We start from the raw sequence: 56,928 nt of genomic DNA on the forward strand, positions 1-56,928 counted from the left end.
CAGGATGTGGGTGGCTTCCCCGGCTTGGCCGGGAAGGTTTCGGCTGGTGGTCTTGAGCCGGACGTAGTCGGTGAAGGCGTCTCCGTAGCGTTCGTCCTGGGTGCGGGGGTCGCGGACGCCGTCGATGGCTTTGTGGGGTTTGGCCATCGGGTCGAGGTCGGATTTCAGTCGTGCGTAGGTTTCCAGGTCCAGGGTGGCTTTGAGGCCGAGCGTGCCGTCGCGGTGCTTGACGAACCGCAGCTCCGGTCGGACATCCTTCGGGTCCTCGTTGCGAGGTTCTTTCCCATCCGGATCGAGCTTGTCCAGCAGCCGTCGCCCGGCGCGGGCGATAGCGCGAGGCCCGGTGTGGCGGGCGAGGTCGACGAGGATCTTCTCCCCGCCCCGCACCTCCTCCTCCGGCACGAACGACGGGATCCGGGCGAGAGTGCGGATGATCGCGTCGATCTGCGAACCACCGATCGCCCCCTCCGCCGAAGCCCCAGCAGTCAGAGGCGCCAAAGGCGGAACAGGATCACCACCGACAGACGGACCGGGATACAACGCCAGCACCCGATCAGCCCGAGCCTTGGCCTCCTTCTCCGTCACATGGAAGTCCTCATAAATCATCGCCGCCAACGTCGAATGCCCGCTACATCCCCGAACCCCGCGCGTATTGATCTCCGCGAGAATCGCGTTCTGCTCCGCATCCAGCTGACGCTTGAGGACTTCCAATTCCTGCTTACGGGCATGCAACACAGCCGTGTCGACACGCCACCACTCGATGCGCGTCGTCTGGGGTCTGTCGCTGCTGGCCACGTAAACAACGGTACTCGTGCTCGAACACCTGTGCTATAGCATATTCAGACTATATGAATCGCAATTAGAGGACTAATTGCGATTCGGACAGAAAACCGCGGTGACACCCTGAAGGATGTCACCGCGGTCGGAACCTCAAGCGGCCGCACGCTGGACGACGATGTCGTCAAGCCGCGTACGCGCGTACACCTTGACCTCGCCGCCCGCGGCGAGCGAGTTGCGCACAGAACCCTTCGTGCTCTTCGCGTCCACCGACGCGGCGTCACCGTCGACGCCGACCTCGATACCGCCGGACGCGTTCACGAGCTCGGCCGCGCCGTGCGACAGCCGTCCGACGCGGATCGGGCAGTTGGCCGCCTTCGCGATGACGTCGCCGTCGGCGCGATCGATGTCGAAGCTTCCGCTCGAACCGGAGAGATCGACGCCGGACCGGGCGTGCCTGATCCAGACCTTCCCGTTCGCGCCCACGTACTTGACGGTGCCCTCGACCTCGCCGATCCGCAGTCCCGCCGTGCCGCCTTCGACGTTCACGGTCCCGGAGACGTGCCCGACGGCGACCTCGCCCGCAGCCAGGTTGCCCCGCACCGAAGCGACGCGGTCGACCTGGATCCGGCCCGAAGACACCTCCAGTTCGCAGTCGCCGAACTGGCCTTCGGCGACCATGTCCGACCATGCCGTGTTCAGGACAAGCTTGGAACCGGTGGGAACCTCGATCGTGATGGCCACTGAACCGCTCTTGCCACCGGCCTTCTTCGTCTCGATGGAGAGCTCGCCGCCGGCGAAGTCGACCTTGGTGTTCTCGGCGACCTTCACGTCGGACTTGCTCGTGCCGTCGATCGGCTCGACCAGCACGACCGTGTCCGGACGGTCGCTCGCGGTGAGGCGCACCCGGGCGCCGGCGGTGGTCAGCGTGGCGGTGATCGGCGACAGTGTGGTGAAAACAGACATGGTGTGAACTCCCTCGGTGGTGGTGCTTTCTCGTTGTTGAAGCAACTGTCGCCGACCGCCCTGACACCGGACCGCCACCGCGCTGACACGCCGGGGACGCGGTGTCAGCCCCTGATCCACCTCGGATCGCCGGTGGCCGGAACAGGTCAGGACGAGCCCGCCACCTACATCTGCCCGAAGTACCGGCCTGCCGAGGTCTCGGTGCTGAGTCATGCCGACCCGCTCCCGGCGGCGTGGCAGTCCGACGGTCACGGGGCCACGATCTCCGCGGCGACCTACGCCAGGGGAGATCAGGACGCGGCCTCCGGGTTCGGGAGGTAGGGCCGGATGGTCGTGCCGCAGCCGAACAACGCCCACGGGTTGTGGGCGGCCGTCAGAGCCGAGATCGAGGTGGCCAGAGGGAGCAGGGAACCCGCGATGGCCTGGCCCGACACCGACGAGGACAGGGTCCACGCGCTGGCGATCGCCTGGCGTGACGCCTCACTGGCCTTCACCCCGGTCACCGTCAGCCGAACGATCTTCGCGACCACGGCCGGAGAGATGTTCGCCCAGCGGGTGGGCGGCATCGACGAGTGGACCCTGCAGGCCGGGGCCAACGCCGCCGACTGGAAGGACGGTCACTCCGCCGATCCCGGCGACCAGGCCGCCGTGCAGCTGGGCATCGACCTCGCGCACGAGTACGGTCCGGGCGCGCTGACCCCGGAGAAGGTCACCCAGGCGATCCTCGACCGCTACGACAGGTTCCAGCAGGCCGGGGTCATCCGGCCGATGTGAGTGCCGTCGTGCTCACGGCAGTTCGACGTCCTCGGGTGCCTTGTCCGCCCGCAGTCCCCGCCAGGTCGTGTGCCGCAGCCGCCCGTCCGGCGTCCAGTTCCGGTGCACGACCTCGCCGACGAGCTCGGGCGCCACCCAGTGCACCCGCCGCGCCCGATCCCGCGGGACCTCCGTAGCGAAGGGAGGTGTCTTCCGTTCCAGCGGCGTGAGCCTGCCGTGCAGGTCTTCGAGGACCTTGTCGCTGAACCCGGTCCCGACGTCGCCGACGTACCGCAGGTCACCGGCCTCGTCGTGCGCGCCCAGCAGCAGTGCGCCGAGCGTCCCCGCACGCCGTCCTTCGCCGGGGCGCCAGCCGCCGATCACGACCTCCTGCGTGTGCCACAGTGCCCGTTTGATCCACTGCCGCGTCCGTTTCCCGGGGTGGTAGCGGCTGTCGAGCTTCTTCGCGATCAGCCCTTCGAGGCTGTGCTGCCGGACGACCTCCAGCAGCTGATCGGGCGAGATGTCCTCGTCGGTGTACCCCGGAGGGATGACGACGCGGCCGCCGGCGTCCAGTGAGGTCAGCAGGTCGCGGCGGGCGGCGTAAGGCTCGTCGAGCAGGCTTTCACCGTCGAGAAGCAGCACGTCGAAGGCGAAGAAGTGCACCGGGCTGCGCTCCAGCAGGGACGCGTCCGGCGTGCGCAGGTGCCGTGTCTGCAACAGCGGGAAGCTGGGCCGTCCCTTGTCGTCGAGGACGACGATCTCGCCGTCGAGGACGACTTCGCGGCCGGCGAGCGCCTCGCCGGTCACGTCCGGGTACGTCGCCGTGATGTCGAGGCCGCGACGGCTGGTCAGGCGGGTCTCGCCGTCGCGTGCGACCCGCAGGCAGCAGCGGTAGCCGTCCCATTTGTATTCGTACCCCCACCCGCCGGTGGGCAGGTCGCCGTCGGTCGCCAGCATCGGGGCGATCGCGTCCGGCACGGTACTCATGCCTCACGGTACCCCGGAAACCCCGCCGGTGATCTATCGTCGAAGGGTGCCTGAGGAGCGGATAACGGTCGAGGTCGAGGGACGGCGGCTGGGGCTGTCCAATCTGGACAAGGTGCTGTACCCGGCGCACGGTTTCACCAAACGCGAGGTCCTCGACTACTACCGCCGGGTCGCCCCGGCCATGCTCCCGCATCTGCGCGATCGCGCCGCCACGTTCCGCCGGTTCCCGGACGGCGTCGACGGCGAACCGTTCTACGAGAAGAACGTTTCCCGGCACGCGCCCGAGTGGGTGCGCACGGCCCGGCTCACCAACCGCGGCCGCCGGGGCGGTGAGGAGACGCTCGACTACCCGGTGGTCGAGGATCTCCCGACGCTGATGTGGGCGGCCAATCTCGCCGCGCTCGAATTGCACGTTCCACAGTGGACGGTCGGCCCGCGTGGTGCCCGGAAACCACCCGATCTGCTGGTGTTCGACCTCGATCCCGGCCCGCCCGCGGACGTCGTCGACTGCTGCCGGGTCGCCGAGACGCTCAGCGACCTGCTCACCGGGGACGGGCTGACGGTGTACGCGAAGACGAGCGGCAACAAGGGAATGCAGCTGTACTGCCCGGTGCGCACCCGATCCGACGAGCGCACCTCCGAGTACGCCAAGGCGGTCGCGGAGGAACTCGCGCGCCGGTCACCGGAAACCGTCGTCGCCCGGATGACGAAGGCGATCCGCCCGGGCCGCGTGTTCATCGACTGGAGCCAGAACAACACCGCCAAGACCACCATCGCGCCCTATTCGCTGCGCGGCCGCGCCGTCCCGACCGTGTCCACCCCGGTGACCTGGGAAGAGGTCGAGGCCTGCCGCAAGGCCGCCGATCTGCTGTTCACCGCCGAGCAGGTGATCGAACGCGTCGAGGAGATGGGTGACCTGTTCGGCGACATCGCCGAGCATCGCGTGGCTGTTCCCGCCCGGTGAGCCCGCCCCGGCGTTGTCCGGAACCGGACAGGATCCGGCCCCGAAAAGACCACTGTGGACGCACGCCGTTCCGCATACGATCGGCGGATCGGGTGCGCGGGGGTGCGTGCCCACCGGGCTGGTACCTCCGGGGCCGGTGAGGATGTGGCTGTTGACCGGGTATCACACGCTGGCCGAGACCGAGAACGCCGTGCGCGCCAAACTGGGCGGGATCCCGCTGTTGTGGGAGCGGATGGAGGCGGTGGCCAACCTCCACCGCGCCGCCACGGCGGTCCGGCTGCATTTCGAGAACTCGGTCCTGCGCACCGCGGGTCTCACCTGGACCGCGTTCGTCGTGCTCTGGGTGGTGTGGATCTTCGGCGAGAAGGAGACCAGGCACGTCGCCGCCGAGTCCGGGATCACCAAGGGCACGCTGACCGGGGTGATGAAGACCCTGGAAGCCCACGGCCTGGTCACGCGGCGCAAACATCCCGAAGACGGACGCCTGGTCCTGCTCGCGCTGACGTCGGAAGGGGAGCGGCTGATGCGGGAGCTGTTCCCGGAGTTCAACCAGGAAGAAGCGTTCGTCACCGACAGGCTCAGCCCGGCGGAATGCACCGAGTTGGCGGTTTCGCTGCGGGAGATCGTCAAGCAACTGGAGGAGAAGGGGGAAGAACGTCGCCAGGCGGCGGTGGCCCGGGACGGCTGAGCCCTACCGAAGACGGTTGCGCGGGACCTCCGGCGACTCCTACGTTTTTTGGAGCCGAACGATCGAAGGGCGCCCTTGATGGACTTCAGGTACTGGCTCGGGCAGGCGTTGACGTCGAACGAGGCGTGGGCTGAGACGTTCACCCCCGTCCGGCCGCATCCGTCGCTGGAGATCTCCGACGGGCGGTTCGAGACCGCGTTCGAGGAGTTCACCGAGCGCCTGAAGGACAACTATCCGTTCTTCCACCCGTCCTACGCGGGCCAGATGCTCAAACCGCCGCATCCGGCCGCGGTGGTCGGCTATCTGACCGCGATGCTGGTCAACCCCAACAATCACGCGCTCGACGGCGGTCCCGCGACGGCCGAAATGGAACGCGAGGTGGTCCAGCAGCTCGCCACGATGTTCGGCTACCGGGAACATCTGGGGCATCTGACCACCAGCGGCACGGTGGCGAACCTGGAGGCGTTGTTCGTCGCGCGGGAAACACATCCGGGCAAGGGAATCGCGTACAGCGCCGAGGCGCACTACACACACGGCCGGATGTGCGGCGTACTCGGCGTCGAAGGCCATACGGTGCCCGCCGACGCCCGCGGCGCGATGGACCTCGACGCGCTCGAAGAACTGCTGCGCACCGGGAAGATCGGCACCGTGGTGGTCACCGCGGGCACGACCGCGCTCGGCACGGTGGAACCGGTCCACGAGGTATCGGCGCTGTGCGAGCGCTACGGCGTCCGGGTGCACGTCGACGCGGCCTATGGCGGTTTCTTCCGGCTGCTGTCCGGTTTGGACGGTCCGGAAGGGCTGCCCGAAGCACCGTGGCTCGCCATCGCCGGGGCCGATTCGATCGTCATCGACCCGCACAAGCACGGCCTTCAGCCCTACGGATGCGGCGCGGTGCTGTTCAAGGATCCCGCGGTGGGCCGGTTCTATCTGCACGATTCGCCTTACACCTACTTCACTTCGGAAGACCTGCATCTCGGCGAGATCAGTCTCGAATGCTCCCGGGCGGGCGCGGCCGCCGCCGCGTTGTGGCTCACCTTCCGGGTGCTGCCACCCACCCCCGACGGGCTTGGCCGGGTCCTCGCGGCCGGCCGCCGCGCGGCGTTGCGGTGGGCGAAACTGCTGGAGGACTCCGAACGGTTCGACCTGTACCAGCCGCCGGAGCTCGACATCGTCACCTACTTCCCGCGTACGGAACCGCTTTCGCTGTCGAAGATCGACGAGGCGAGCGCGCGGATCATGCGCGTCGGGATGGCCGCGGCGAAGGATCCGGTGTTCCTCAGCACGCTGCGGGTGAGCGAGTCCCAGTTCGGGCTGCGTCACACCGGGGCCGACGCGGACGCGGACGGCGCGAGGATCCTGCGTAGCGTGCTGATGAAGCCCGAAAGCGAGGACCACGTCGACCGGCTCCACGAGCGGCTGGAAGAGTTGTCCCGCGGTTGAGTTCCGAGTGCCGCCTCGTACGAAGGGATCCGTCATGCCCGCACCAGGTCCGGTCGAACCCGTGACCGCGATCGAGACCCGGTCGCTCGGTACCGGCTTCCGGCGGCGGCACGTCACCATGCTGGCCATCAGCGGCGCGATCGGCGCCGGGCTGTTCGTCGGCACCGGCGCGGGGATCAAGACCGCGGGTCCCGGCATCCTGCTGTCCTACGTGGTCGCCGGCCTGCTCATGGTGCTCGTCATGCGGATGCTGGGCGAGATGGCCGCCGCCGAGCCGAGCAGCGGTTCGTTCTCCGTGTACGCGGAGAAGGCGCTCGGGCGCTGGGCGGGCTTCACCGTCGGCTGGCTGTACTGGTCGCTGCTGGTGGTCGTCGTGGCGGCCGAGGCCACCGCGGCCGCGGGGATCGCGAACGGGCTGCTGCCCGGGATTCCACAGTGGACCTGGGTGCTGCTGTTCATGGCGGTGCTGACCGTGGTGAACCTGTTCGCCGTGCGCTCGTTCGGGGAATTCGAGTTCTGGTTCGGCGCGATCAAGGTGACCGCCGTGGTCGGCTTCCTCGTGCTCGGCACGCTGGCGGTGTTCGGGATCCTGCCGGGGACGACGCCGGTCGGGCTGGACAACCTCACCGGGCACGGCGGTTTCCTGCCCAACGGTCTCCAAGGCGTCCTGACCGGCCTGCTCGCGGTCGCGTTCTCCTTCGGTGGCATGGAACTGGTCACCATCGCCGCGGCGGAGTCCGACGATCCGGCGGGCTCGATCCGCCGCACCACGCGCACGGTCATCGTGCGGCTGCTGCTGTTCTACATCGGTTCCGTGGCGCTGATGGTGCTGTTGCTGCCGTGGGACTCGGCTTCGGCCAACACCAGCCCGTTCGTGACCATCCTGGAGCAGATCGGGGTGCCGTCGGCGGCGCTCCTGATGAGTTTCGTCGTGCTGACCTCGCTCCTGTCGGCACTGAACGCGAACCTCTACGGCGCGTCGCGGATGGTGTTCTCCCTGGCCGAGCGCGGTGAAGCGCCGCGCGCGATGCTGAAGCTGTCCGGCGCGGGCGTCCCCCGGACGGCGGTGCTGTCTTCGGTGGCCTTCGGTTTCGTGGCCGTCCTGCTGAACTTCCTCGCCCCCGAACACGTGCTGCCGTTCCTGCTGAACGCCATCGGGGCGAACATCCTGCTGGTCTGGATCTTCGTCGCCATCTCCCAGCTGCGGCTGCGGAAGGCGACGGAACGCGACGGCACCGCCGCCGACCTGCCGGTGCGGATGTGGGGTTTCCCGTGGCTCAGCTGGGTCGCCCTGATCGCGATGGCGGGCGTCCTCATTCTCATGTGGACGGACGCCGACGCGCGGACGCAGCTGTTCACCAGCGGCGCGGTGGCCGTGCTGATCGTGGTGATCAGCCTGCTCCGGCGACGTCCGCGACGCTGAACAGTTCGCGCTCGACGCGGCTCAGCGCCAGCCGTACCGCGCCGAGCGCCACGGCGTCTTCGCCGAGCGTCGACGTCTCGACGCGCACCGGGAACAGGCACAGCCTGGTGAGTTCGGCGCGCAGCGGCGCGGTCAGCCAGTCCGCGGCGCCGCCGATCACCACCAGCCGCGGGTCGACGGCGAGCACGGTCCCGGCGACCAGTTCGACGAACCCGACGGCCCGCCGCAGGGCGCCGATCTCGCCCGCCGCGCCGTGGTGACCGGCGTGCAGTTTCCCGCCGAGCAGCAGGCCCAGCGAGACGGTGCGTCCGGTCTGCACGTAGACGAAGTCGTCGACGCCGTGCGCGACGCCGCGCCAGTGCTCGGCCAGCGTCGCGAGCTTGGTGTCGTTCCCGGCGAGCACCGGGCAGCCGCCACCGAACTCCGCGGGCAGGTCGACGCCGGTCCAGCCGGGAAGGCGGTCGTCGCGGACGACCTTGCCGCCGGACACCACCCCGGTGGTGCCGATGCCGAGCACCCGCACGTTCGCGTGCCCCCGGACGGCGGCGCCGAGCACCCGGCGCGCGGCGCCGAGCCGGTCGGACGCGCCCATCTCCGGGTCGAGGTCGGCCTTCACCCGCCCGATGACCTCGCCCCGCAGGTCGGCGACCAGGCACAACGTCTGGCGCGGGCCGACTTCGAGCCCGGCGACCTGCCCGGATTCGGGACGGAAGCGGTACCGCTTGGCGGGCCTGCCCACCGGCCGCGGCGCGCCGGGGGAGAGCGGGACCTCCTCGACCAGGCCCTGACCGCCGAGGTCGACGGCGATCTCCTCGACCGTCGGCCGGGAGACCTCGCTCGCCTTGACCAGTTCCGCGAGAGTGAGTTCGTCGGCCGCGTACAGCGCGCGCAGGACGGCGATGGCGTTGAGCCGCCGCAGCAGCGACGGATCCCCTCCCGACAGTCTGGCCATGCCTAAGCGTTGACGCGTTTGTCGTACTGGTCGCGCGCGACGGCGATCTCGCTCCGGTGGTCTTCGGTCCAGGTGACCAGCGACTGGATGGTCTTGTGCAGCGTCATGCCCAGCGGTGTCAGCGCGTAGTCCACACGAGGCGGCACGACCGGGTAGACGGTCCGGGACACGAGCCCGTCGCGTTCGAGGTGACGCAGCGTCGTGGTGAGCATCCGCTGGCTGATGCCGTCGATCTTGTACTTCAGCTCGGTGAACCTGAGGGTGTTCAGGTCGAGCAGCGCGATGACCAGCAGTGACCACTTGTCCGCCACCCGGTCCAGGATCTGCCGGACCTCGCAGTCCTCGCGGGTGTCCCACTGGAAGGCCTCGTACTCCTCCTCGGTGAGTTCACAACGACTGGGTGAGTTCAAAGTGCCTTCTTCCATGGTCACCGATAGTGTCCGAAGATCTCCTTGGTTACAAGAGGGAACCGACCGGCATTCGGGTAACCGTCGGTCCCTTGCCCACCGAGGGAGAACTGATCTTGACTACAACACGTGCCGCCGACCGGATGAGCGGGCGTGCCCGGGGCGTGCTCCTGGTGCTGTGCGGCGCCATCTTCCTGGAAGGCATCGACATCGCGATGCTGAACGTGGCGCTGCCGTCCATCCGGGCCGAACTCGGCCTGTCGACGGCGACCCTGAGCGGCGTGGTGAGCGCCTACGTGCTCGGTTACGGCGGGTTCATGCTGCTGGGCGGGCGCGCCGCGGACCTGTACGGCCGCCGCCGCATGTTCCTCACCTGGCTGGTGGTGTTCCTCGTCTTCTCCGGGCTGGGCGGGTTCGCCACCGAAGGCTGGATGCTGCTGCTCGCCCGGTTCATCACCGGGGTCGCCGCGGCCTTCATGACCCCCGCGGGCCTGTCGATCATCACCACGAGCTTCGAAGAAGGCCCGAAACGCACCAAGGCGCTGCTGTTCTACGCCGGCACCGCGGCCGGCGGTTTCGCACTCGGCCTCGTCATCGGCGGCCTGCTGACCGGGATCGACTGGCGCTGGGTGTTCTTCACGCCGGTGATCCTTTCCGCTGTCATCCTGGCCGCCGCGCTCTGGCTCATCAAGGAACCGGAGAAGCAGGCTCGCGTCCCCCGGCGGCTGGACCTCGGTGGGGCCGTCACCGTGACCGTGGCGATGCTGCTGCTCGCCTACGGGGTGGTCCGGCTGGAACATCCCGGGCGGGACTGGGGCTGGACGGTCGCTTCGTTCGCCGGGGGAGCGGCGGCGCTGACGGCCTTCGTGGCCATCGAACGCCGCTCGCCCGCGCCACTGGTGCGGCTGGGCATCCTGCGGTCGGGACCGCTGCTGCGGGCGAACATCAGCACCCTGCTCTACGCGGGTTCGTTCTTCGGGTTCCAGTTCCTCGTGACGCTGTACCTGCAGGAACTCCGCGGCTGGTCGACGCTGGAGACGAGCCTGGCGCTGCTGGCGACCGGGATCGACGCGATCCTCGCGCCGACGCTGACCCCTCGGCTGGTGGCGAAGTTCGGCAACACCCGGGTGATCTTCGGTGGCATCGTGCTCGCTGTCGTGGCGTACGCGCTCTTCCTGCCGCTGAGCATGGACTGGACGTACGCGGCGATGTTCCCGTCGATGATCCTGCTGGGCCTCGGATTCGCCCTCGCCTACGGCCCGCTGACGATCGTCGCGACCGACGGGATCGCCGAGGACGAGCAGGGATTGGCGGGTGGTCTGCTGTACACGTCCTTCCAGTTCGGCGCGGCGCTCGGGCTGTCCGCGGTGACCGCCGTCAGCGTCGCCGCGCTCGGGGACGGTTCGCCGCAGGCCGCGCTCGGCGGCTTTCGCACGGCGCTGGTCGTGCCGCTGGTGATGGCCGTGCTCGCCGCGATCGTCATCGCGTCCGGCCGTCAGCGCGTTTCGGCGAAGGACGCCAGATTGGCCAAGGAGGAGGCGATCCCGGCCTCGTGATCCGCCTGGCCGATGCCGGACGGGACGTCCGTCGCGGTGACGGTCACTTCGGTGCCGTCACCCGCGGCGGCGAGGTCCCAGGTCATCGTCATGGTGCCCGCGAACGCCGGGTCTTCGGACTCGAAGACGGCCAGCTGCACCACGCGTTCCGCGGGCACCAGGTCGGCGAACCCGACTTCGACGACGTCCGTCGCGTCCGACGATTTGCCGGGCGCGGCGGACGCGTCGAGGTAGGTGAGGGTCATCCGGAAGCCGCCGCCGGGCCGCGGATCCCAGTGCTCGATCCGGCCGCGCATCCCTTCCGGTGGCAGCCAGGTTTCGAGGGATTCCCGGTCGAGGAGGGCTTCGTAGACGATCGCGGGCGATGCGGCGATCACCCGGCTGCCGCTGTCGATCCTGTCCATCGGCCCGAGTCTAGGGGCGGATAGGCCGATCATCGCGGATCACGGACGTCGGTGGCTGCTGCCGCCGGTGGCCATCGCCAAGGAACGGCGACGGCGGCGCAAGGTGCACCGCGAGGTCATGAATTCGCTCACGACCGAGCAGCGGCTCACCGTCCTCATCATGGGTTCCGAGGAGTGATGGTGTCCCGGGTGATCGACTCGACGTTCTCCTGCGCCTTCTTGGCGTCGGTGACCCAGAGCTTGTAGAAGTCGAACGGGCAGTCCGCGACACCCTTGTCGCCTTCGTCCGCGTCCTGCACGCCGGTGTAACCACGGTGCAGCAGCTTGAAGATGTGGTTCTGCGACTGGTCGTAGGTCCGCGCGTCGCGGATCGCCGACACCGAGAGCTGCGCGTACTGGATCCCGTATTCCTCTTCGCCGGTCTCGCCGAGCGTGCGCCCGTCGAAGCCGATGATCGCGGAGTGGCCGAAGTAGGAGTACACGCCGTCGAAACCGGCGGCGTTCGCCACGGCCACGTAGCAGTTGTTGGCCCACGCCATGGCTTTCGCCATCAGCACCTGCTGTTCCTTCGCCGGGTACATGTAGCCCTGGCAGCGCACGATCAGCTCGGCGCCCTTCATCGCGCAGTCGCGCCAGATCTCCGGGTAGTTCCCGTCGTCGCAGATGATCAGCGAGATCTTCATGCCCTTGGGGCCGTCGCTGACGTAGGTCTCCTCGCCGGGGTACCAGCCTTCGATCGGGCACCACGGCAGGATCTTGCGGTACTTCTGGACGATCTCGCCGCGGTCGTTGATGAGCACCAAAGTGTTGTACGGCGGCTTGTTCGGGTGGTCCTCGTGCCGCTCGCCGGTGATGGAGAAGACGCCCCAGGTCTGCGCTTCCCGGCAGGCGGCGGCGAAGATCTCGGTCTCCTCGCCGGGAATGGTCGCTGCGGTCTCGTACATCTCCTTGGGGTCGTACATGATGCCCTGCGTCGAGTACTCCGGGAAGATCACCAGGTCCATGCCCGGCAGCCCGGTCTTCATGCCCACCACCATTTCGGCGATCTTGCGGGCGTTGGCGAGGACTTCGGCCTTGGTGTGCAAGCGAGGCATCTTGTAGTTGACCACCGCGACGCCGACCGTGTCCGGGCTGGCGGAAATGTCACCGTGTCGCATGAAGACTCCTTTTCTCGGAACGGTTTTTCAGGACATCGAGAGATCCGGCCGCGGCGATGAGCGCCACCGCGATCGCGGCCGCCAGCAAGGCCGTCCCGGCGTCACTGCGGTAGGCGCCGGTCAGGCCGAGGAAAGCGGGCACCGTGCAGGTCGGCTGGCTGAGCAGCAGGACGGTCCAGCCGGTGAACCGCGTCAGGCGTTCCTTGCCGAGGCCGAGCACCAGGAAGAACAAGGCCCACAACAGCGCCCAGGACAGCCAGATGACACCGAACACCGGGTCGTCGTCGTGCCAGAACGCGATCCCCGCGTACACCACGGCGGCGCCCGCCACGAAGAGCGAGAACCAGCCGATGCCTTCGGGTTCCAGGCCGGCGAGGTTCGCGATGCCGACATACAGATAGGTGAAACCGAAAAGGTACAGGCCGGACGCGGCGAGGATCGCGTCCGGATTCCCGCCGGCCTGGACGATCAGCACGGTCGGGGTGACGCACTGCAGCGCGCCGACGAACAGGTTCAGCACCGCCGCCGAGCGGGGCGGGATCCGGCCGAGCAACATCAGGCCGTTGATCATCAAGGCGGCGCCGACGTAGAGCAGGCCCACGTTGCCCATGCTCACCTCCGCGTAACGTGCATCACGTGGAATAATTTCAAATGAAAGTATGTGGTGTGCCGGGGCGAGTCAAGAGGTCTGGTTCTACAGCCTGGTCAGGACTTCGAAGTCGTAGCCGTCGGCGACGGCGAGATGCACGTGCTGGTCGGCTTGCCGCCCGCGGAATTCGACCGTGCCGCGCGGGCCGTGGTAGGCGACGCCGTCGATCGCCGCGTTGAGCGCGGGCAGATCCGGTGTCCCCGCCCGGCGCACGAGTTCCGCCAGCGTGTGCAGTCCCTCGTAACAGGATTCGGCGGCGTTGTTCAAGGCCGGGGCGCCGGGACCGTTGCGGTCGACGTAGCGGCCGAGCAGGTCCATCGCGTCCGCGGTGACCATGGACCGGAAGTAGGCGGCGGAGACGTAGAGGTTGCCGGTGGCGTTCGCGCCGCTGGCGAGGAGCATGTTCTCCTCCATCAGTGGGCTGAAGCGGATCAGGCGGTCGCCGAGCCCTTGCGCGGCGAAGGCCCGGTTGAAGCGGACGGCGTCTTGCCCGACCAGCAACATGAGCACACCGTCGCTTGTGGACTGTTCGACCGAACGGACCACTGTGGACATGTCGCCCTCGCCGAGCCCGACGAACGCCTCGCCGGTGATGCGCAGGCCGAGATCCTTGGCGTAGTGCCGGATCGCGCGTGCCGACCGGTGCGGCCAGACGTAGTCGTCGCCGACGACGAACCAGCGCCGGGCGCCGAGATGGTCGCGCAGCCAGCGCAGGGCCGGCTCGATCTGGCAGCGCGGTGTCTCGCCCGTGCAGAAGATGCCTGAACGGCGCTCGCCGCCTTCGTAGAGCGAGGTGTAGACGTACGGGACCCTGTCGGCCACGACCGGTGCGAGCGCGTTCCGGATCGACGAGATGTGCCAGCCGCTCACCGCGTCGACCTGTCCGCCCTCGACCAGGCGCCGCAGGTCCGCGGCCACTTGCGCCGGGCTGCCGCCGCCGTCGACCACTTCGGCCTCGACCTGCCTGCCGAGGATGCCGCCGGACTCGTTGAGTTCGTGGACGGCCAGCTCCGTGATCGCCTCGCAGGACGGGCCGAACAGCCCGGCGGGCCCCTGCAGCGGGACCACCATGGCCACGCGCCAGGTGTCGTCGCGGGGCCGTGTGGCGAGGCGTAGGGGCATGGCGCTCCGTGCGGTGGCCCGGTAAGGTCAAAGTGCTTCCACCTGGAAGTATTGCGAGGGTGTCCGGTTTTGGCAAGGGGACGGGATATGGGGACACGCGGCGTCGCGACCGCCGGAATGTCGATCACCGGCTCGCTCACCCGTGCCGCCAGGGCCGTCGCCGCCCGGGTCGAGCAGGTGCTCGCCAAGGAAGGTCTCACCCTGGACCAGTGGCTGGTGCTGGACGCGCTGAGCGGCAAGGGCGGTCTCGCCATGGCCGATCTCGCCGACCGGACACTGGCCACCGCCCCGACGCTGACCAGGGTGGTCGACAAACTGGTGACCACCGCGCAGGCCTACCGCGAGGTCGACGCCGCCGACAGGCGCCGGGTGCTCGTCCACCTCAGCGCCCGCGGCCGGGCGACGTACCGGCGCGTGGCCGCGAAGGTGTCGGAAGTGGAAGCCCGGCTCGACGTGCCGGACGAACTGCTCGCGGCGTTGCGGGGTCTCGGCGACTGAAGGTCAGCCGTGCGGCGGGTACGGCACCGGCCGGGCCGGGGGCTTCTTCGTCAGCGCGACGATGCCGAGGACCGCGGCGACGACGAGCGCGACGAACACGAACAACGCGGCCACCACGAACACCACGCGGAAACCGGTGGCGTCCGAGAGCAGTCCGCCGAGGACCGGCGCGATCACCAAGGCGAGGACACCGAGGCCCGCCGTGATCCCGGCGGCGGCACCGCGGCCGGACCGGAGCCGCCGGATCAGGGCGACGGTCACCCCGAGGACGGCGCCCGCGCCGAGTCCGGTGAGTACCCGGCCGACCAGGAACAGGCCGCTGCTGGGGACGAAGGCGACCAGCAGCACGCCGAGGAGCATCAAGACGATCGCGGGCACGGCCACCGGCGTCGGGAAGCGCCCGCCGGGCAGCAGACCCGCCGGGAAGGCGATCGCGGCCGCGACGAGGTACGAGACGAGGCCGTACAGCAGCAGGGACTGGCCGGACATGCCCAGATCGATCTGCACGGCCGACCCGCCGTCGAAGCGGTAGATCACGGTGACCAGGAAAAGGCCGATGAGCGCGGCGAAGCCGGGCCCGATGACCAGCCACCAGGGAGGGGCGGCGGTCGGCTGCGGGTCGCTCTGTGTCGGCGTCGGCACGTACATGCGCACAACCTATAGCGCCAGGCGCCGCCGGTGGATCACTTCGCCGAAGAACGCCGGGCCCCGGCCACCGGGCCGGCGCGTCATAATCACGATCATGCCGCATATCCTGCTGATCGAAGACGATGTGTCCATTCGCGACGCGATGGAACTCGTCCTGCGGCGCCACGGCCACGACGTCGATACCGCCGGCAGCGGCGAAGACGGGCTCGGTCTGGTGCGGCGTCCCGGCGCGGGCGGGATCGAGGTGGTCGTGCTGGATCTGATGCTGCCGGGGATGGACGGTTTCGAGGTGTGCCGCCGGATCCGCGAGCTGAGCACGATGCCGATCATCATGCTCACCTCGCGCGGCGACGACTCCGACATCGTCGGCGGGCTGGAGGCCGGAGCCGACGACTACGTGGTGAAGCCGGTGACCGCGCGGGTTCTCGAGGCCAGGATCCGCGCGGCCGTCCGGCGGGTCGTCCCGGCCGTGCGGGAGCACGAGGACCACGACGGGCTCGTCCTCGATCGCGCGGGGCTGACCGTCACCAAGAACGGTGCCCCGCTGGCGATCCCGCCGACCGAACTCCGGCTCCTGCTGGAGCTTTCCGCCTCGCCGGGCCGGGTCTTCACCCGCGAGCGACTGCTGGAACTGGTCTGGGAGCACGACTACTTCGCGGATGTGCGGCTGGTCGACGCCGCCGTCGGGCGGCTGCGCGCCAAGATCGAGGACGTCGCCTCCCGGCCGCGCTATGTGCAGACCGTGCGCGGGTTCGGCTACCGCTTCGGACCGCTGTGAGGCTCGGCGGACTCCGCGGCCGTCTGCTGGTCGCCTTCGTGCTGGTGTCGCTGCTCAGCGCCGCCACCGCCACGGTGCTGGCCTACGACAAGGCACGCGAGGCGATCCTCGAACGCGCGAGCTCCTCGGCCGTGCAGAACTTCCGTGACCGGGTGAGCATGTCCGTCGGGGAGTTCGACGTCCCGCCCGATCAGCGGGCGCTGAACCGGCTGGCCGAGGCCGCCGCGTCCGGTTCTCGCGACGCGAAGGTCGTCGTCCGGTACCAGGACCTCGTTGCACCCGCCGAACAGGAGGCGATCCCGTCCGGGCTGCGGGACCGGGTGCGGGCCGAGAACCGGCTGAGCTTCCAGCGGGTCGACTGGAACGGCGCACCGTGGCTCGTGGTGGGCATCCCGGTCACGTTCGCCGGTTCCGGGCGGCCGTCCGGTGTCGAGGTTTTCCAGGTGATCTCGCTACAACCGGAGCAGGACGACATCGCCGCCCTGCTGACGTCCGTTCGCGACGGCGTCGTCCCGGTCGTGCTGCTCGCCGCCGTGCTGGCCCTGCTCGCCGCCGGGACGGTGCTGCGGCCCGTCCGGCGGCTCGCGCAGGCGACGCGGCGGCTGGCCGGTGGCCGTCTGGAAACCCGTGTCCCGGTCAAGGGCCGCGACGAACTCGCCGATCTCGCCAGGGACTTCAACGAAACGGCCGACGCACTGCAGTCGTCCGTCACCGAGCTCCAGGAGCAGGAGGCCCATGCACGGCGGTTCGTCGCCGACGTCTCCCACGAACTCCGGACGCCTCTCGCCGCGATGACCATGGTGTCGTCCGTACTCGACGAGGACGCCGGCGACCTGCCGCCGGACACGGCGCACGCCGCCCGCACGGTGAGCGCCGAGACCGCCGGGCTCGTCCGGCTCGTCGACGACCTCATCGAGATCTCCCGCTTCGACGCCCGGGCCGCGACGCTGACTCCGCAGGATGTCGACGTCGCCGAGGTCCTCCGCGCGACGTTGTCCACCCGAGGCTGGACGGACCTGGTTTCGGCCGAGCTCACGACCGTGCGGGCCCGGCTCGACCGGCGGCGGCTGGACGTCATCGTCGCCAACCTCGTCGGGAACGCCCTGCGGCACGGCGAGCCGCCGGTGACCGTGGTCTTGAAGCCGACCGAGTCCGAGGTGCTCGTCGAGGTCGCCGATCGCGGGCCGGGTCTCACGGCGGAGGCCGCGCGGCACGTCTTCGAACGGTTCTACAAGGCGGACACCGCCCGCACCCGATCCGAAGGCAGCGGTCTCGGATTGGCCATCGCGCAGGAGAACGCGCGGTTGCACGGCGGGCTCATCACGCACGCCGACCGCGAAGGCGGCGGCGCGGTCTTCATCCTTCGCTTGCCCCGCAACGGAAAGGAGGACGACCGATGAAACGGCTGATCGTCTCCCTCGCGGCCTTGACCCTCGCCGCCGGCTGTGGCGTGCGGCCGACCGAGGTGCTCGACGGTGGTGCGCCGGCGTCGGGAATCCCCGACGGCATGCGGATCTACTTCGCTTCGGACAACGGGTTGCGCGGTGTTTCCCGCCCTGACAAGGAGATCACGGATCTGGCCGCCGCCGTCAAACTCGTCATGGCCGGACCGAACGACGCGGAACTCGCCGCCGGGCTCACCGACCTGACCGCCATCACCGGCGAGTTCTCCGCGTCCGCCATCGGCGGGCTGGTGACCGTGCGGCTGCCGAAGATGCCGGTGTCCGCCGTCGCCGGGATGGCCGCCGGGCAGCTGGTCTGCAGTCTCTCGCGAGCCGAATCCCTGCTGCACGGGACCCGGCCCGACGCGGTGCGGGTGACCGTCGTGGCCCAAGGAGGGACGGCCGGCCCGTACCAGTGCTCCCAGTTCTTGAACCGCTAGGTCGCGTTCAGCGCGACGGTGGGATGCAGCCGTGAGGCCCGGACCGCCGGGTACAGCCCCGCGATCACCCCGATCACCAGCGTCGCGCCCAGCCCCGCGCCCGGTGCCCACGGCGGGATGACCGCGATCCAGCCCTGTGCCCTGGCGTATCCGACGGTGGCGACCGAGCCGAGCACCGCCCCGGCCACCCCGCCGAGCGCCGACAGCAGCAGCGATTCGGTGAGGAACTGCAGGAGGATGGCGTTCTTCGTGGCGCCGAGGGCCCGCCGGAGCCCGATCTCCCGGCGCCGTTCCAGTACCGAGACGACCATCGTGTTGGCGACGCCGACACCGCCGACCAGCAACGCGACCGCGCCCAGCCCCAGCATCAGGGTGGTCAGCCCCTTGTCCGTGGCGGCCTTGGCCACCAGCGCGTCGGAGGGACGGGACACCTTCACGGAATGCTCGTCACCCGGGTTGACCGTGCGGGCCAGGACACCCCGGACGGCTTCCACCGAGGCGTCGGAAGACCGTTCGAAGAGCGTGGTCGGATGCCCGTCGAAGCCGAAGAACCGCTCCGCCGCGGGAAAACCGACCAGCGCGACCCGGTCGAGGGTGGGCATGAGCTCGACGGGCGCCAGGATCCCGATGACCACGAACCATTCGTCGTTCATCAGGATCTTGGCACCGGGTCCGGTCACGCCCAGCCGCCCGGCCGCGATCGTCCCGAGCACGACGGTGGGCACGCGTTCGCTCGCCGTGTCCAGCCAGCGGCCGCGCTCGACCCTGGCGCCGAGCGTGTCGAGCAGGTCGGTGCGCGTGGCCTGCGTGGTGACGCCCGGGGCGAGTTCCTCGGGGACCGCGTCGCTGCGCCGCACCCGCGCGTCGACCTCCGCCGTCGCGGTGACCTTCTCGACCGGGCCGATCCGTTCGACCATCGAGACCGCGGCCTTGGGGAGCTTCACCGGTTTGTCGTCGGCGTCCTTTCCCGCCTCGATGGTCAGCAGGTTCGTGCCGAGCCGGTCCAGCTGCGCCATCAGATCGGCCCGGCTGGACGTGGACAGGCCGACCACCGCGACCATCGTCGCGATGCCGATGGCGATCCCGAGTGCGGACAGCACCACCCGTGTCCGGCGGGCCTTCAGCCCGCTCACTCCCACCCGGAGGATGTCGGGAAGGGTGAGCCGGGCGGGTTTCAGCGGTGTGCTCACGATGCGGTCACCGCCGCCCGGGTGTCGGAGACGATCCCGCCGTCCCGGAGCCGGACGCGACGGGGGAGCCTGGCGGCGATCCCGGTGTCGTGGGTGATGACGCAGATCGTCGTGCCTGCCGCGTTCAACTCGTGGATCAGGCTCAGCACCACCTCACCGGACGCGGTGTCCAGCGCTCCCGTCGGTTCGTCGGCCAGGAGCAGGCCGGGCTCGCCTGCCAAGGCCCGCGCGATCGCGACACGCTGCTTCTCCCCACCGGACAACTCCTCGGGTGTGTGCCCCAGCCGGTGCCCGAGCCCGACTCTTTCGAGAGCCGTCCGGGCCCGGTCACGACGCTGTTTCTTCGGCACGCCCGCGTACAGCAGCCCGTCGGCGACGTTGGCCACGGCGTCCCGGCCCGGCGCCAGGTGGAACTGCTGGAACACGAACCCGATGTGCCGGGCACGCAACGCCGAAAGCCTGGCGTCGGACAGGCCGCCCACGTCGTAGCCCGCCACCCGCACCGTGCCCGAGGTGGCCCTGTCGAGCGTGCCGATCAGGTTGAGCAGCGTGGACTTGCCCGACCCCGACGGCCCGACGATGGCGACCAGTTCGCCCTGGTCGATCCGCAGGTCGACACCACGCAGCGCGGATACGCCACCGGGATAGGACTTGGTGGCCGCGGCCAGTTCGATCACCGTCGTCATGGTTTGGCCGATCCCACCTTCACGCCCTCGGCCAGCCCGTCGCCGGTGATCTCGATCCGGCCGTCGGCGCTCAGGCCGGTCTCGACCCGCACGGTCGTGGTCGTGGACTCGCGGACGATCTGCAGGCCGTAGCCGCCTTCGCGCAGTGCGACGATGGCCTCGACCGGGACGGTCAGCACTCCCTTCCGGCTCTCTTGGATGAACTTCACGCTGGACGTTCCCGTGGTGTCCCCGGGCAGGGCGGCGCCGTCGTCCAAGGTGATCTCGACCTGGATCCCGGTCGTGGCGGCCTCGGCGCCGTTCCCGGATTCCGCCCGGACCGTTCCGGATACCTGCCCGCCCGCCGTGGTGCCTTCCGGCAGCGTGACCTCGACCCGGGTTCCCGGCTTCGCCAGCGCCTGGTCGTCCTTGTCCAGCTGAGCCCGCACGACCGGCTTGGTCGACGCGATCGTCAGCACGGCCTTGTCCGCGCCGACCTGGTCGGCCAAGGCCGCGTCGGCGGCCACCACACGCACCGCCCCGGACTGGAAGACCACGTCACCCTTGCCGAGGTCGCCGGTCGGCTCCAGCACGCCGAGCGCCTTCTGCCAAGACTTCACCGCGGCCTGGGTGGCTTCGTCGTATTTGTTGTCGACAGGCAGGCCCCTGCCTCGGCCGAGATCCCGGAGATTGCGTTTCAGCTGCTGGACGTCCGGGCCCAAGGTCCCGACGGTCAGGTCACGGAACATCGGCGTCGCCCCGTAGAGCAGGACGACCGGCCGGGCGTCCCGCTTGTACAGGACCTGACCTCGCTCGACGGTCTTCCCCGGCTCGGCGGCCTGGGTCACCGTTCCTTCCACCGGCGACTTCACCGCGCGACGGTCGGCGTAGTCGAAATGACCGTCGATGGTCTTGCTCCGCACCAGATCACCGCGGGTGATCTCGGCGATCGCCGGCGGCGTGTCCGCGGCGTTCGCCTTGGCCCCGGAGTCGTCGCCGCTCGCCACGACGAAGACACTCACCCCGGCGACGGCCGCCACCGCCACCACCGCGCCGATCACCAGCAGGCGCTTCACTGCATGCCTTGCGCTTGCTCGATGAGCTTGTCCCGGCACGCGGTCTCGGCCTGCTTGTACGCGGGCGAGTTCGTGCTGAGCTGAGGGTCGGCCGGACTCGGGTCTCCGCCGGGCTGGGCGATCCCGTTCTGCATGGTCGGATTGGTGAACTTGCTGACCCCGTTGGCCCGCATGCACTGGGCGTGGGCCAGCAGCGACTCGTACACCTTCTGCTGGTCCTTCTCCGGTTCCAGCTGCATCGCCTTCTGCATCGGCTCCTTGCACGCCTGCATCGCGTCGCCGAGCTTCGTCTGAGAGTCCTTGCGTTCCTCCTGCTCCTGGATGACCTCGATCTTGGTCCAGTCGGCGTAACCGGACAGCAAGGGGTCCGGCCAGTCCTTCAAACCCTCCTTGCGCATGCACTGGGTATAGGCGAGTTGGGCGTCGTAGAAGGCACTTTTCCCGTCAGCCTGGGGCGCGGCCGAAGAGGCGGACGGCGCGACCGCCGCAGGCGGGTTCGCCGAGGCGATCTCCGCTTCCTTCTGCTCGCCACCACACGCCGCCGAGAGCACCAACGGAAGGGCGATCAACGCGGCCAGCCGCCGTGAACGGGTTTCGCTGCTCATGCGGACGATCATGCGAGCGGCACATGGTCGTCCTTCTACGAAGACATGATGAGAACGTAACAACGCGCCGCCGCGCGGACCCGGACGTGAATCCTTCTTACGTGGCCCGGCGACCGGCTCTCAGCCACTGAACCGCCACGTGGTGTCCCGTTGCTGACAAACTTTTCGGTTTCGTCGTGGAACGTGAGATGTGGTCGCGTTTGCGGAATTCTCGGTGAAGACGCGAATTTCACCTGCTTTCGGTCTTTGACCTGCTATTTCTCTGCGAATGACACTTGGTGTCGCGATGTGTTTCGACTTGTTTGGATGCGGCTGCCTCTTTCTTGTCAACGACTTCGTCTTGACGCGTCTCCACTTAGGGTGATTGATCCGCTACGGTAATCGGTGCGGCTGATCGGTCCAGCCGATCACCATTGATCAGTCGCGCTGATCGGTTGAGGGGTAGTGCACGAGGGGACACGAGCAGCCGTGACAGAGGACAGGGTCGGCCAGTGGCTGATGGGGACGGACTTCGCGATCGCGGAGTCAGGTCGCGAGTACGAGAGAACCGTTGACCACGGGGCGGCCGCGTCGGGCCCCGGCACCTACGCCCGCGGGGGCTACACGCTGGACGCCGCTGCGGCGGGTGACATGCTCGGGCAAGCGAAAGAGGCTCTTGAAGAGCTCCGAACCTTGAAGATAGATGTCCAGAAGCTCAAGGCGGTTCAACCACCCGCGAAGGATCCCGCGAGCGTCGCCTATAACGCGCGGTTGGCCAGCGGATCGGGTGTTTTCGACCATGGCGTCGCGCATATCGATACTGAAATCGAGTATCTGGTCGAGCTGATCGGCAAGATCGAAGAGGCATTTGCGAAGACGCAAGGCCAGGAGCACATCGCGACCGAAAGCATCAAAGACAAGGCGTCACAACAGCCGGGTTCGAATCGTCACGGTTCGAGCGAAGGAGGATCAGCCGGATGATCAGCCGTCACGTTGCCGTCGGTGTCGTCGTGGCGCTCGCTGCGGCGATGTCAGCGTGTACCGGGAAAACGACTGACAGCCCGAATCCGCCGACTCCTGGGACATCCGCACGTCCTTCATCCTCGGCGGCCGCGGGGTTGCCGTTCGCCGGTGCGCCCAAGGTCGCCAACCCGCTGTCGGCGACTGTGCTGTCGGGTGATCCTTGCGTGGACGCGTTGACGCCTGAGCAGGTGCGCCCGATTCTCGGCGCGCCTCTGAAGCAAAGCCGGGATGACCTGGCAGCGGTGGGGCCTGCGTGCACCTGGGCCAACCTGGACAGGGGCTCTCAGCTCAACGTCGGATACGCCACTGTGGCGAAGACCGGTTTGAGCGGGGTGTACCAGAACACCAAACCGCAGTCGGGCGTGTGGAGGCCGATCGCCGACGTCCAAGGTTTTCCGGCGGTGGCACACGCGGGCAGTCCAGGTCAGACACCGAAGGATCTGTGTGTCGTGACGGTCGGACTCGCCGACGAGTTCGCCGTCGATGTCGCTGTAGTCCTCGGATCCGCGAAGCAGGGCGTCGTGGATCCGTGCGGCATCGCCGCGGACGCCGCGGGTACGGTGACCGCGACGCTGAAGGCCAAGGCGGGTGCGTGAGCATGTTTCCCTGTGATCAACTGGGGCGCGCCGCGAGAGCCCTGGCGAATGAGGCGGAGAAGATCGGCACCGCGGTCGTGCGCACCGCCAAGGAAGCCGTTGAGTGGGCGGGTGACGTCCTGAGCGGGAATGTCGGCGCCCAGGCGATGCCTGTTCCCGAAGTGGTCAGGCTCGTGCAGGCCGGGGACAGTTCGAGCTGGTTTCAGAACAGCGATACCGCGCACCTCGCGTCGAACAAGCACAGCCAGGTCGCGGCGAAGCTGTCGAACATGCTCAACAACTTGGAGCCCGCGTGGACGGGTAAAGCGGCCGAGGGGGCGCGTGTACGCACGAAAGCGTTCACAACGGTGGTGGATTCCGCGGGATCGGCCTTGAACGCCAACGGCGACAATGTCGCTGATTCCGCGCACGGGTTCAACCGCGCCAAGGGCTCGATGGAGCCGATGGGTGACCCTCCGGACAAGGGATTCTTCGATGTGGCCTCCCCTTGGGACACCGATACCGAGCGAGCGATCAACGAGTACAACGCCAAAGCACAGAGGAATCTCGGCATCTACAATTCCTATGCCGCGCATGTCGATAGTCAAGGGCAGGGCTTGCGGGCCGATTACGGGGAGATGGTCCCGGAGTTCGGTTCCTCGTCGACGGGCGATTCGGCGCCTGTGCGAGGCTTCGGCGTACGTAGTGACACCGGTGGCGATCACCCGGCAAGGTCGGGTGGGCATCCGGTTACGCCCATGGTGGGTGGCGCGCCGCCTCCAGGTCCGGTTGCCGGTCCTGGACATGCCGGCTCTGGCTCAGTGAGCGGTCCTGGTTCGGTGAACGTGCCTGCCACCAGTGGAAGCCATGTCAACGACGGGACGACGGCAGCGGGCTACACCCCGCTCGACCCGCGTACTGGACTGACACTGCCTAATACTCCGATTCCTGGCGTTCCTGCCCCGGGCAGCGGCCCGACGGCGGGTGGGGTGAATCTGGTCGGCGGTCCCGGTGGATCGGGTGCCGCCGGTGGACTGGGTGCTGCCGGGAAGCCGCGCGAGGTCGGCGGGGTGCCCGGCGGCGGCCGCCAAACCGGTGCGCGTGGCCTCGCCGAAGAGTCCGGGCGCGGTGGTGCCGGTGCGAGCCGTGGCGGTAGCGGTCGCCTGGCGGGCGGCCCTGCCGGGATCGCCCCGGGGCCGGCGCGCGGTGCGAAGGAAGAAGACAAGGAACGCCAAAGGAAATACGTTCAGGACGAGGACACGTTGTTCACCGATGAGGACAAGAAGTCCGTCGATCCGGTGACCGGGTTGCCTCCGGCTCCGCCGACGATCGGCGCCTAACCCCTTTACCGGTCCCCGCCTGACTGGGGTATGTCCCGTATTCGGTCGGTTCACTTCGGAGTGTGCTTAGCGTGGTTGTCCTTGACCGTCCCATCGTCGTCCCGAAAATGCTGTTCCTGTCCGCGTGGAACATGATCGATACCGGCGCGGAGCTGCCTCCGGCTTTCGGTACGAACTTGCATTACTGGAGCACCGCCGACGCCCGCGGAACACTGGAGAATCGCGCCCTCAGGTCCCTGGAGACCTTGGGGCTGGCGCGCAACGGCCGGCTGAACCCGATGTGGCGCGGCACTCTTACGGCACTGGCACAGGCTGATCGTGAGTACTACTCGTTCACGGTGTTCGAGGACGGCAAGAGCTGTTCGATCCTGATCGCCTCCCACGACGGGTACGCGCTGCGGGCGGTCGTCGACGATCAGGTCGTCGCCCTCGCGCCGATCGAGGATCGATGGCACGCCACCGCACTGGTGGAGACGCTGCCGGAGGTGCCAGGAGCGCCGGTGCGGGCGGTCAGTATGCCGAGGGAGTTCTACGACGACCCCGAACACGACCGGTCCGATCCGCTGGCCGAGCCGGTGGATACTCGAGACCGTGATCACCTGGCGGAGGTGCTCGCCCGGCCTCGGCAGGCGGTGCACCAGCTCTACAGCGCGCGCCGCGGTAACGACGGAAGAGTGCGCAGTTCGCCGATCACCGTGATCGACCTCGCCGACGAGGGCGGGCGGGTGGTGACGTATGCGAGCGGGGACGGTGACGTGGTGATGGTGCCCGGTACCGGGAGCGTTTTGGTCGTCACGATCAACAACACCATGAACGGCCTCGGCTGACCGCGTGTCCGCGCACTCTCCGGGCCGCGCCGCCGCATCGGTGAATTACTGGCACTCGACCGGGCGACCTCGGCGGACTTTGACCGTGGAACTGCCAGGTGGGTGATTCGTGCAGATTTCGTGTAGATGAGGAGGACCCCTGGCCACTTGCGTGACCAGGGGCTCCCCTGTGGCGGCGTGCCCCCGGCAGGACTTGAACCTGCGACCTAGAGATTAGAAGGCTCTTGCTCTATCCAGCTGAGCTACGAGGGCCGACGTCGGCGACGTTGGGTGTCGCCCAGCATCGGCAGCTTAGCCGTCGCCAACCTGTCGATCGTTCGACACCGCCAGATCGTTTCAGGTCGAGCCCACCGTTTTTTGGAACGCCCGTGAGCGCGTCACGACGCGGGGTGACGCGCTCACGGGCCGGGGCCGCTTCGGGGGAGCGGCCCCTGGGTTCGCGCAGGTCGCGAGTCGACTCTTCCGCGAGCGACCGGCGCGAACCGCCGGGGTGGTCAGTCCCAGATCTTGAGGGCGCGGATCACGAACGGGCCCTGGGGTACGTAGGTGCCGCCACCCGGATAGGTGATGAAATCTCCTTCGGTCGTGCACTCCTCACTCTGGTAAATCGTCACGTCCCGGCTCAGCCGGTTGACGAACGAATGTCCGTCGAATCCTTCGGGTAGCGGAATGCATTCCTCGGGATTCGAGGTGCGCAGGTCGAATTTGTGCACGGCGCCGCTGAAGGATTCTTCGCCCCAGACGCAGAACTCGCCCTTCTGGCAGGCGGGCGCGGGCGGTTCGGCGGCGGCGCTCGCGACTCCGGTACTGGTCAGCAGGCCGAACACGGCCAGCAGGAGCACCTGCGGGAGGCGGGCGCGCAGGTTCGTCAAACGTCGTTGCATGACTGGGTTCTCCCCCCGTGGATCGGCGGCTCGATGGCCGTCGGTGAATGTGTGATTCCACGATGGCGCGGGGGGAAGGGTTTGTCTGCCCGCATTTCTACTTCTGTGGATAAGTAGTTGTGCGCCGCTCGATCGGGGCGAGTTGTCCACACATCGCCGGGGCCGCCTTGCGCGTGCCTGAACCGGCTGCTAGGCGGGCGCGGTGGAATCCCGGACGACCAGTTCGGCGGGCACCTCGGTGGGAGCGGGTGCCTTCTCCCCGCGCAGCAGGCTCAGTACCAGTTCGCCGGCCGCCCGCCCCTTGGCGGCGAGGTCCTGCCGGACGGTCGTCAGCGGTGGTTCGGACCAGCGCGCGGGCGGGACGTCGTCGAAACCCACGACGGAAAGATCACCCGGGACCGACAGGCCGAGGTGTCTCGCCGCCGAGATCGCCGCGAGCGCCAGCAGATCCGACATGCACAGCAGCGCCGTCGGCCGCGGGTGCCGGTCCAGCAGGCCGAAAGCGCTCGGAAGCGCGCCTTCGACCGACAGGCCGGACGCCTCCCAGATCGGCACGTCCGCCGCCGGGACACCCGCCTCGGCCAGCGTCTCCAGGTAGCCGGCCATCCGCTCGCGGTTGTCGTGGAACCGGCTGTTCCCGGCCTCCGCCGCGCTCAGTTCGCCGCCGCGCGGCGCCGAGAGGCACTGCGCCGAGAAGATCCCGATCCGCCGGTGCCCGAGTTCCAGCAGGTGCCGGGCCGCCGCGGCCGCCCCCGCCCGGTCCGCCACCCCGATCCTGGCCGAACCCCGGATATGCGGCTGGTCGATCACCACCAGCGGCAGGCCGCGATCCCGGACCGCGGTCAGCGCCGGCGCGCCGTCGGCGAGCGAATACGCCACCGCGATGTCGGCCTGCGCGGTCAGGATCCGCTCGGCGCGCGGGCCGCCGCTCTCCCCGTCGCCGGGAAGTAGCAGCAAGGCGTGGCCTTCGGGGTCGACGACGGTCGAGAGCGCGTCGAGGGTGACCGACAGCGCGGGATCCGAGAACGCCGTCGAGAGGTTCGTGTCGAGCAGGACGGCGATCGCGCCGGTGCGGCTGGTGGCCAGGCTGCGCGCGGTCGGGTTCGGTCCCGCGTACCCGATCTTCTTGGCCGCGCGAAGGACCTCTTCCCGCAGCTGGGCGGACAGCTGATCGGGCCGGTTGTAGGCGTTGGAGACGGTCGCCCGCGACACCCCGACGGCGTCGGCGACATCGTCCAACGTCGGCCTTCGCCGTCGCGTGCTGGTCACCGGCGCAGTCTAGTCCCGGTCGGTGCCGGTGGACTTTCTGAAGCGCTTAAGTCATTCTGGGGGAACAGGAAGCGGAAGGAGACTGGGGTTTATGCGTGACCGTACGGCCGTTTTCGTCGTGTTCGCGCTCAATGGGGCCGCGCTCGGCTCCTGGGCGCCGCGGACTCCGGCGTTGTCGGAAAGAGTGAACGCCTCACCCGGCGTCTTCGGCCTGGCCCTGCTGGGGGCCAGCGTCGGCATGCTGATCGCGGCGTCGGTCTCCGGGCGGCTGATCGAGCGGCACGGGGCCCGCGCGGTGGTCGCCGGCAGCACGGTCGTCGCCTGCGCCGCGTTGCCGATGATCGGGTTCTCGACGTCGGTCGCCCTGCTGGCCGGGGCGTTGTTCGTCCTCGGCGCGAGCGTCGGCGCGCTGGACGTCGCGATGAACGTCGCGGGCGTCGAGGTGGAACGCCGGTCCGGGCGGGCGATCATGCCGGTCCTGCACGCCGGGTTCAGCTTCGGCGCGCTGGCGGGCTCCGTCGCCGCCGGATTCGCCGCGTCGCACCAGTGGTCGCCGGGGCGCCATCTCACCGTCGCCGCGCTGGCCGCGCTCGTCGTCCTCGCCGTCGTCATCGTGGCGGTGCCCGGCGCGCGGCCCGAGCACTCCGAGCCCGTCGAGAAGCCGCGGGTGCCGCCGATCAAGCGCCCCGTCCTCTGGCTGCTCGCCGCGATCGCGCTGTTCTCGGCGATCGCGGAGGGTGCGAGCTCGGACTGGTCCGCCCTGCTGATGACGTCCGTGCACGGGGTCGGTGACGGCGCCGCGGCCTTCGCCTACTCGGGATTCGCCCTGTCCATGGCGCTCGCCAGGCTCGCAGGCGCCTGGCTGCAGAACCGCTTCGGCGCCACCCGTGCGCTGGCGGTGGGCGCCGGGATCGCCGCGGCCGGGCTCGTGCTCGCCGCGCTGGCACCCGTTCCGATGTTCGGGTTCGTCGGCTTCGCGCTGGCCGGTGCCGGGCTGGCCGCGGCCTTCCCGATCGCGTTGAGCCTCGCCGGGGCGTCGGGCAAGCGCGCCGACGGCACCGGGGGCGAGCGGGAACTGGCCTTCGTCACCGCGATCGCCTACACCGGCTTCCTCGCCGGGCCACCGCTGATCGGCGGGATCGCGCAGGTGACGTCGCTTTCGGTGTCGTTCCTGTTCGTCGGACTGACCGCCGCGCTGATCGTGCCGTCGGCGGTGGCCGCGGCGCGGGCGCGGAAACGGGAGGAGGTCGCCGAACCGATCGCCCGTTGACATCCTCGCCAGGACGCGGGCAAGCTGCTCGGTAAACTGAAATGAATGCGACCTGGTCGCAGTTTCAGGGCGGCTGATCCGGGGGAGGAGCGGCGTGAGGGTGCTGATGCTCGGGGGCGGCAGGGGGATCCCGGCGCGGCTGGTGCAGACCACGTTGCCCCGGCTCGTGCTGGTCCCGGTGGTGTTCCGGCTGGTGATGCTGGCGCAGGCGCTGTGGACGGCGGGGCTCACCGGATCCTCGGTGCTGTGGACGTTCGCGCTGCTGCACCTGCTGCCGAACGTCGCCGAAGCGGCCTGGATCTTCCGCTGGTCCCCGGCCGGTACGCGGCTGGTGCCGGTGGCCGACGCCGCGGTCGCCGTCCTCTTCGTCCTGGGGGCCAACCTGATCGCGCAGGACGTCGTGATCACGTCGATCACCTGGACCCATCTGATGGGGACGGTGATGATCTGGACACTGCTGCGCGGCGCGCCGGCGGGGGCGCTGGTCATCGCGGCCGCGGTGGCGCCGCACACCGTGCTGGACCCGGGTTCCTCGCTCGGCCTCTTCCTCACCCTCGCGACCGCGCTGGTGGCGGCGCTCGCGCTGGTCGGCCTGGTCGGCGCGTCGATGCGGTTCGCGCTCGGCTTCGGGGAACAGCAGGGCCGTGAGGCGGAACGCGAACGGCACCGCCGCGACGTCCATGACACCGTCCTGCAGGTGATGGAGTCGTTCGCGATCCCCGCGCCCGCCGACGAACTCGACCCGGCCGCCAGCCTCGACAGGCTCCGTCGCACCGCCCGCGCCCAGGCGATGCGCATCCGGATCAGCCTCGAACACGAACCCGCCGAGCAGGTCGGGCTGCACCAGCGTCTCCGGCTGCTCGCCGCCGAAATGGCCGCGGAAGGCCTGCGCGCCGAGGTCGTCGTCCAGGACGACTGCGCTCCGGAGCTCGCGCAGGAAACGGCCATGGCCCTGCACGACTCGGCAAGGGAGGCCTTGCGCAACGCGCTCAAGCACTCCGGGACCAGGCGCGCCGTCGTCAGCGTCGAACAGATCGGCGGCGGGGTTTCCCTGACGGTGCGCGATCACGGCGCGGGTTTCGACGTCGGCGACCGGCGGCGCGGCTTCGGTCTCGAGAACTCGATCATCGCGCGGATGGCGGAAGTCGGCGGGTTCGCGCGGATCGAATCGAGACCGGGGCTGGGGACCCGGGTGGTGCTACTCGCCCCGTCAGTCCTGCGTCTCCCCGTCGGGTGAGTCACGCCACTGGCGGAACGGGCGGTCCAGCGTCCACTTGTCGCCCACCCGCTCGACGACGCGGTATTCGCAGGTCGTCGGGTTGGACAGGGACTCGAACAGTTCGATGCTCCAGCCGAAGAGCCGGCGGCACAGCAACCGGATGGTCAGGCCGTGCGAGACGATCAGCACGGTTTCGGGGTGATCTTCGCCGCAGGCCGCCAGTTCGCTGAGGAACGCCGCGACCCGGTCGTCGACGTCCGCCCCGGACTCGCCGAACGGGAGCCGGTAGAAGAAGTGCCCGAACTCGTGGCGGCGCTGCTTCTGGACCTCCTGCTCCTGCGGGTCCTGGAGGTTGCCCCAGTCCTGTTCCCGCAGCCTCGGCTCCTGCGTGATCCGCTCGCAGGAGTCCCGGATGTCCAGCAGCCGCAACGTTTCCCGCGTCCGCAGATACGGGCTGACGTAGACCGCGGGCCGCTGCCCGCCGAGGACCTCCTCGATTTCCGGGCCCGCCCGCCTGGCCTGTTCGCGGCCGTCGTCGGTGAGCGGGAGGGCGTGGTCGGGAATCCGGGTGTAGGCGAGTTCGTCGACGTTGCCGAGCGATTCGGCGTGCCTCAGCAGGATGATCCGCACGCCGCCATCTTGCCCGTTCCGCGTCCGGCTTACCCTCGTGACGTGCCTTCAGACCCCGAGACGAAACCGGCCGCACCCGCACGGAAGGCCGGTGTACTGCCGCTGGTGTCGATCGGGGCGCTCCTGGCCGCGGTGGTCGCCGTCGGCCTGGTCGCGCTGACCGGTGGCGCCGGTTACGTCATCGCCGGTTTGCCGGATCCGGGACTGGTGACGCGGTACGGCATCACCGTCGTCCGGGTGCTGGCCGAGGCGGCTTCGGTGCTGTGCGTGGGTTCGCTGCTGCTCGCCGCGTTCCTCGTCCCGCCGCAAAAGTCCGGCACGCTCGCGGCGGACGGCTACGCGGCCATCCGCGTCGCGGGCGTCGCCGCCTGGGTCTGGTTCTTCGCGGCCGCCGCGTCGATCTTCTTCTCCGCGGCCGACGGCGCGGGGCGCCCGTTCACCGAGGTGCTCTCGCCGCAGGTGCTGATCGACCTCGTGGACGCCATCGAGCAGCCCAAGGCCTGGCTGTTCACCGCGTTGATCGCGTTGCTGGTCGCGCTCGGCTGCCGTCTCGCCTTGACCTGGGGCTGGACGACGGTGGTCTTCTTCCTGTCCGTCGGCGGCCTGATCCCGGTCGCGGTCACCGGGCATTCCGCGAGCGGCGGCTCGCACGACATGGCGACCAACAGCCTGCTGTACCACCTGGTCGCCGCCGCGCTGTGGGTCGGTGGCCTGGTGGCGCTGCTCGCGCTCGGCTGGCGCCGCGGCGAGAACCTCAAGCTCGCCGCGACCCGGTTCTCCAAGCTGGCGCTGGTCTGCTGGGTCGTGATGGCGGTCTCCGGCATCGTCAACGCGCTCGTGCGGATCAGGATCGCCGACCTGTTCACCACCGACTACGGCCTGCTGGTGGTCGCGAAGATCGTCGCGCTGCTGCTGCTCGGCGTCTTCGGGCACCAGCAGCGGCAGAAGGGCGTCGCGGGGCTGGTCAACGGCGCCGGCGGCGGTCAGTTGCTGCGGCTCGCCGCGGTCGAGGTGCTGATCATGTTCATCACGATCGGCATCGCCACCGGGCTCGCGAAGACCCCGCCGCCGCAGGAATCGTTCACCCAGCCCTCGACCACGGAACTGCTGATCGGCTACGACCTCTACGGTCCGCCGACGGTGTTCAGGCTGCTCACGGACTGGCGGTTCGACCTCGTCTACGGCACCCTCGCGCTCGTTCTCGCCGGGCTGTACCTCGCCGGTGTCCGTCGGCTGCGGCGCCGCGGCGACACCTGGGCCACCGGCCGGGTCGTCGCGTGGCTCGCGGGCTGTTTCGTGCTGCTGATGGCGACGTCGTCCGGTATCGGGCGGTACGCGCCCGCGATGTTCAGCGTGCACATGGGCAACCACATGCTGCTGTCCATGGTGGCGCCGGTGCTGTTCGTGCTCGGCGGGCCCGTGACGCTCGCGCTGCGCGCGCTGCCCACGGCGGGCAAGGACGCCCCGCCCGGACCGCGTGAATGGGTGCTCGCCTTCGTGCACTCGCCGCTTTCGCGGTTCCTGACGCATCCGATCGTCGCGCTGCTGCTGTTCGTCGGCTCCTTCTACGGCCTGTACTTCTCGGGCCTGTTCGACTCCGCGCTGAACTATCACTGGGCGCATCTGGCGATGAACGCGCACTTCCTGCTCGCCGGGTACGTCTTCTACTGGCCGGTGATCGGTGTCGACCCGGCGCCACGCCGGATGCCGCCGCTGGGACGGCTGGGGATGATGTTCGCCGCCATGCCGTTCCACGCGTTCTTCGGGATCGCGCTGATGAGCATGCAGACCGTGCTCGGCCAGGACTTCTACCGCGGGCTCAAACTGCCGTGGGTCACCGATCTGCTGACCGATCAGCGGCTCGGCGGCGGGATCGCGTGGGCGTCCGGCGAACTGCCGGTGCTGCTGGTGCTCGTCGCGTTGCTGGTGCAGTGGGCTCGGCAGGACGAGCGGGAGGCCCGGCGCCGTGACCGCCGCGAGGACGCCTCGGGTGACGCGGATCTGAACGCCTACAACGCGATGCTGAAGAACCTCGCGGATCAGGGCCGCGGGCCGGGGAAGAACTCGTAGCACAACCGGCCGGTATCGCCCGGCGTTCCGGCCGGAGTTGTCCACAGGAAGCCCACAACACCCGGAGTTGTCCACAGATCCCGTTCGCGCCCTTTTCCGCCCTTTGATCCGAGGCAGTCTGTGATCAAGGGAAGACACCGGGAACGGCCCGGATCGAGGAGAAAGGCGAGTGTGATGGCGATGGGCGAGACGTGGGTGACCATGATCGGCAACCTGACCAGCGAACCGGTCCACCATCCGGAACGCGTGCACGGGCACGACGTCGTGTCGTTCGGCTTGCGGAGTGTCGAACGCCGGTACGACAAGGAAAGAGGGGAGTGGGGCGAGGGACGGCAGCTCGCGGTCAAGGTCACCTGCTGGCGGAAGCTGGCGATGGCGGCGTTCGCGTGCCTGAGCAAGGGCGATCCGGTGATCGTGGCCGGGCGGCTGCGCGGCGCCGAGACCGCCGAGGAGATCCCGGCACCTCTCGGTCTACCTGAGCTTGAGGCCTTCTCGATCGGGCCCAATCTCGCGCGGTGTTCGGCGGAGATCCAGCGGGCCGGGCGTGATCGGCCCCGGGCGATCCCGTTGTCGCGGCCGCCTGCCGGGAATCCCATGGTCACCGCGCTGGAGGACGCGCCCGTGGCGGGAAGTCCCGATGCTCGCTCAGTGATGTCGGGCTGACTGTCGGTAGTTCGGTGGTGACCGCCGTCAAGGTCCCGATCGGCTCGCTCTACGATCGCTTGTATGGCCGAGTTCATCTACACCATGAAGAAGGTGCGCAAGACCGTCGGGGACAAGGTCATCCTCGACGACGTCAGCACCGCGTTCTACCCCGGCGCCAAGATCGGCGTGGTGGGGCCGAACGGCGCGGGTAAATCCACCGTTCTGAAGATCATGGCGGGGATCGAGCAGGCCAGCAACGGCGAAGCCTTCCTCCAGCCTGGCGCCAGCGTCGGCATCCTCATGCAGGAGCCGGAGCTCAACGAGGAAAAGACCGTCCGCGAGAACGTCGAAGAGGGCCTTGGCGACATCAAGGTCAAGCTCAACCGCTTCAACGAGGTCGCCGAGCTGATGGCGACCGACTACAGCGACGAGCTGATGGAGGAGATGGGCAAGCTCCAGGAGGAGCTCGACCACGCCGACGCGTGGGAGATCGACTCCACGGTCGAGCAGGCGATGGACGCCCTGCGCTGCCCGCCGCCGGACGAGCCGGTCACCCACCTCTCCGGTGGTGAGCGCCGCCGGGTCGCGCTGTGCAAGCTGCTCCTGTCCGCACCCGACCTGCTCCTCCTCGACGAGCCCACCAACCATCTGGACGCCGAAAGCGTGCTGTGGCTGGAACAGTTCCTCGCGAACTACGCCGGCGCCGTCCTCGCGGTCACCCACGACCGGTACTTCCTGGACAACGTCGCGCAGTGGATCATGGAGCTCGACCGCGGCCGCGTCGTCGGCTACGAGGGTAACTACTCGACGTACCTGGAGAAGAAGCGCGAGCGCCTCGAAGTCCAGGGCAAGAAGGACGCCAAGCTCGCCAAGCGGCTGAAGTCCGAGCTCGAATGGGTCCGGTCCAACGCCAAGGCGCGCCAGACCAAGTCGCGGTCCCGGCTGGACCGCTACGAGGAGATGGCCGCGGAGGCGGACAAGCACCGCAAGCTCGACTTCGAAGAGATCCAGATCCCGCCGGGGCCCCGGCTGGGCAGCGTGGTCGTCGAGGTCGAGAAGCTGCGCAAGGGTTTCGACGACCGCGTGCTGATCGACGGGCTGTCGTTCGACCTGCCGCGCAACGGCATCGTCGGCGTGATCGGGCCGAACGGTGTCGGCAAGACGACCCTGTTCAAGACGATCGTCGGGCTCGAGGAGCCGGACGACGGCCGGGTCAAGATCGGCGAGACGGTCAAACTGTCCTATGTGGACCAGAACCGCGGCGGGATCGACCCGAAGAAGACGGTATGGGAGGTGGTTTCGGACAAGCTGGACTACATCCACGTCGGGCAGACCGAAATGCCCTCGCGTGCCTACGTCAGCGCGTTCGGTTTCAAGGGGCCGGACCAGCAGAAGCCGGCGGGCGTGCTCTCCGGTGGTGAGCGCAACCGGCTGAACCTGGCGCTGACCCTCAAGCAGGGCGGGAACCTGATCCTGCTCGACGAGCCGACGAACGACCTGGACGTCGAGACCCTGAGCTCGCTGGAGAACGCTCTCGAGCAGTTCCCCGGCTGCGCCGTGGTCATCTCGCACGACCGGTGGTTCCTCGACCGGGTCGCCACGCACATCCTCGCCTGGGAAGGCACCGACGAGAACCCCTCGCAATGGTTCTGGTTCGAAGGTAACTTCGAGGGCTACGAGAAGAACAAGGTCGAACGTCTCGGCGCCGAGGCGGCTCGTCCGCACCGCGTCACCCATCGCAAGCTGACCCGCGACTGAGGGCCGGGGGTTCCCCGTGGAAGCCAGCAAGCGCCAACGGCCGGGCTCGCCCACCACCATGGTGGGTGGGCGGACGGCTGCCACCGGGGGAACCCTGTCCGCTGTCGGCAGGTTGATCGAGCGTGCGGACGCCCTGCACCTGAGGGCGCCCGAACTCGCCCTGGTCCTCGGGGAGCGCGCGGCCGCGCTCGCCGAGGCCGCCGGTGCCGACGAGCAGTGGATCCGCGCGGAGAGTCTCGTGGTGACCGCTCGGGTGCGGCTCGGTGGCCGTCCCCGGACGGTCGGCCGGGCGGTGGCCGCCCTGCGCGCCGCCGAACACGCGGGCTACGGCGACATCGCCGCCCGACTGAGGATCGACCTGGCGGTCTGCGCGCGCAGCGTCGGCATCCCGCTGACCGGCCTGGCCGCCCTGCGTCCACTGCTGGCGGACCCCGCGGTCTCACCGGCGCACCGGGCCGAGGCGTTGTGCCACCTCGTCGGCTGCTTGGCGCAGTTCGGCCGCAAGGCGGAACTGGACCGGGTGCTCGCCGAGGCGGACAAGCTCGTGCTCGGCGACGGCTCGATGGCGGCGGATTCGCAGCTGCTGATCCGCGCGCTGCTGCGGGTCGGGGTGTCGGCGCACCGTCGCAGGCACGGCGATCTGACGTCGGCCGCCGATGCCGCGCGGACCGGGCTGGGCATGCTGGAAAAGCTCGGAAACCCCGACGACGACGGAGGTCTCGTCCGGGTCAGGCTGATCCTGCAACTCGTCTGCACGTTGCTGGACCGGGGCGACACGGAAATGGCGATGGAGGTCGCGCAACCGATCCTCGACGCGCCCGTCCGGGCCGCCGGGGTCGCGCCCGCCGCGTGGCTGCGGCTGGCGGTGGCCACCCGCGTCCTGCTGCCCGCGGGATCGGGGGAGGCCGCGGGCATGCTCGTCCGTGAGTCGGTCGCCGGTACCGAGGACCACAACCTCCACGCCGTCACGGCACGGCTGTGGCTGGAGCTCGCGCAGATCGAGGAACGGCTCGGCCGGGCCGAGGAGGCCATCGGCTGCCTGCACCGTTCGCGGGCCGCCGAGCATCTGCACGCCCGTGCCCGCAGGCAGGCGTGCAACGTGCTGGTCGGTGAGTTCGGCGCGGCCGAGAACGCCGCCGTCGACCTCGACGACGTCTTACGGACCGTCGCCACGCGGCCGTCCGCCGCCCCGGTTTCCACCCCTGCCTCGGCTCCGGCACCGGCACCGGTTCCCGCACCGGAGGCGGCCGAGGTGACCGCGGTGATGGCGGCGATCGACGCGGCACCCTCGAAGCGGGCCGCCGCCGAGCCGCCGGTTCGCCGCGAGCAGCCTCGCCCCGTGCGGCAGAGCAGGCAGCCGGAACCCGCGCCGGTGCGGCACGCGCCGGTCGAGCCTCCGCGTCCCGTCGCACCCCCACGGCCGGCGGAGCCCCCTGTGCCGCAGGTCGTGGAGGAGAAGGTCGAAGCGCCGGTACTCAAGCCGCCGTCCCGTCCGGAGCCGGCGCGGGAAGCCGCGGCGTCCGACAGCGACTGGCGCCGCCGGGTGCCGAAGAAACCGGCCATCAGATTCGAACCCAAGGCCGAACCCGCCGCGCCGAAGCTCATGCCGCCGCCGAAACCGGAGCCCGCACCGCGTCCCGAGCCGGCGCCGAGTCCGGGACGACGCCGCCGGGAGGAGCCCGCGGTCCGCGAAACCCCCGCGGCTCACGAGGTCGCGCCTCAGGACCCCGCGGTCGCCCGTCTGGACACCCCGACCCCGGTCGTCCGGCAGCAGCCCGAAGTACCTGTCCGGTATGAGGAACCGGTGCCCGTACCGGTCCCGGAACCCGTTGTCCCGGAACTGCTTCTCGCTCCCGAACCCGCGGCCGAACCCCGGCAGCGGATGACCGCCGAGGCCGAGCCGCCACGTCCGCCGGGCACCGCCGCCCCGTTGTGGGAGAGCGACGAGTGGGCGGCCGAAGAACGTGTCCGCCGGTCCGCCGCGCCTGCGTCGCGCAAGACCAGGCACGACGCCGAACACGGTTCCGTGGCGGCGAAATCGGTGCTGGACCGGCTCGGCATCTCCAGCACCGGCGGGGGGCGTGGGCGCCGTCGCGCGGACACCGCGGATCCCGTGCATCCCGAGCCCGTCGCCGAGGAACGCGCCCACCGGGAACAGCCCCCGGCCGAGTACACCGAACCCGCTGTCCCGCTCGCGCCGCCGCCTCGGGAGGATCCGGCACCGCCGCAGAACGGCGGCGGCAGGCCGGGCGCCAAGGAAGAGGTCGCGGATCCGTGGCTGCCGCGCCTGCGGATGCCGCCCGCGCTGGACCCGCTCACCGACACCGGCTCCTGGCGGCCGGTCACCCCGTTCCCGGAGAGCTACGCCCGTGCGATCGCGGAGGAGGAGCCGCCGCCGGACGCTGGTCTGGCCGATCTGCTCGCCCGCGCGCTCGCCGAGCATCAGGCGGGGACGGCGAGCGCCGCCGCGCTCGTGAAACAACTCGGCTCGCAGGACTCGGGAAAGCGTCCGGTCAACGGTCACGACCGGCACCGCACCAACGGGAGCGACTGACCGGACGACAGCAAAGGTCCCTTGCTTCGCCGCGGTGACCGTCGGACGGGACTGGAACGATTCAGCAAGCCGGGTGACGCCGCCGGTCGTTTCCGCGTGCGGCAATGGGTGCTGGTCACCCCCGGTGCGGCGGTTCGCGTGAAGGTCCGGACAGACCGCCGATGTGACCGGCGAGTAGCTGAACCGATCACGGCGATTCCGGTATCTGAGCAGGGAAATCTTCGACGGCCGGGAATGACCCGGCCTTGTGGAGCCGCCAGTCCGGCGCTGTAGGTTGGGTCTGGGCCGGTACAGAGTCGTGCCGGTCGCGGTGTCAATCTCGCTACTGTGGAGAGTTGCCTCAAATGAGCTCGACGGGAGTCTCGTCCCTGCCCGGAAAAGATGTCGGCATCGAGGACGGCGCCCGGCGCCGGTCGGTGAACCCGGAGCAGATCCGGGACGACCTGATCGACGCCGCCGCGGCGTACGCCCCGGAGATCGGCGACCTGATCCGCCTGTACTACCGGCACATCCCGGCCGAAGAGATTCTCGGTGACGACCCGGTCGACCTCGTCGGCGCCGTCCGTTCGCACCTGCAGCTGGCGAAGGACCGGATGCCCGGCCGCCCCGCGGTGCGGCTGCTGAACCCGACGGGCCCCGAAGACGGCTGGACGCGTGAGGCCACCGTCGTGCAGGTCGTCACGGACGACATGCCCTACCTGGTGGACTCCGTCGCGGCCGAGTTCGCGCGGGACGGGGTGCAGGTGCAGCGCATCGTGCACCCGATCGTCGTGGTCAGCCGCGACCTCACCGGCGAACTGCTGGAGGTCCACCCGGACGCCGACCCGGCCGATCCGCCGTCGAACTCCGCGGCCGAGTCGTGGATGTACATCGAGATCGACCTGGTGACCGACCCGAACCGCGCCCGTGAGCTGGACAACCGGCTGTCGTCGGTACTGGGCGACGTGCGCGAGGTCGTCGAGGACACCGACAAGATGGCGGAGACGGCGTGCCGTCTCGCCGACGAACTGGACGAGAACCCGCCGCAGCTGGCCGCGAGCGAAGTCGCCGAGGGAGCCCGGCTGCTGCGCTGGCTCGCCGACGGGCACTTCACCTTCCTCGGCTACCGCCGCTACGAGCTGATCGACAACCCGCACCCGGACAGCGACGAACCCGCCCTGCGCGCGGTGCTCGCCACCGGGCTGGGCGTGCTGCGCCAGGACAGCCTGGCCGCGCGCAGCCTCACCGCCGGTCCCGACACGGCGGCGTCCGCGCTCGCGCCGACGCTGCTCGTGCTCACCCAGGCGAGCGCGCCGTCCACCGTGCACCGCCCGGTGTACCCGTACTACGTCGGCGTGAAAACGTTCGACGACAAGGGAAACGTCACCGGCGAACACCGCTTCCTCGGCATGTTCACCACCACCGCCCTGCACGAGAACGTGCTGGACATCCCGGTGGTCTGCAACCGGGTCCGCGAGGTCATCCACCGCGCGGGCTTCCCGATGGAGTCCTTCTCCGGGCAGCGGATGCTCGAAGTGCTGCAGAACTGGCCGCGCGCGGACCTCTTCTCGGCCGACACCGACTCGCTGTACTCGACGACGACGGGTGCGATCACGCTTTCGGATCGCAGACGGCTGCGCCTGTTCCTGCGCCGCGACCCGTACGGCCGTTTCTACTCCTGCCTCGTGTACCTCCCGCGTGACCGCTACACGACCCGTTCGCGGCTCGCGATGCAGGAGGTCCTGCTCGAAGAACTCGAAGGCACGCAACTCGAGTACAGCGCGCGCATCGGGGAAACCGTGCTCGCGCAGGTGCACTTCATCGTGCACACCGATCCCTCGCAGCGGTCCGAGCCGGACACCCTGCGCATCCAGGAACGGCTCAACGAAGCCGTCCGCAGCTGGGACGACCGGATGGTCGAGGCGATCCTCGCCGAGCGCCGCGAGCGCGCCGGGGACAGCGGTGTCGCGGTCGGCCTGATCGGCGAGGAGTCCGCGGGTGAACAGGGTCAGCGGTTCGCCGCGGTGTTCCCCGAGGGCTACAAGGAGGACTTCACCGCGCTCGAAGCGCTCGCGGACCTCCGTGCCCTGGAGTCGCTGACCGACGAGGGCGACCTGTCGCTGTCGTTCTACCTGCCCGCCGACGCCGAGGCGGGGGAGCGGCGCTTCAAGCTGTACCTGCGCGGCGAGGGGGTGACCCTCTCCCAGGTGCTCCCGGTCCTGCAGCGGATGGGGGTCGAGGTCGTCGACGAACGACCGTACGAACTGCGCCGCGAGGACGGCGGCCGGTCCTGGATCTACGACTTCGGCCTGCTGATCGACCCGCAGGTCCTCGACCACGCGGACCACGACCTCCGCACCCGCTTCCAGGACGCCTTCCACGCCGCCTGGCGCGGCGACTGCGAGGTCGACGGCTTCAACGGTCTCGTCCTGCGCGCCGGGCTCACCTGGCGGCAGGCGGCCATCCTGCGGGCCTACTCGCGGTACCTGCGCCAGACGAAGATCCCGTTCTCGCAGGAGTACATCGAGAACACCGTCCTCGCGCACACCGACATCGCCACCGCGCTGGTGCGGCTGTTCGAGACCCGCTTCGACCTCTCGCTCGGCGAAGAGGTCCGCGCCTCGCAGGCCGACCAGCTCACCACCGAGATCGGCAAGCTGGTCGACGAGGTGACCAGCCTCGACGAGGACCGGATCCTGCGGCGGCTGATGGCGGTCATCCTCGCCACGCTGCGCACGAACTACCACGTCACCGACGAGAACGGGAACTCCCGCCAGTACCTGGCGCTCAAGCTCGACCCGAGCGCGGTGCCCGAGCTGCCCGAACCGCGGCCCAAGTACGAGATCTTCGTGTACTCGCCCCGGATCGAGGGTGTGCACCTGCGCTTCGGCGACGTCGCGCGCGGTGGCCTGAGGTGGTCCGACCGACGGGAGGACTTCCGCACGGAGATCCTCGGCCTGGTCAAGGCGCAGGCGGTCAAGAACGCGGTGATCGTGCCTGTCGGAGCGAAGGGCGGCTTCGTCGTGAAGCGCCCGCCGACGGCCACCGGTGACCCGGGCCTGGACCGTGACGCCCAGCTGAACGAGGGCATCGCCTGCTACCGGATGTTCATCTCCGGCCTGCTGGACGTGACCGACAACCGCGTCGAGGGCAAGACCGTCCCGGCGCCGGGCGTGGTCCGCCACGACGGCGACGACAGCTATCTCGTGGTCGCGGCCGACAAGGGCACGGCGAAGTTCTCCGACATCGCGAACGAGGTCTCGGCGAACTACCGGTTCTGGCTCGGTGACGCCTTCGCCTCCGGTGGCTCGGTCGGTTACGACCACAAGGCCATGGGCATCACCGCGAAGGGCGCGTGGGAAAGCGTCAAGCGCAACTTCCGCGAGCTGGGCAAGGACACCCAGACCGAGGACTTCACCGTCGTCGGCATCGGCGACATGATGGGCGACGTCTTCGGCAACGGCATGCTGCTCTCCGAGCACATCCGCTTGGTGGCCGCCTTCAACCACATGCACATCTTCCTCGACCCGAACCCGGATTCGGCGACCTCGTTCGCCGAGCGGCGGCGGCTGTTCGACCTGCCGCGGTCGTCGTGGGAGGACTACGACCGCTCGCTGATCAGCGAGGGCGGCGGGATCTACTCGCGGTCGGCGAAGACGATCCCGTTGAGCCCGCAGGTCCGCGAGGCGCTCGGGCTCGCCGAGGACGTCACCTCGCTGGCGCCGAACGACCTCATGCAGGCGATCCTGCTGTCCCCGGTCGAACTGCTGTGGAACGGCGGCATCGGCACCTACGTCAAGGCCGAGCGCGAGAGCCACGCGGACGCGGGCGACAAGGCCAACGACGCCTTGCGCGTCAACGGGAACCAGCTCCGCGTCAAGGTGGTCGGCGAGGGCGGGAACCTGGGGCTGACCCAGCTCGGCCGGATCGAGTTCGCCCGCACCGGCGGCAAGATCAACACCGACGCGCTCGACAACTCCGCCGGCGTCGACTGCTCCGACCACGAGGTCAACATCAAGATCCTGCTGGACCACCTGGTCTCGACCGGATCGCTGGGCGCCGAGCAGCGCAACGAACTGCTGGAGCAGATGACCGACGAGGTCGGCGAGCTGGTGCTGGCCGACAACTACCGGCAGAACGCCGTGCTCGGCGTCAGCCGGGCGCACGCCGGGCCGATGGTCTCGGTGCACCAGCGGCTCGTCGCGGCGCTGGTCGCGAAGGGCGCCTTCGACCGCAAACTCGAAGCGCTGCCGAGTTCGGCGGAGTTCCGCGCGCTGGAGAAGGCGGGCGAAGGGCTCACGTCGCCGGAGCTGGCGACGCTGCTCGCGCACGTCAAGCTCGACCTGAAGGACGAGCTGCTGGCGAGCGAGCTGCCGGACTCCGAGGTGTTCTCGCGGCGTCTGCCCGAGTACTTCCCGAAGCCGCTTCGGGAGCGGTTCGGCGACGCGATCTTCCAGCACCCGCTGAAGCGCGAGATCATCACGACGATGGTCGCCAACGAGGTCGTCGACGGCGCCGGGATCTCCTACGTCTTCCGCCTGATGGAGGAGATGAACGCGACCGCGACCGACGCCGTCCGCGCGTACGCCGTGGTCACCCACGTCTACGACCTGCCCTCACTGTGGGCGCAGATCGACGCGCTGGACAACGTCGTGCCGACCGAGGTCGCGGACGAGATGATGCTGGAGACCCGCAGGCTGCTCGACCGGGCCGCCCGCTGGTTCCTCACCAACCGGCCGCAGCCCCTCGCGCCGCTCGCCGAGATCAACCGGTTCGGCCGGGTCGTCGGCGAGATGGCGCCGCGGGCGCACGAGCTGCTTCGCGGTGTCGAGTGCGCTTCGGTGGACGCGAACACCGAGCGGCTGATCGGGAAGGGCGTCCCCGCGGAACTCGCCGAACGGGTCGCGCTCCTGCTGCACACCTTCGGCCTGCTCGACGTCACCGACGTCGCGGAGCTCGCCGAGCAGCAGGCCGGGATCGACGCGGTGCACACCCCGACGGAGACGGCGGGCCTGTACTACGCGCTGTCCGACCACCTCGGCATCGACAAGATGCTGACGTCGATCAGCGGTCTCGAACGCGGCAACCGCTGGCACGCGCTCGCGCGGCTGGCGCTGCGGGACGACGTCTACGGTTCACTGCGGGCGATCACGCTGGACGCGTTGCGGCACAGCGATTCGGGCACCGACCCGGACGAGAAGATCGCGCACTGGGAGAAGACGAACGCCTCGAGGTTGCAGCGGGCTCGCGTCGCGCTGGACGAGATCAGCCAGTTCGGCAAACTCGACCTGGCGACGCTGTCGGTGGCGGCGAGGCAGATCCGGAGCACGGTGAGGTAGTGGCGTACATTTCCCTGATCCGGCCACGCTGGTCGGATATGGACGTCTACGGGCACGTCAACCACGCCAACCTGGTGACCCTGCTCGAAGAGGCGCGGATTCCCCTGCTTTTCGGGGACGCCGTCCGGGCCGGGCTCACCGACCTGCCCAAGGGCATCGTGGTGGTGAAGCTGGCCGTCCATTACCGTTCGCCGATCGTGGTGTCCGACCAGGACATCCGGGTGGAGATCTCGTTGAAGGACTTGAAGCACGCCAGCTTCACCCTCGGCTACCGGGTGCACAACGGGCCCGCCGAGGCCGACAAGGTCGCGGTCACCGCGGAGACGGTGCTCGCGCCGTTCGACACCGGGTCCGAACGGCCCCGGCGGCTGACCGAGGACGAACGCGCCTTCCTGGAGAAGGGGTTCGCTGATGCCTGAGCTCGTCATCCCGGACGCGGGCGACCGCGAAACGCTCGGGGCCTTCGTGGCCAGGGCGGTCCGGCTCGACCAGAACACGCTGGTGCGGTTGCGGCAGCGCGGCGACGGTGTCGTCGAGGCGTGGAGCACGACCCCGTTCGAGGTCCTCGCCACCAGGGCCGTCGCCGGCGACATCACGCCGTCGGACATCACCGTGTCCGGTAACGAGCTGCTCGCCGCGCTGACCGTCGCGGGTGGTGAGCGGATGGATCCGGGCCCGGCCCGTGACCTGATGTGGCATTCCGAGCTGCCCGCCCCCGGGCGCTGGCAGCTGGTGGACGAACTGCCTGCGACGGTGATCGCGGAGCTGGCCGATCGCGGGGTCACCCTCGCCCGCGACAACGTCGGCCCGCACGGCACACCGCCCGCGTCGCTGATGGACCAGGCGGTGCTCACCGTTTCCGGCAACGAGCTGGAGATCAAGGTCCAGATGCGGTGCCTGTTCGCGCTGTCCGGGATGGGCTTCGTCGACTCGTCGATCGACGGCGACGTCGTCCGGGTCACCGCGACGGATTCGTGGATGCGCATCGACGCGCGGTACGGCGCCGTCATCAAGCGCCGTCACGCGCTCCTGCCGCTGCTGTTCTGACGGGTTTCTTACCGCCGCGCGCCGCGGGTGGCTTCCGGCCGCCCGCGGTGTCAGGCTGTCCCCATGAACGACAGTGTCCCTCGCGACAGCGGCAAGGACGGGGAGGATCCGACCGCGGACTTCCTCGCCGAGGTCCGGCCGGAGGAGACCCCGTGGCGGACCGAGCGGCCGCCGGGTGAGGAGGCGCCGGAACGCGCCGAACGCCCGGAGAAATGGGGCCGCGCCAAGGCCGCCGGACGGGCCGCCGCGGCGGCGGCGCCGTACGTCCAGGCCGCCGCGCTGGCGACCTGGATCGTCTCGGGCACCATGAACGATTCAGCCGACTCGGACTCCGGCTTCGGCGACCTGGGCTCTTCCGGCGACGCCTGACTCCCGCGTTTCGTCCTCTGAATGCGGTAGTTGGCGTTACGAACTACCGCATTCAGAGGACGAAACGCGGGGAGCTGACGCGTGGGGCTAGAGCTTCGAGCGCATCGTTTTCATGCGTTCGATCTCGGCGGACTGGCCGGTGATCACCTCCTGCGCCATCTCCTGCGCCTTGATCTCGACACCCTTGCCGAGCTGGGTCTCGGCCATGGTCAGCGCACCCGTGTGATGCGCGATCATCAGGTCGAGGAACAGCTTTTCGAACGCCACGCCGCTCGCCGCGCGCAGCTCGGCCAGCTGGGCCTCGGTCGCCATCCCCGGCATGAGGGCGTGATCGTGCCCGCCGCCGTGGTCGCCGTGCCCCGCGTGCCCCTCGCCCGGCACCGGCTTGCCGCGATCGGCCAGCCACGTCTTCATCATCGTGACCTCGCCGTCCTGCGCCACCGAGATCCGGCCGGCGATCGCCCGGATCTGCTCGTTCGCGGTCTTGCCCGGCACCAGGTCGGTCATCACCTTCGCCTGCTGATGGTGGGGGATCATCATCGTCATGTACTCGACGTCGGCCGCGTTGGGCTGATCGCGGTTCACCGGACCGGGGGAGCCGGTGGCCGCCTGCTCGCCGGGCTTGCCGGGAACGATCACCGGCGCGCTCTGGGTGGGCGCTGCCGGCTCGTCGGCGCCGGTGCAGCCGGAGGCGACGAAAGCGGCCACGACCAGCGCCGATGTCAAACGTTTTCTCATCCCGGGAGAACCTCCGTTGGTCGGTATCTGCTGAGCCTAAATAAGTAATAAGGTTCGCGTAAAGCTGGGTGGAAGGAGAGCCATATCGTGCTGCAGCCTGGGCTGAAACGCCGCTTGACCAGGGTCTTCGTCGCGGCGGCCGCGGTCGCCGCCCTCGGGGCCTCCAGCGCGTTCGCCGCGCCCGCCGTCATCGCGGAGCCGTCGGCGACCACGATCCCGGGTGTGGACGAGATCGTCCACAGCCCCAACCTCCGGTCGATCGCGAACGTCCCGCAGCAGGGACCGTTCACGAAGGACTCGACCGGCACCGACATCGCGTTCACCAAGGGGCACGCGATCATCGGCACGTACGACGGCTTCAACGTCTTCGACGTCCGCAACCCGTACCGCCCGAAGATCGTCAGCCAGGTCCTCTGCCCCGGCGGGCAGAACGACGTGTCGATCTCGGGTGACCTGCTCTTCCTCTCCACCGACTCCTCGCGCAGCGACAACTCGTGCAACAGCGTCGCGAAGCCCGCGTCGGACAAGTCGGCGTGGGAAGGCATCAAGATCTTCGACATCTCGAACCTCGCGGCGCCGAAGTACGTCGCCGCGGTCGAGACCGACTGCGGTTCGCACACCAACACCCTGGTGCCGGACAAGCGCGGCAAGGACGTCTACATCTACGTCTCGTCGTACGCGCCTGCGGCCAACCTGCCCGACTGCCAGCCGCCGCACGACAAGGTCTCCATCGTCAAGGTCCCGGTGAAGGACCCGGCGAAGGCCGCCCTCGTCGCGACGCCGGTGCTGTTCCCGGACGGCGGCAACGCCGGCGGGCCCAACCCGGACGGCACCAACCGGTCCGCGACCACCGGTTGCCACGACCTGACGGCGCTGCCGGAGAAGGACCTGATGGCCGGTGCCTGCATGGGTGACGGCGTCCTGATCGACATCTCCGACCGGCTCAAGCCGCGGGTGATCAACCGGGTCCAGGACAACGTGAACTTCGCGTTCTGGCACAGCGCCACCTTCAACAACGACGCCACCAAGGTCGTCTTCACCGACGAACTCGGCGGCGGCGGGATGGCGACCTGCCTGGAGAAGTTCGGCTCCACCCGGGGCGCCAACGGCATCTACGAGATCACCGGCCGCGGCGACAACCGCAAGCTGGAGTTCCGCAGCTACTACAAGATCCCGCGGCTGCAGTCCGAGACCGAGAACTGCGTGGCGCACAACGGTTCGCTGATCCCGGTGCCGGGCAAGGACATCATGGTCCAGTCCTGGTACCAGGGCGGTGTCTCGGTGTGGGACTTCACCGACTCGAAGAAGCCGAAGGAGATCGCGTACTGGGAGCGGGGCCCGCTGTCGAACGAGAAGCTCGTCGGCGGTGGGACGTGGTCGACGTACTGGTACAACGGCTACATCTTCTCGTCCGACATCGTGAAGGGCCTGGACGTCCTGGACCTGAACGACTGGCGGACCTTCCCGGCGAAGCTCGTCCGGCAGAACCAGTTCAACGCCCAGACGCAGTACAAGCTGCACCCGGGCTTCAACAACTGATCCCTAGCGTGCAATGAAAGGCCCCTTCATCGCAAAATTTGCGATGAAGGGGCCTTTCATTGCACGGGGAAGGTCCCCTTCAGCCTCAGACGAGCCAGGCGGCCGCGTCCGGCGGCAGTTTCCCGTCCACCAGGGGAACGCTCGACAGCAGCACCTCACCCGGCGGCAGCGCGATCGGGCTCGCCGACGTGTTCAGCGCGCAGACCAGCCCGCCACCCCGCCGCCGGAACGCGAAACAGCCCGCCGGGGCGCCGTACCACTCAAGCTCGTCGCCGCTGAAAGCCTTGTGCGACTTACGGATATCGATCGCCCGCCGGTACAGCGACAGCGTCGACCCCGGATCCTCCAGCTGCGCCTCCACGGTCACCGAGGCCCACGAAGCGGGCATCGGCAGCCAAGGCCGCGGGTTCCGCGAGAAGCCGAACGGCGGCAGTTCGCCTTCCCAGGGCAGCGGCACCCGGGACGCGTCCCGGCCGAACTCGGCGCCGGAGGTCTTGGCACGCGGGTCCGCGAGCGCTTCCAAAGGAAGGTCGACGTTGCCGAGCCCCAGTTCCTCGCCGTTGTACAGGTAGACCGCGCCGGGCAGCGCGAGTTCGACCAGCGCCATCGCCCGCGCGCGCCGGACGCCGCGTTCACCGCCGCCGTACCGGCTGACCTGCCGCCAGACGTCGTGGTTGCTCAGCGTCCAGGTGGCGGGCGCCCCGGCCGACTTCGGCACCGCCAGGGACCGCTCGATGGCCGTCCGCAGCGCGTCCGCGTCGAAATGCGTGAGCACGAGCCGGAAGTTGAACGCCAGGTGCAGTTCGTCCGGGCGCAGGTACCGCGCGAGGCGTTTCTCGTCGGTCACCCAGATCTCGCCGACGGCCATCGTGCCCGGGTACTCGTCGAGCACCTTGCGGATCATCTGGTGGATCTCGTGGACACGGTCGTTGTCGAACCGGGGGTCGTAGAACTCGCTCGGCCCCATCGCGTTCACCCGCGGGTCCATGTCCGGCAGGCCCGGCGGTTTCGCCATGCCGTGCGCGACATCGATGCGGAAGCCGTCGACCCCGTGGTCCAGCCAGAACCGCAGGGTCCGCTCCAGATCCGCGGCGACCTCGTGGTTGGCCCAGTTCAGGTCCGGCTGCTGCGGCGAGAACAGGTGCAGGTACCACTGGCCGTCCGGGACCCGGGTCCAGGCCGGGCCGCCGAAGGCGCTGACCCAGTTGTTCGGCGGCTCGTCGCCGCGCGGGCCGAGCCCGTCCCGGAAGATGTAGCGATCCCGTTCCGGGCCGCCCGGTGGCGCCGCCATCGCCGATTTGAACCAGGCATGGGTGTTGCTGGTGTGGTTGGGGACGACGTCGATGGTGACCTTGATGCCGCGTTTGTGCGCCTCGGTCAGCAGCACGTCGAAATCACCGAGGGTGCCGAACATCGGGTCGACGTCGCGCGGATCGGCGATGTCGTACCCGTGATCGGCCATGGGGGAGCGGTAGAACGGCGTCAGCCACAGCGCGTCGACCCCGAGCAGCTCCAGGTACCCGAGCTTGCCGCGGATGCCTTCGAGGTCACCGACGCCGTCCCCGTCCGAATCGGCGAACGAGCGTACGTAGACCTGGTAGAAGACCGCCTGGTCCCACCAAGCCACGTCGCGCTCCATCACACGAAGCTGTTCATCATGCTGTTGGCGGCCATCTCCAGGTACGCCCACAGCTGCCCTCGGTAAGGCTCCTCGATGTTCTCCTCGTCGACCGCGATCTTGATGCAGCGCAACCAGGCGTCGCGTTCGATCGGGCCGATCTTGAACGGGGCGTGCCGCATCCGCAGGCGCGGGTGGCCGCGCTGGTCCGAGTAGGTGTGCGGGCCGCCCCAGTACTGCATGAGGAACAGCCGGAAGCGCTCCTCGGCCGGGCCGAGGTCCTCCTCGGGGTACAGCGGGCGGAGCACCTCGTCGACCGCCACTTCGGCGTAGAACCGCGCGACGATCCGGGTGAACACCGGTTCACCGCCGATCGCTTCGTACAAGGTGGTGGGGTCAGGTTCGGTCACGGACACAGCTCCATTCTGCCCTTGCCCTACTGCCCGGCGGGGCCGGAGGACATAAAGCGCCCGAGAGGTGGCTCGAAGCCGGCTTCGTCCAGCGCGGCGAGCAGGTGCGCCCGCAGCGCGCGCTGCACGGCCCACTGCTTGCCTGGGCGGACCTTCACGGTGAGGCGGAGTTTGATGCCCTCGGGGGTGACGGTCTCCACACCCAGCATCTCGGGCGGCTCCAGCACGTTCGGTGCGAGCCCTTCGCTCTCCAGGAGCGTCTTCGACTTCTCGGCCATCAGTTCGGTGGCCTTCTCGACGTCGGCGGAGTAGCTGAGCGGGACGTCGACGACGGCCACCGCGAAGCCCTGGCTCGAGTTGCCGACCCGCAGCACCTCGCCGTTGCGGACGTACCAGACGGTCCCGTTGATGTCACGCAGGGTGGTGATCCGGAGGCCGACGGCCTCGACGGTGCCGGACGCCTCACCGACGTCGACGACGTCACCGACGCCGTACTGGTCCTCGATCATCATGAAGATGCCGGACAGGAAGTCCTTGACGAGGTTCTGTGCGCCGAAACCGAGCGCGACACCGACGATGCCCGCCGAGGCGATGATCGGCGCCAGGTCGATACCCAGTTCGCCCAGCACGAGGATGAACGCCAGGCCGTAGATGAACAGCGTCGCCACCGACTTGAGGACCGAGCCGATGGTGGCGGCGCGCTGACGGCGGCGTTCCATCACGGCCGACCCGAGCACCTCGGGAGCCTTCTCCCGCAGCGGTCTCAAGAGAGCGGGCAGCTTCGAGGATCCGCTGGGCATCCGGGTCACGCGGTTGATCAGCCGGCGCACCACGTACCGCAGCAGGAACGCCACGGCGACGATCATCACGATCTTGATCGGCTTCGTCAGCAGCCAACCGGCCGACGCGGAGAGCCACTCGTTGTTTGTGACCTGGAACACCTGGCCGCACAGGGTGCTGGCGTCCTTCGTGCATGCCGGGGGTTCGGTGGGCAGCAGGTTCACGGAGAAGAAATGTCCTTTCGTACTCGGCGGGGATCGCATCCGCTGCTCGGCGCTACAGGCGCCCCGGCGGATGCGAAACAGCCAACTTCATGTGGCCGCCGGGTCGCGCGCATATGACACGTCCAGTAACACACGTGCACTTTGGGGCTGATCTGTGGTCGACTATGCCTGCACCGGTGGAGGTGGTCGAGTGCCAGACCGACAACCCATCCCCCTCGGCGTCCCGAGCCAAGCCTTGGCCGGACAGGCGCCGGAGGTCGTGTTGCGCGCCCATCCGGGAGGTGCCCCCTCGCACGGGGCTCCACCGGGCGGGCCGGGAACGCGGCCAGGGGGTGTTGCCCGCCCGCCCGGACAGCGTAGAGGGCGGGATCCGTCGACTACGGCGGCACCCACCACGACTTCGTGGGGCCGCAGACGGGTATTGCTGTTGAACGCCACGTTCGAGCCGCTCACGGCGCTGCCGTTGCGGCGCGCGGTGGTCCTCGTGATGTGCGGCAAGGCCGAGGTGGTGCACGGAGACCCGGCAGGGCTCGAACTGCACGCCGCCACGGTCTCGCTGCCCGTGCCTTCGGTGATCCGGCTGAGCACCTACGTGCGCGTGCCCTACCGCGCGCAGGTGCCGCTGACCCGGGCCGGGCTGATGCATCGCGATCGGTACCGCTGCGCCTACTGCGGAGGGCGGGCCGAGACGATCGACCACGTCGTCCCGCGCAGTCGCGGAGGTCCCCACAGCTGGACGAACTGCGTGGCCTGCTGCGCCAAGTGCAACCACCGGAAGGCGGACAAGCTGCTCTCCGAGATCGGCTGGCGCCTGCGCGTCGTGCCGAGGGCCCCGCACGGGCCGCACTGGCGCCTGCTCGCCCATTCCAAGGAGGCCGACCCGTTGTGGCGGCCGTACCTGGGCACGGCTGCCTGACCGGGTTCCGGACAGGTCCTGAACACGTCGGCGCCCCGGCTGCCTTTACGGCGGCCGGGGCGGGCCGATGATGCCGTGGTGACGCTGGGTACCGCTGTGAATCCCCTACTGGCCGGTCGTGCTCGAAGCTCAGGCGGCGAGGGAGAAGTCGCTCTGGCAGGTGACGCGGGTGCCACGGGTGACGCGCGTGCCGCGAGTGACCCGGGTGCCGCAGGTGACGCGGGTTCCGGCGGTCACGCGGGTGCCACGAGTGACGCGCGTGCCACGGGTGACGCGAGTTCCGGCGGTGACGCGGGTACCGCGGGTCACCCGGGTGCCGCGAGTGACGCGGGTTCCGGCGGTGACCCGGGTACCGCGAGTGACGCGAGTACCGCGCGTAACCCGTGTGCCCGCCGTCACACGCGTACCGGGGACGAAACCAATTTCGAAGAGTGACGAAATGTCGTCGATGATCGCCTGGCCGGGTGTCTGGGTGCTCTGCATGACATGTCCTCCTGCGACCGGTGCGTGACCTGCTGGGGTGGGGAAGCTGGGCGCAAGGCCCGTACAGGTGAAAAAGCTACGAGGATTTCAAGGCTCGGACAAGATGACAGCGCCCGGTGCGGCCGCCCGTACGTTGAGTTGCAACCTTTCGGCCTTCAGGGCTTCGGCCCAACGTGGGAGCGCTTTCGTGGCAAGCGGCGGACGGTGGCCCCGGGACGGTGAGCGGCAGGTGTCGTCGCGCACGGCCGTGCGAGCGGGTGCGGCCGGTCGCCATCGGATACGCTCACGCGCGTGAACCTTGTCGAGACGATCCTGGTCTTCGCGGTGATCCCCTTGGCCATCTACGCGCTGTGCGGGGTGGCCACGCTGCGGTCGAAGGGCGCGGGCGTCGCCCGGTACCGGCCGGGGCAGCCGTGGGAGTACCCGGCCATGTGGTGGAGCGCCAACCCCGACGGTGTCGGCGCCAGGCATTCGCACGCGGGCGGCGCGACAGCCGTCGACGCGGCGAACGGAGCTTCGGTGACGGGAGGCGCTCGTGGCAACTGGTGAACTGACCCATTCGTCCACCGCTGTTGACGAAGAGCCCGGTTACGGCGCCGCCGTTACCTCCAGCGGCCGGATCTCCGCCGCCAAGATGTACGAACCCGCTGGGCCGATCAGCCCATTCACCATCCAGCAGCTTGCGCGGCTGGACGAGGCGCTGACCCTGGCCAGCCGTGAGACCGGCCTGGACTTCAGCGTGTACCTCGGCGACCTCGGCGAGGACACCCGCGCCACCGCCGAGGGCCTGCTGGCCTCGACCGACAACCCGGCCGACGGCGTGGTCATCGCCGTGTCGCCCGGCCAGCGCGCCATCGAGGTCGTGACGGGCTCGCAGGCACGGCACCGCCTGCCCGACCGCGGCGCGAAGCTCGCCGTGGCCAGCATGGTGGCCTCCTTCAAGGAAGGCGACCTCGTCGGCGGTCTGGTGAACGCCCTCCGCATGCTGAGCGACCAGGCGGGCGCTCCGCAGCACTGACGCTCTAAGCCGCTTTCAAGTGCAATGAAGGGGCCTTTCATAGCAAAATTTGCTATGAAAGTCCCCTTCATTGCACTCGGGGCAGAGACGCTCCTGGACGCTATGAACGGTCCTTTCCTTGCCAAGTTTGCAAGGAAAGGACCGTTCATGGCGTTACGGGACTAGAGCCCGGCCTGCGAGTCGAACTCCCGGGCGGCCAGCGCCCGCACGATCCCGGCCCGGCCTTCCGACACCAGACGGCGCAGCGCCGCCGGGTGCTCCCCGGCCAGCCACTCGTCCGACGCCGCGACGGTCGCCGGTTCCACGGCCCACGACGGGTACAGCCCGACCACGGTCGGCTGAGCACGCTCGCTGGAGCGCCGCTGCCACACCTCGTCGATGACCTCGAAGTAGCGCGTCACGTAGCCGCCGAGCAGGTGCTTCTGGCCCGGGTGGGAGAAACCGGTGATGAGCGAGTCGCTGACCGCGTTGGGCAGTTCGTCGTCGTACACCGCCCGCTGCCACGCGTCGGCCTTCGCCTCGTCGGTCGGCCGCAGCGCGCGCGAGCGCTCCGCCTGACGCCGTCCGGCGGCGGTGTCGTCCTTGGCGAGTTCCGTGTCGATCTCGGGGTTCTCCGCCTTGCCGTGCGCCACCAGCGCGTGCAGCAGCCGCCAGCGAAGGTCGGTGTCGACGGTCAGGCCCTCCAGGGGCGCCGTGCCGTCGAGCCAGCCCGCGATGATCCGGAGTGTCTTGTCGTCGAGCACGCAGCCGGCGAGCGAGTTCACGAACGCGAGCTGGTGGTCCGAAGCGGCTTCAGCGCCCTGCGCCAGCTCCAGCAGCCGCGCGGAGAACTCCGGCCAGCCCTTGTCCGCCGCCCACGCCGGGTTCGCGTACGAGTTCAGCGCCGTCTGCGCCTGCAGCAGCAGCCGCTGCACCACGCCGACCTCGGTCTCGGTGTGCACGCCGCGCTGGACCAGCGTGACGAAGTCGCGGGCCTTGAGTTCGGCTTCCCGCGTCATCTCCCACGCCGCCGACCAGCACAGCGTGCGGGGCAGCGGTTCGGTGATGTCGGCGATCCGGTCGATCAGCGTGGTCAGCGACGCCGGGTCGAGCCGCATCGTGCAGTAGGTCAGGTCGTCGTCGTTGACCAGCACGAGCTTGCCCGCCGGGAGCCCGACCAGCGCCGGCACCTCGGTGCGCTCGCCGTCGACGTCGAGTTCGACGCGGTGCTTGCGGACGATCTTGCCGTTCTCGTCCTCGTCGTAGACGCCGACCGCGACCCGGTGCGTCCGCAGCTCACCGGCACCCGGCTTGGCGCCGGTCTGCGTGACGGCGAACGAGGTGTACGCGCCGTCGGCGCCGATCTCGTAGCGCGGGCTCAGCGAGTTGAGACCGGTGGTCTCCAGCCACTGCGCGCTCCACCACGACAGGTCGCGGCCCGAGGCCTCTTCCAGCGCGCCCAGCAGGTCCGCCAGGGTCGCGTTGCCCCACGCGTGCTTGCCGAAATAGACCTTCAGGCCTTCGAGGAAGTGATCGAGCCCGACATAGGCGACGAGCTGCTTGAGCACGCTCGCGCCCTTGGCGTAGGTGATGCCGTCGAAGTTCACCTCGACCGCGTGCAGGTCGACGATGTCCGCGGCGATCGGGTGCGTCGAGGGCAGCTGGTCCTGCCGGTACGCCCACGACTTCTCGATGTTCGCGAAGCTGGTCCACGCGTTCTTGTACTCGGTCGCCTCGGCCTGGGCGAGCACGCTCGCGAAGGTCGCGAACGACTCGTTCAGCCACAGGTCGTCCCACCAGCGCATGGTGACCAGGTCGCCGAACCACATGTGTGCCATCTCGTGCAGCAGCGTCTCGGCGCGGCGCTCGTAGGCGTAGCGGGTGACGCGGCTCCGGAAGACGTAGTCCTCCAGGAAGGTGACCGCGCCGGCGTTCTCCATCGCGCCCGCGTTGAACTCCGGCACGAACAGCTGGTCGTACTTGGAGAACGGGTACGGGGTGGCGAACTTCTCGTGGTAGAACGCGAAACCCTGCTTGGTCTCGGTGAACAGCTTGTCCGCGTCCATGTGCTCGGCGAGCGAGGCACGGCAGTAGATGCCCAGCGGGATCGTGCGGTGGGAGTCCGAGAACTCGTCGCGCCATTCGCTGTACGGGCCCGCGATCAGCGCGACCAGGTACGTCGAGATCCGCTCGGACACCTTGAAGACGGTGCGGACGGCCCCTTCCGGGGTCTCCTCGGCCGACTCGATCAGCGCGTTCGAGATGACCTTCCAGTCCTTCGGCGCGATCACGGTGAGCCGGTAGACCGACTTGAGGTCGGGCTGGTCGAAGCAGGCGAACATGCGCTTCGCGTCCGCGGTCTCGAACTGCGTGTAGAGGTAGACGCCGTCGTCGACCGGGTCGACGAAACGGTGCAGGCCCTCGCCGGTGTTCATGTACCGGCAGACCGCGTCCACGACGAGTTCGTTCGACTCGGCGAGCGAGGGCAGCTCGACGCCCTTGTCCTCGACGTACCCGCTGACATCGAGGTCCGTCCCGTTGAGGACGGCCGAGTCGATCCCCTCGGCGACGATGTCGACCCACGACGCTTCGCCGCTTCTGGCGCTCGCGAACTTGATCGTCGTCTTCGACGTGAAGGTCTTCTCACCGGGACCGCCGCGGCCGTCGGTCAGATCCAGCTCGATGTCGTAGGACTCGACGTCGAGCAGCTCCGCGCGCAGCTTGGCTTGGTCTCGGGTCAGGTTGGGGGCGGGCACTGGCACCTCTGGTCATCGGTATCGGTTTTGGTTTCCAACTACAGGCATCCAATCATGTCCGGGCCGTCGCTGACGACGGGAACAACGCCGACGGCCGTGATGTTGGCTCGCTGTGTAGCACCCTGTGTGTACCGGCCCACCCAAGACGATTGCACTGGGAGAACCTGATGACCGCCCCGTCCGAGACCACCAAGGTCGACTTCTACTTCGATCCGATCTGTCCCTTCGCCTGGATCAGCTCGCGCTGGATCCTCGAGGTGGAGAAGCACCGTGACCTCGACCTGAGGTTCCGGATCATGAGCCTGTCCGAGCTCAACAGCGGCCGCGAGGACCTGCCTGAGCAGTACAAGGAGCTGTTGGACCGCGGCTGGGGCCCCGTCCGCGTCGCGACCGCGCTGGCGCAGAAGAACGGCGAGGAGGCCCTGCGCGACTTCTACACGGAGTTCGGCACGCGTCACCACAACCAGGGCGACAAGGACATCCCGAAGGTCATCAAGGAGACCCTGGAGGCCATCGGCGCCCCGGCCGAGCTGGCCGAGGCAGCCGAGTCGACCGAGTACGACGAAGCGCTCAAGAAGAGTCACTACGAAGGTATGAATCCGGTCGGAATGGACGTCGGCACCCCGACCATCCACATCGACGGCGTCGCCTTCTTCGGCCCGGTGCTCAGCTCGATCCCGCGTGGCGAGGACGCCGTCAAGGTCTTCGACGGCGCCCGCGCGCTGGCGAGCTACCCGGACTTCTTCGAGCTGAAGCGCACCCGGAGCGGCGAGCTGAACTTCGATTAAGGGGTTGCCAGGGCCGCCTTGGTGACATCGCCGGGATAGGAGGACCTCGCGACGGCTTCGTCCGTCGTGAGGTCCCCTGCCGCGATCAGGGTCTTGAGCGCGACGAGTTCGCGCAGCCCGTCACGGTGCTTCGCGATGAACGCGGTGTCGACGGGGGCGCCGTGCCCGGCCACGATCGTCTTCGGCTCCAGCGCGAGGACCGCATCCATCACGCCGGGCCATTCGGCCAGCCAGCTGCCGTCGTTGAAGGAGAACGCGCTGAAGCCCGCTTCGGCGTTCTCGACGGCGTCGCCGGCGAAGATGATCCCCGCGTCCGGCACGTGCACGAAGAGATCGTGGTCGGTGTGGGCACGGCCGAGGAAACGCAGGACGACGGTGCGGCCGCCGAGGTCGATCTCGGCGGTGTCGGTGACCGGCTTGTCCGGCAGGGTGATCACGGTGCGTTCCAGCGCCTCCGCCATCTCGGGCCGGTTTTCGCCGAGGTAGTGCTGGATCCACTTGCGCCGCGCGCCGTCGCCGTAGGTGGTCAGCTCGGCCAGGCAGGCTTCGTGCGCCCAGACGTCGCACGGCAGGAACGCCGTCGTGCCGAAGGCGTGGTCGAAATGCGCGTGGGTGTAGACGACCGACCACGGCAAGGGCGTGATCTCCCGGACCGCCGCGGCCAGTTCGGCGCCCTGATCGACGTCGCCGCGGACGTCGACGACCAGACAGCGGTCACTGCCCACGACCAGGCCGACGGTCAGGTCCAGCTCCTCGTACCGGCGGGCGTACACCCCGTCGGCGAGTTCGAGCCAAGTCACAGATCCTCCAGAATTCCGTTGCGCAGCACCGGAACAATGCTGCTCGTATCGAGCCGCGCGGCGAGGGTCACGTCGTTCCCGTGCCCGGCCGCGGCGAGCTCGCGCCCTGAAGAACACTCTGTCAGTGCTTCGGCGATGTCGAGGGATTTCGCCGCTATGGCAGCGAGACGCGCTTCGGCGGACAGGCGGCCGTAGCCGTCCAGCGCGGCGACGATCGCTCCCGCGCCGAGCTGGTCTTCGACACACGGCCGCAGCGGTCCGAACGCCTTGGCCTCGGTGTGCATGTCGATGCCCCAGCGTTCCCCCGCCGGGACGACGCCGATCGGCGCGCCGTCCGCGAGTTCGGCGGCGCGGGCGGCGACGGCGGTCGCGTTGCGCAGGCAGCCCGCCAGGATTTCGGCACCGGTCGTGGCGGCGGCGTCGCAGAGCGTCGCGCCGTTGGGGGAGGGGAGCGCGAGGAGCGTGCCGGAAGGGATTTCCGTCACAGACGAAGGTCGCAAAGTCCAGGC

Annotated in this window: 55 protein-coding genes and 1 tRNA gene (1 of these 56 only partly in view); 30 read left to right on the forward strand and 26 right to left on the reverse strand. The window is 69.2% G+C overall.

The window, feature by feature from the left end:
• Both IE302_RS37720 and IE302_RS37725 read right to left on the reverse strand, forming a co-directional pair.
• Window positions 1-795 (reverse strand): DUF222 domain-containing protein (locus tag IE302_RS37720; protein ID WP_229908214.1); only part of this gene is annotated, 795 nt, incomplete at its 3' end.
• Between the two features lie 135 nt (window positions 796-930).
• On the reverse strand, window positions 931-1,743 hold the full coding sequence (locus IE302_RS37725; RefSeq protein WP_191259255.1) for a DUF4097 family beta strand repeat-containing protein: 813 nt from the start codon (window positions 1,741-1,743) through the stop codon (window positions 931-933).
• Window positions 1,744-1,875: 132 nt separating this feature from the next.
• On the opposite strand from IE302_RS37725, the gene IE302_RS37730 reads away from it, so the two are divergent.
• Window positions 1,876-2,064 carry a hypothetical protein gene (locus tag IE302_RS37730; protein ID WP_191259256.1) on the forward strand — a complete coding sequence of 63 codons (189 nt, stop codon included), beginning with the start codon at window positions 1,876-1,878 and terminating at the stop codon, window positions 2,062-2,064.
• A gap of 6 nt (window positions 2,065-2,070) precedes the next feature.
• A complete protein-coding gene (locus IE302_RS37735; RefSeq protein ID WP_191259257.1) occupies window positions 2,071-2,517 on the forward strand; it encodes a WXG100-like domain-containing protein in 447 nt (148 codons plus the stop codon).
• Between the two features lie 12 nt (window positions 2,518-2,529).
• On the opposite strand, the gene ligD (IE302_RS37740) is transcribed toward IE302_RS37735, so the two are convergent.
• Window positions 2,530-3,486 (reverse strand): non-homologous end-joining DNA ligase, encoded by a 957-nt coding sequence (gene ligD / locus IE302_RS37740; RefSeq protein WP_191259258.1) that lies wholly within the window; start codon window positions 3,484-3,486, stop codon window positions 2,530-2,532.
• Between the two features lie 46 nt (window positions 3,487-3,532).
• On the opposite strand from ligD (IE302_RS37740), the gene ligD (IE302_RS37745) reads away from it, so the two are divergent.
• From ligD (IE302_RS37745) to IE302_RS37760, 4 genes are all read left to right on the forward strand, one after another.
• On the forward strand, window positions 3,533-4,450 hold the full coding sequence (ligD, locus tag IE302_RS37745) for a non-homologous end-joining DNA ligase (protein ID WP_191259259.1): 918 nt from the start codon (window positions 3,533-3,535) through the stop codon (window positions 4,448-4,450).
• Between the two features lie 142 nt (window positions 4,451-4,592).
• Complete coding sequence (locus IE302_RS37750) at window positions 4,593-5,138, forward strand: MarR family winged helix-turn-helix transcriptional regulator (RefSeq protein WP_191259425.1); 546 nt, start codon at window positions 4,593-4,595, stop codon at window positions 5,136-5,138.
• A gap of 78 nt (window positions 5,139-5,216) precedes the next feature.
• Window positions 5,217-6,581, forward strand: coding sequence for a pyridoxal phosphate-dependent decarboxylase family protein (locus tag IE302_RS37755; RefSeq protein WP_191259260.1), 1,365 nt, complete (start codon window positions 5,217-5,219; stop codon window positions 6,579-6,581).
• A gap of 34 nt (window positions 6,582-6,615) precedes the next feature.
• Complete coding sequence (locus IE302_RS37760) at window positions 6,616-8,004, forward strand: amino acid permease (protein ID WP_191259261.1); 1,389 nt, start codon at window positions 6,616-6,618, stop codon at window positions 8,002-8,004.
• Here IE302_RS37760 and IE302_RS37765 read toward each other — a convergent pair.
• Both IE302_RS37765 and IE302_RS37770 read right to left on the reverse strand, forming a co-directional pair.
• Complete coding sequence (locus IE302_RS37765) at window positions 7,973-8,956, reverse strand: ROK family transcriptional regulator (protein ID WP_191259262.1); 984 nt, start codon at window positions 8,954-8,956, stop codon at window positions 7,973-7,975. The genes IE302_RS37760 and IE302_RS37765 overlap by 32 nt on opposite strands.
• 2 nt (window positions 8,957-8,958) lie before the next feature.
• Entirely contained in the window at window positions 8,959-9,381 is a 423-nt protein-coding gene (locus IE302_RS37770) for a winged helix-turn-helix transcriptional regulator (protein WP_191259426.1), read from the reverse strand.
• Between the two features lie 125 nt (window positions 9,382-9,506).
• Here IE302_RS37770 and IE302_RS37775 point away from each other — a divergent pair, with 125 nt between their 5' ends.
• Window positions 9,507-10,919, forward strand: coding sequence for an MFS transporter (locus tag IE302_RS37775; protein ID WP_191259427.1), 1,413 nt, complete (start codon window positions 9,507-9,509; stop codon window positions 10,917-10,919).
• Here the strand turns inward: IE302_RS37775 and IE302_RS37780 are convergent.
• From IE302_RS37780 to IE302_RS37795, 4 genes are all read right to left on the reverse strand, one after another.
• A complete protein-coding gene (locus IE302_RS37780; protein ID WP_191259263.1) occupies window positions 10,859-11,323 on the reverse strand; it encodes an SRPBCC family protein in 465 nt (154 codons plus the stop codon). The two genes, IE302_RS37775 and IE302_RS37780, sit on opposite strands and share 61 nt — an antisense overlap.
• Window positions 11,324-11,481: 158 nt before the next feature.
• On the reverse strand, window positions 11,482-12,480 hold the full coding sequence (locus tag IE302_RS37785) for an aliphatic amidase (protein WP_191259264.1): 999 nt from the start codon (window positions 12,478-12,480) through the stop codon (window positions 11,482-11,484).
• Complete coding sequence (locus IE302_RS37790; RefSeq protein WP_191259265.1) at window positions 12,467-13,090, reverse strand: AmiS/UreI family transporter; 624 nt, start codon at window positions 13,088-13,090, stop codon at window positions 12,467-12,469. Before IE302_RS37790 ends, IE302_RS37785 begins: the two co-directional genes overlap by 14 nt.
• A gap of 84 nt (window positions 13,091-13,174) precedes the next feature.
• On the reverse strand, window positions 13,175-14,251 hold the full coding sequence (locus IE302_RS37795; protein WP_268246796.1) for a substrate-binding domain-containing protein: 1,077 nt from the start codon (window positions 14,249-14,251) through the stop codon (window positions 13,175-13,177).
• Between the two features lie 87 nt (window positions 14,252-14,338).
• On the opposite strand from IE302_RS37795, the gene IE302_RS37800 reads away from it, so the two are divergent.
• A complete protein-coding gene (locus tag IE302_RS37800) occupies window positions 14,339-14,749 on the forward strand; it encodes a MarR family transcriptional regulator (protein ID WP_191259266.1) in 411 nt (136 codons plus the stop codon).
• 3 nt (window positions 14,750-14,752) lie between these two features.
• Here IE302_RS37800 and IE302_RS37805 read toward each other — a convergent pair whose 3' ends face one another.
• Window positions 14,753-15,397 (reverse strand): MFS transporter, encoded by a 645-nt coding sequence (locus tag IE302_RS37805; RefSeq protein WP_191259267.1) that lies wholly within the window; start codon window positions 15,395-15,397, stop codon window positions 14,753-14,755.
• 94 nt (window positions 15,398-15,491) lie between these two features.
• Between IE302_RS37805 and IE302_RS37810 the strand changes: the two genes are divergently transcribed.
• The 3 genes from IE302_RS37810 to IE302_RS37820 are packed head-to-tail and all read left to right on the forward strand — an operon-like array spanning window position 15,492 to window position 18,057.
• A complete protein-coding gene (locus IE302_RS37810; RefSeq protein ID WP_191259268.1) occupies window positions 15,492-16,175 on the forward strand; it encodes a response regulator in 684 nt (227 codons plus the stop codon).
• Window positions 16,172-17,575, forward strand: a complete 1,404-nt coding sequence (locus IE302_RS37815; protein ID WP_191259269.1) for an ATP-binding protein — start codon at window positions 16,172-16,174, stop codon at window positions 17,573-17,575. Before IE302_RS37810 ends, IE302_RS37815 begins: the two co-directional genes overlap by 4 nt.
• Window positions 17,572-18,057, forward strand: coding sequence for a GerMN domain-containing protein (locus IE302_RS37820; RefSeq protein WP_191259270.1), 486 nt, complete (start codon window positions 17,572-17,574; stop codon window positions 18,055-18,057). The genes IE302_RS37815 and IE302_RS37820 overlap by 4 nt, the downstream gene beginning before the upstream one ends.
• Here IE302_RS37820 and IE302_RS37825 read toward each other — a convergent pair.
• The 4 genes from IE302_RS37825 to IE302_RS37840 are packed head-to-tail and all read right to left on the reverse strand — an operon-like array spanning window position 18,054 to window position 21,593.
• The gene (locus tag IE302_RS37825; RefSeq protein ID WP_191259271.1) at window positions 18,054-19,247 is read right to left on the reverse strand and encodes an ABC transporter permease; all 1,194 of its coding nucleotides are present in this window, start codon (window positions 19,245-19,247) and stop codon (window positions 18,054-18,056) included. The two genes, IE302_RS37820 and IE302_RS37825, sit on opposite strands and share 4 nt — an antisense overlap.
• Window positions 19,244-19,933, reverse strand: a complete 690-nt coding sequence (locus IE302_RS37830) for an ABC transporter ATP-binding protein (protein ID WP_191259272.1) — start codon at window positions 19,931-19,933, stop codon at window positions 19,244-19,246. The genes IE302_RS37825 and IE302_RS37830 overlap by 4 nt, the downstream gene beginning before the upstream one ends.
• Window positions 19,930-20,988, reverse strand: a complete 1,059-nt coding sequence (locus tag IE302_RS37835) for a peptidoglycan-binding protein (protein ID WP_191259273.1) — start codon at window positions 20,986-20,988, stop codon at window positions 19,930-19,932. Before IE302_RS37835 ends, IE302_RS37830 begins: the two co-directional genes overlap by 4 nt.
• A complete protein-coding gene (locus IE302_RS37840; protein WP_229908216.1) occupies window positions 20,985-21,593 on the reverse strand; it encodes a hypothetical protein in 609 nt (202 codons plus the stop codon). The genes IE302_RS37835 and IE302_RS37840 overlap by 4 nt, the downstream gene beginning before the upstream one ends.
• Window positions 21,594-22,061: 468 nt before the next feature.
• On the opposite strand from IE302_RS37840, the gene IE302_RS37845 reads away from it, so the two are divergent.
• The 4 genes from IE302_RS37845 to IE302_RS37860 all read left to right on the forward strand — a co-directional run bounded on the left by IE302_RS37845 (window position 22,062) and on the right by IE302_RS37860 (window position 25,337).
• Window positions 22,062-22,553 (forward strand): hypothetical protein, encoded by a 492-nt coding sequence (locus IE302_RS37845; protein WP_191259275.1) that lies wholly within the window; start codon window positions 22,062-22,064, stop codon window positions 22,551-22,553.
• Window positions 22,554-22,600: 47 nt separating this feature from the next.
• The gene (locus IE302_RS37850) at window positions 22,601-23,191 is read left to right on the forward strand and encodes a DUF3558 domain-containing protein (RefSeq protein ID WP_229908232.1); all 591 of its coding nucleotides are present in this window, start codon (window positions 22,601-22,603) and stop codon (window positions 23,189-23,191) included.
• Entirely contained in the window at window positions 23,188-24,510 is a 1,323-nt protein-coding gene (locus IE302_RS37855) for a hypothetical protein (RefSeq protein WP_191259277.1), read from the forward strand. Before IE302_RS37850 ends, IE302_RS37855 begins: the two co-directional genes overlap by 4 nt.
• Window positions 24,511-24,581: 71 nt before the next feature.
• The gene (locus tag IE302_RS37860; protein ID WP_191259278.1) at window positions 24,582-25,337 is read left to right on the forward strand and encodes an ESX secretion-associated protein EspG; all 756 of its coding nucleotides are present in this window, start codon (window positions 24,582-24,584) and stop codon (window positions 25,335-25,337) included.
• A 178-nt stretch (window positions 25,338-25,515) separates the two neighbouring features.
• Here IE302_RS37860 and IE302_RS37865 read toward each other — a convergent pair.
• From IE302_RS37865 to IE302_RS37875, 3 genes are all read right to left on the reverse strand, one after another.
• Window positions 25,516-25,589: transfer RNA gene (locus IE302_RS37865), tRNA-Arg, on the reverse strand.
• Between the two features lie 242 nt (window positions 25,590-25,831).
• Complete coding sequence (locus IE302_RS37870; RefSeq protein ID WP_191259279.1) at window positions 25,832-26,221, reverse strand: peptidase inhibitor family I36 protein; 390 nt, start codon at window positions 26,219-26,221, stop codon at window positions 25,832-25,834.
• A 189-nt stretch (window positions 26,222-26,410) separates the two neighbouring features.
• The gene (locus IE302_RS37875) at window positions 26,411-27,460 is read right to left on the reverse strand and encodes a LacI family DNA-binding transcriptional regulator (protein WP_191259429.1); all 1,050 of its coding nucleotides are present in this window, start codon (window positions 27,458-27,460) and stop codon (window positions 26,411-26,413) included.
• Between the two features lie 121 nt (window positions 27,461-27,581).
• Here IE302_RS37875 and IE302_RS37880 point away from each other — a divergent pair, with 121 nt between their 5' ends.
• Entirely contained in the window at window positions 27,582-28,760 is a 1,179-nt protein-coding gene (locus IE302_RS37880) for an MFS transporter (protein ID WP_191259280.1), read from the forward strand.
• Window positions 28,761-28,860: 100 nt separating this feature from the next.
• The gene (locus IE302_RS37885) at window positions 28,861-29,997 is read left to right on the forward strand and encodes a sensor histidine kinase (protein WP_191259430.1); all 1,137 of its coding nucleotides are present in this window, start codon (window positions 28,861-28,863) and stop codon (window positions 29,995-29,997) included.
• Here IE302_RS37885 and IE302_RS37890 read toward each other — a convergent pair.
• Complete coding sequence (locus tag IE302_RS37890; protein WP_191259281.1) at window positions 29,971-30,609, reverse strand: histidine phosphatase family protein; 639 nt, start codon at window positions 30,607-30,609, stop codon at window positions 29,971-29,973. The two genes, IE302_RS37885 and IE302_RS37890, sit on opposite strands and share 27 nt — an antisense overlap.
• Window positions 30,610-30,651: 42 nt before the next feature.
• Between IE302_RS37890 and IE302_RS37895 the strand changes: the two genes are divergently transcribed.
• From IE302_RS37895 to IE302_RS37930, 8 genes are all read left to right on the forward strand, one after another.
• Window positions 30,652-32,679 (forward strand): bifunctional copper resistance protein CopD/cytochrome c oxidase assembly protein, encoded by a 2,028-nt coding sequence (locus IE302_RS37895; RefSeq protein WP_191259282.1) that lies wholly within the window; start codon window positions 30,652-30,654, stop codon window positions 32,677-32,679.
• A gap of 180 nt (window positions 32,680-32,859) precedes the next feature.
• Window positions 32,860-33,342 (forward strand): single-stranded DNA-binding protein, encoded by a 483-nt coding sequence (locus IE302_RS37900; RefSeq protein ID WP_229908218.1) that lies wholly within the window; start codon window positions 32,860-32,862, stop codon window positions 33,340-33,342.
• Window positions 33,343-33,405: 63 nt separating this feature from the next.
• Complete coding sequence (gene ettA, locus IE302_RS37905) at window positions 33,406-35,082, forward strand: energy-dependent translational throttle protein EttA (RefSeq protein WP_191259284.1); 1,677 nt, start codon at window positions 33,406-33,408, stop codon at window positions 35,080-35,082.
• Window positions 35,083-35,098: 16 nt separating this feature from the next.
• A complete protein-coding gene (locus IE302_RS37910) occupies window positions 35,099-37,636 on the forward strand; it encodes a hypothetical protein (protein ID WP_191259285.1) in 2,538 nt (845 codons plus the stop codon).
• A 344-nt stretch (window positions 37,637-37,980) separates the two neighbouring features.
• Window positions 37,981-42,954, forward strand: a complete 4,974-nt coding sequence (locus tag IE302_RS37915; RefSeq protein ID WP_191259286.1) for an NAD-glutamate dehydrogenase — start codon at window positions 37,981-37,983, stop codon at window positions 42,952-42,954.
• Entirely contained in the window at window positions 42,954-43,373 is a 420-nt protein-coding gene (locus IE302_RS37920; protein WP_191259287.1) for an acyl-CoA thioesterase, read from the forward strand. The genes IE302_RS37915 and IE302_RS37920 overlap by 1 nt, the downstream gene beginning before the upstream one ends.
• Complete coding sequence (locus tag IE302_RS37925; RefSeq protein WP_005158255.1) at window positions 43,366-44,001, forward strand: DUF8010 domain-containing protein; 636 nt, start codon at window positions 43,366-43,368, stop codon at window positions 43,999-44,001. Before IE302_RS37920 ends, IE302_RS37925 begins: the two co-directional genes overlap by 8 nt.
• Before the next feature lie 63 nt (window positions 44,002-44,064).
• Window positions 44,065-44,370 (forward strand): hypothetical protein, encoded by a 306-nt coding sequence (locus IE302_RS37930; protein ID WP_191259288.1) that lies wholly within the window; start codon window positions 44,065-44,067, stop codon window positions 44,368-44,370.
• An 87-nt stretch (window positions 44,371-44,457) separates the two neighbouring features.
• Here the strand turns inward: IE302_RS37930 and IE302_RS37935 are convergent, their stop codons facing one another.
• Window positions 44,458-45,108 carry a DUF305 domain-containing protein gene (locus IE302_RS37935; RefSeq protein ID WP_191259289.1) on the reverse strand — a complete coding sequence of 217 codons (651 nt, stop codon included), beginning with the start codon at window positions 45,106-45,108 and terminating at the stop codon, window positions 44,458-44,460.
• 87 nt (window positions 45,109-45,195) lie between these two features.
• Between IE302_RS37935 and IE302_RS37940 the strand changes: the two genes are divergently transcribed.
• Window positions 45,196-46,647, forward strand: coding sequence for an LVIVD repeat-containing protein (locus IE302_RS37940; protein ID WP_191259290.1), 1,452 nt, complete (start codon window positions 45,196-45,198; stop codon window positions 46,645-46,647).
• An 85-nt stretch (window positions 46,648-46,732) separates the two neighbouring features.
• On the opposite strand, the gene IE302_RS37945 is transcribed toward IE302_RS37940, so the two are convergent.
• Genes IE302_RS37945 through IE302_RS37955 form a run of 3 tightly spaced genes read right to left on the reverse strand, consistent with a single transcriptional unit; the run spans window position 46,733 to window position 49,679 of the window.
• Window positions 46,733-48,286: a glycoside hydrolase family 13 protein gene (locus IE302_RS37945; protein WP_191259291.1), complete on the reverse strand. Its 1,554-nt coding sequence runs from the start codon at window positions 48,284-48,286 to the stop codon at window positions 46,733-46,735.
• Window positions 48,286-48,681 (reverse strand): globin, encoded by a 396-nt coding sequence (locus IE302_RS37950; RefSeq protein ID WP_038517366.1) that lies wholly within the window; start codon window positions 48,679-48,681, stop codon window positions 48,286-48,288. The genes IE302_RS37945 and IE302_RS37950 overlap by 1 nt, the downstream gene beginning before the upstream one ends.
• A gap of 20 nt (window positions 48,682-48,701) precedes the next feature.
• Window positions 48,702-49,679, reverse strand: a complete 978-nt coding sequence (locus tag IE302_RS37955) for a mechanosensitive ion channel family protein (RefSeq protein ID WP_191259292.1) — start codon at window positions 49,677-49,679, stop codon at window positions 48,702-48,704.
• Between the two features lie 421 nt (window positions 49,680-50,100).
• Here IE302_RS37955 and IE302_RS37960 point away from each other — a divergent pair, with 421 nt between their 5' ends.
• A complete protein-coding gene (locus IE302_RS37960; protein ID WP_007034711.1) occupies window positions 50,101-50,595 on the forward strand; it encodes an HNH endonuclease in 495 nt (164 codons plus the stop codon).
• A 129-nt stretch (window positions 50,596-50,724) separates the two neighbouring features.
• Here IE302_RS37960 and IE302_RS37965 read toward each other — a convergent pair whose 3' ends face one another.
• The gene (locus IE302_RS37965) at window positions 50,725-51,078 is read right to left on the reverse strand and encodes a hypothetical protein (protein WP_016332309.1); all 354 of its coding nucleotides are present in this window, start codon (window positions 51,076-51,078) and stop codon (window positions 50,725-50,727) included.
• Between the two features lie 291 nt (window positions 51,079-51,369).
• Between IE302_RS37965 and ctaJ the strand changes: the two genes are divergently transcribed.
• Together ctaJ and IE302_RS37975 are read left to right on the forward strand one after the other, a co-directional pair.
• Complete coding sequence (ctaJ, locus tag IE302_RS37970; RefSeq protein WP_191259293.1) at window positions 51,370-51,627, forward strand: aa3-type cytochrome oxidase subunit CtaJ; 258 nt, start codon at window positions 51,370-51,372, stop codon at window positions 51,625-51,627.
• Complete coding sequence (locus IE302_RS37975; protein ID WP_191259294.1) at window positions 51,614-52,096, forward strand: DUF5130 family protein; 483 nt, start codon at window positions 51,614-51,616, stop codon at window positions 52,094-52,096. Before ctaJ ends, IE302_RS37975 begins: the two co-directional genes overlap by 14 nt.
• A 161-nt stretch (window positions 52,097-52,257) precedes the next feature.
• Here IE302_RS37975 and pepN read toward each other — a convergent pair whose 3' ends face one another.
• Entirely contained in the window at window positions 52,258-54,831 is a 2,574-nt protein-coding gene (gene pepN / locus IE302_RS37980; protein ID WP_191259295.1) for an aminopeptidase N, read from the reverse strand.
• Between the two features lie 167 nt (window positions 54,832-54,998).
• On the opposite strand from pepN, the gene IE302_RS37985 reads away from it, so the two are divergent.
• A complete protein-coding gene (locus IE302_RS37985) occupies window positions 54,999-55,619 on the forward strand; it encodes a mycothiol-dependent nitroreductase Rv2466c family protein (protein ID WP_191259296.1) in 621 nt (206 codons plus the stop codon).
• Here the strand turns inward: IE302_RS37985 and IE302_RS37990 are convergent.
• The gene (locus IE302_RS37990) at window positions 55,616-56,419 is read right to left on the reverse strand and encodes an MBL fold metallo-hydrolase (RefSeq protein ID WP_191259297.1); all 804 of its coding nucleotides are present in this window, start codon (window positions 56,417-56,419) and stop codon (window positions 55,616-55,618) included. The genes IE302_RS37985 and IE302_RS37990 overlap by 4 nt on opposite strands.
• A protein-coding gene (locus tag IE302_RS37995) for a 2-phosphosulfolactate phosphatase (RefSeq protein ID WP_191259298.1) crosses the window boundary here: on the reverse strand, window positions 56,416-56,928 show its 3' portion. Its footprint extends 231 nt past the window's final position; only the last 513 of its 744 coding nucleotides appear in the window; its start codon lies off the right edge, out of view — the gene reads right to left on this strand; its stop codon occupies window positions 56,416-56,418. Before IE302_RS37995 ends, IE302_RS37990 begins: the two co-directional genes overlap by 4 nt.

The sequence above is a fragment of the Amycolatopsis oliviviridis genome (assembly GCF_014654365.1).
GTDB classification, from domain to species: Bacteria; Actinomycetota; Actinomycetes; order Mycobacteriales; family Pseudonocardiaceae; genus Amycolatopsis; species Amycolatopsis oliviviridis.

Coding starts and splice junctions, on each gene's coding strand:
- IE302_RS37725 (WP_191259255.1), bottom strand. CDS start 1,743: ATGTCTGTTTTCACCACACTGTCGCCGATCACCGCCACGCTGACCACC.
- IE302_RS37735 (WP_191259257.1), top strand. CDS start 2,071: ATGGTCGTGCCGCAGCCGAACAACGCCCACGGGTTGTGGGCGGCCGTC.
- ligD (WP_191259258.1), bottom strand. CDS start 3,486: ATGAGTACCGTGCCGGACGCGATCGCCCCGATGCTGGCGACCGACGGC.
- IE302_RS37750 (WP_191259425.1), top strand. CDS start 4,593: ATGTGGCTGTTGACCGGGTATCACACGCTGGCCGAGACCGAGAACGCC.
- IE302_RS37755 (WP_191259260.1), top strand. CDS start 5,217: ATGGACTTCAGGTACTGGCTCGGGCAGGCGTTGACGTCGAACGAGGCG.
- IE302_RS37760 (WP_191259261.1), top strand. CDS start 6,616: ATGCCCGCACCAGGTCCGGTCGAACCCGTGACCGCGATCGAGACCCGG.
- IE302_RS37765 (WP_191259262.1), bottom strand. CDS start 8,956: ATGGCCAGACTGTCGGGAGGGGATCCGTCGCTGCTGCGGCGGCTCAAC.
- IE302_RS37770 (WP_191259426.1), bottom strand. CDS start 9,381: ATGGAAGAAGGCACTTTGAACTCACCCAGTCGTTGTGAACTCACCGAG.
- IE302_RS37775 (WP_191259427.1), top strand. CDS start 9,507: ATGAGCGGGCGTGCCCGGGGCGTGCTCCTGGTGCTGTGCGGCGCCATC.
- IE302_RS37780 (WP_191259263.1), bottom strand. CDS start 11,323: ATGGACAGGATCGACAGCGGCAGCCGGGTGATCGCCGCATCGCCCGCG.
- IE302_RS37785 (WP_191259264.1), bottom strand. CDS start 12,480: ATGCGACACGGTGACATTTCCGCCAGCCCGGACACGGTCGGCGTCGCG.
- IE302_RS37790 (WP_191259265.1), bottom strand. CDS start 13,090: ATGGGCAACGTGGGCCTGCTCTACGTCGGCGCCGCCTTGATGATCAAC.
- IE302_RS37795 (WP_268246796.1), bottom strand. CDS start 14,251: ATGCCCCTACGCCTCGCCACACGGCCCCGCGACGACACCTGGCGCGTG.
- IE302_RS37800 (WP_191259266.1), top strand. CDS start 14,339: ATGGGGACACGCGGCGTCGCGACCGCCGGAATGTCGATCACCGGCTCG.
- IE302_RS37805 (WP_191259267.1), bottom strand. CDS start 15,397: ATGTACGTGCCGACGCCGACACAGAGCGACCCGCAGCCGACCGCCGCC.
- IE302_RS37810 (WP_191259268.1), top strand. CDS start 15,492: ATGCCGCATATCCTGCTGATCGAAGACGATGTGTCCATTCGCGACGCG.
- IE302_RS37820 (WP_191259270.1), top strand. CDS start 17,572: ATGAAACGGCTGATCGTCTCCCTCGCGGCCTTGACCCTCGCCGCCGGC.
- IE302_RS37830 (WP_191259272.1), bottom strand. CDS start 19,933: ATGACGACGGTGATCGAACTGGCCGCGGCCACCAAGTCCTATCCCGGT.
- IE302_RS37840 (WP_229908216.1), bottom strand. CDS start 21,593: ATGAGCAGCGAAACCCGTTCACGGCGGCTGGCCGCGTTGATCGCCCTT.
- IE302_RS37850 (WP_229908232.1), top strand. CDS start 22,601: ATGTCAGCGTGTACCGGGAAAACGACTGACAGCCCGAATCCGCCGACT.
- IE302_RS37870 (WP_191259279.1), bottom strand. CDS start 26,221: ATGCAACGACGTTTGACGAACCTGCGCGCCCGCCTCCCGCAGGTGCTC.
- IE302_RS37880 (WP_191259280.1), top strand. CDS start 27,582: ATGCGTGACCGTACGGCCGTTTTCGTCGTGTTCGCGCTCAATGGGGCC.
- IE302_RS37900 (WP_229908218.1), top strand. CDS start 32,860: ATGGGCGAGACGTGGGTGACCATGATCGGCAACCTGACCAGCGAACCG.
- ettA (WP_191259284.1), top strand. CDS start 33,406: ATGGCCGAGTTCATCTACACCATGAAGAAGGTGCGCAAGACCGTCGGG.
- IE302_RS37915 (WP_191259286.1), top strand. CDS start 37,981: ATGAGCTCGACGGGAGTCTCGTCCCTGCCCGGAAAAGATGTCGGCATC.
- IE302_RS37925 (WP_005158255.1), top strand. CDS start 43,366: ATGCCTGAGCTCGTCATCCCGGACGCGGGCGACCGCGAAACGCTCGGG.
- IE302_RS37930 (WP_191259288.1), top strand. CDS start 44,065: ATGAACGACAGTGTCCCTCGCGACAGCGGCAAGGACGGGGAGGATCCG.
- IE302_RS37935 (WP_191259289.1), bottom strand. CDS start 45,108: ATGAGAAAACGTTTGACATCGGCGCTGGTCGTGGCCGCTTTCGTCGCC.
- IE302_RS37945 (WP_191259291.1), bottom strand. CDS start 48,286: ATGGAGCGCGACGTGGCTTGGTGGGACCAGGCGGTCTTCTACCAGGTC.
- IE302_RS37965 (WP_016332309.1), bottom strand. CDS start 51,078: ATGCAGAGCACCCAGACACCCGGCCAGGCGATCATCGACGACATTTCG.
- IE302_RS37985 (WP_191259296.1), top strand. CDS start 54,999: ATGACCGCCCCGTCCGAGACCACCAAGGTCGACTTCTACTTCGATCCG.